Genomic DNA, 41279 nt, shown 5'->3' with positions numbered 1-41279 from the left:
AATTAAATGCGAATGAAATTAATCTTTGGGCCACTTTAACTGCCACTACAAAATTTCCGGCCCACATTAATTGCAACTAGGCCCAAATTTTTTGCAACTGAAATTCGCCACACCACCAGAAAAACGCTCGTTTTATTGGCGATTTAATTTTCCATAAAACATTGCTTAAAACAAACCAAATAACCCATAGAGAAAATCAATATAAATTGACATATTAATTTCGAAGTTTTCTTGCTTAAACAGCAAAACCATAATGCGTACCATCCGGCAACTCCACATCAAGCCGCAGTTTTCCTCCGGTTGCTTCAACATAGCGTTTTAAAGATGATAATTTAAGATCTCGACCAGGCTTCTCCATTTCAGCTACAGTTGGTTGTTTTATTCCAAGAACACCGGCTAAATCTACTTGAGTTTTTTGTACTAACTCACGAAGTTCGGCTAAATGGATATTAAGCAGAATTTCTTCTGCCTTTTCTTGCGCCTTCTTAACAACCTCTTTTTTTTCTACTGCAAGAATTTTTTCAAGAGTTCTCGCCATAATAATTACTCCTTATTTAACTTTTTCAAATGAGCTGTAAACTCACGATCGGCTATTAGAATCATCTCATCATAAAGCGTTTATCGTTTCCGCTTTTATTACCAGCACACAATAAAATACCTCTCCGTTTTGGATCGAAGGCAAAAAATGCCCTGAGTGGGTCACCTTTGCTTTGGATTCGTAACTCCTTCATATTGCTGTGACAAGAGCCTTTGACTGTGTCTGCATAGGGCCTTGGTAACATAGGTCCCTTCTCTCTCAATGCTATCATTGATACCAACACATTAGTTCGATCCACATCATCTAAAGCGTCGAACCACATGTCAAAGGTGTCTGTTGTTTCTATTAACCACATGACCACTCCTTTTTATTATAGGTCAAAAACTATATAGCTTCAAACCTATAGCCAAGGGGCTTCGGTATAAATTAAACAGACGTTTTTCTTGTGGTGGGAAAAATTTCAGTTGCAAATAATTTGGGCCGGATTTTACGTAGTACAAATAACGTGAGCCGAAACTAAATTTCATTCGCATTTAATTTGGGCCAATTTCATGCGCTGATTGCGGGCCGAGTCGTTTTTGAAAGCGAGCCGCTACACCTAAGGAAAAAAACTTGGGCCTGAAATTGGCGTTCTTCACAATGAATTTACGGGGAATATTTGTGTATTCCAACATGATTATGGCTGAGGTTGTGTACGTTTAATTGATGCCAATTTGGACGCTGGTTGTATCATTTATAATTATGAAACGTTGTACTTTAGGCATTGGTGGTCATCTTGCCAGGACTATTTGCACGCATTTTGATGCTTGGCAATTGATGAACATCATTGTTATGGGTTTTTAAAAGCCCTGTGAGCTCACAATCCAGCAAGATCTCTAGGAATTTACTGTAACTCCAAACGGAATGAAAAGTGTTTTCCCATCGATTTTTACTTGAACAAACATTTTAATAAATCCTACTTTGTTAGGCTCTATGTGAAATAGCAATTCAGGTCCCCCTCGTTCAGTAATATTTGTAGGTTCCTTCCCCATTGGATGAACATGAGTTACTGTTTTAAAGTCCTCATTAAAACCAACGATGTGCGCATAAGCTCCCATAATGGGTTCTAAGGTATGAACTGGGTTTTCCTTTGCATCGGTGATATCAATTTTGCCCATGACGGCTTGACCAACGTGCAATGGTGTTTTATCAAAAGACAATTTGAATTGGTAGCCATCAACAATACTGTCAAATAATGGTTGTCGATGAATAGGATTTCCCAATCTTTTTTTGATCTTTGGGAAGGGTAAATCAGCAACTACATATTCTTGGGTTTTTGTACTAGTCGGTATAAGATCAGCCCATGCTCGATAGGAAGCGCTCTTAAGAGTAGGTTGCCATTCAAATTGATAGATACCTGGTTTCGTTGTTTCGACAGGATGGACATGACTATAGTCAAGGAGATTATCATCGATAATCAACAAATGAATCTTTTGTGTATGTGCTTCAATAAGATCGTTTAAGGTGATTGGTTTATGGCTTTTTGTGTCAATTAATTTGATTAACACCAGCTTCTTGTCCTTTTTATCAATTATCTCTTGAACAGATAATTGCATCGTATTTTCTGATTTCAAAGAATGTGTTGCTTGATTTTTCATCATGCGTTGATTAGGCTTTTCGGAGAAAGCAGTCGGATAATATAAGTTAATGAATATCAAGCTAATTAAGGTAATGGCTGATTTCTTCACAATATTTTTGTCTCCAAGAAAACCTATTGGTTATAAAATAATTTCTTATAATCATATTCTGTATGCTATCCAACTCGTTGCTAGTTTTGTAATTTATAAAAATACATTTAAATTCAACAAATTGCCCCAACATTTAATTTTATAATTAAGAAAATAAAAACAGGGGGCTAATGTGAGTAAGCGAGGCTACAACAGGATTCCAACGCAATTAACTGAAAATGAGTTCAATGTATTTGTCTTTCCCTATCTGCAAAAAGGAAAACGCGGACCAAGGCCCAAAGTAGCACTGTATAAAATATTTAACTACATTTTGTACGTCATTCATACAGGGTGCCAATGGTATAAATTGCCGATTGATAAAATGGCTGACGGCAAGCCAGAAATCAGTTACACCCGTATTTTCAAACACTTCAGAGCCTGGCTCAAGAAAGGTTGCTTTGATCGGATGTTTGAGGCCTCTGTGGAATTACTTTCCAAAAACAATCTACTCGACACAAGTATTATTCATGGTGACGGCACAACAACTGCTGCTAAAAAAGGGGCGATAACCTCGGGTTCAGTGGACATAAACATCTCAAAGGAGACAAAGTTGTTGCTCTTTGTGACCGAAACTGCAATGTTATTGCGCCATTTGTCACTGGACCAGGGAACAAAAATGAATCCCCCATGCTACGGGATGCGTTTAAACCCCTAAAACAAATTGCCCAAGCAGTGGGCTTCTCACTGGAGGGCTCGGTAATGAGCCTTGATGGTGTTTATGATTGCAAAGCCAATCGCAAGATGATCTTTAACGCGGGCATGATCCCAAATATTAATGAAAACAAACGCAATCGCAAACGCTCCAAGCGAGGAAGAAAGCGGTTATTCAACAAAGCTATTTTTAAAGAGCGGTTTCGTACGATTGAGCGAGTTTTTGCTTGGGAAGACAAATTCAAACGCTTGCTTCTTCGATTTGAGCATCATAGCCCACATCACTATGCCATGAAAACCATAGCCTATACAATGATCAATCTGAGACATTTTTTTAGTCCCAAATAGAGCTCTGAGCAAAGCATAATTTTTCTTATGGGGTGTTTGAACCCAGGCGATAACTCGTCTCAAATAAAACTAAACAGAGCGATAATTGATCTTAATGGGCAAATAAGTTCATTCCTGGAGGCTTCTTCATGAACAATCACTACAGGTCAATTTTAATTCATCCTTTGAGGCAATTTTAAAGCCATTTACTAGCAACGACTTGATTCTAAGCCATAATTTATTACCATCATGAAATATCTTCAGTTTAGCTATTACATATGAATTCAAAAATTCCCCACTAAAATAGCTAATCATTGATGCCGTAATAATTCTAGGAATAGATCCAAGAATGAAGGCATACTCTTTCTGATGACTCCAAAATGGTGATGCAGGAGCTTTTATTGCTAATGTTATAAATAAAACAGCAATTAAATTGCATGCAATTGCCCCCCAAATTAATTGCCTGGTTCTTTTGTATCCATAAACTTCTGTAATAATATCACCCATAACATACGTCAACAGATAAGGTAATGTACCCCCTGTTAATGTAACACCTAAAAATGTCATTAATTTTGACGAAGCAATATTAGAGGCAATCAACGAACAGCCAAAAATCATGGCTAATAATGAAAAATATCGAAAATGCTCTGTTGTTTGAATAACTACGGTGAGAGTGTTCATCCAACTGTGTCACCTCAGTCATTATCTAAGTCCCAGGGTTAGTCTGTCTTCGAAATAGATTTGTAACTGGGACACGATAAGCGCCCAATTGTGCATGGGCTGATTCCATTTTTCCAGTACTTTCTGGCAAGCACAATAAATAAGCTTAATAAGGGCGTTTTCACTGGTGAAAGCGCCTTTATTTTTAGTGTACTTGCGAATTTGCCGATGAAAGCCTTCAACAATATTGGTAGTGTAAATGATGCGTCTTAGCTCTTCTGGGTATTTGAAGTATTGTGATAGAGCTTCCCAGTTGTTATTCCAGGATTTCATCACCGCCGGGTATTTTTTGCCCCATTTCTCTTCCAACTCAAGTAGATGATGCAAAGCCATATCTTTGCTTGAAGCCTTATAAACCAGCTTTAAATCGGCCATAAAGGCTTTCTGGTCCTTACTAACCACATACTTTAATGAGTTGCGAATTTGATGAACGACACAAAGCTGGATCTCGGTGTTAGGAAAAACTTCAGCAATGGCATCAGGAAATCCCTTAAGTCCATCGATGCTTGCTATAAGGATATCCTCTACACCACGAGCTTTAAGGTCATTTAATACACTAAGCCAAAAACGAGCTCCCTCTGCCTCAGATAAATAGAGCCCTAGAATATCTTTTTTACCTTCTGAATTTACAGCAAGGACGGTGTAAAATGCTCTACTTATGACCTTACCTTCAACACGTACTTTAAAGTGCATGGCATCAAGAAAAACGATTGGGTATACAGATTCTAGGGAGCGATTACGCCACTCGGTAATCAGGGGTAATAGTTTGTCAGTAATCAGGCTGATTTTAGCACTCGAGACTTCTAGTCCATACATCTCAGATAAATGCTCGCTTATCGCCTCGTAACTCATGCCTATCGCATAGAGGGCTAGGACTTTATTATCCAGTGACTCGTTGAGTACCGTTTGACGTTTTTTTACAAGCTCGGGTTCAAAGCTGCCATCCCTATCTCGAGGTGTTTCTAAATCAAAAACTCCAGTTGTTGATTTAATTGTTTTAGTCGTTTTGCCGTTGCGACGGTTTGAAATACCTGTCTCATGACAATCAGTCATATGAGAATCCATTTCACCTTCTAATGCCGCCTCTAATAGCTCTTTTATTAAGGGGGTCAGTATGCCGTCTTTTCCAGTGAGAGATTGGCCAGACTTTAACTGGGTCAAAGCCTCTAATTTGAACTCATTGAAATCAAAATTCGATAAATCTATTTTCTTTTTATTCATATCTACCTCTTTTAAGTGTTAAATTATAAACAAATTAAAAGAGATGACACAGTTATTTAAACACTACCACTACGGTGGGTGGTTTTTCAGTGGTAGCAAGACCAATGATATTTATTTTGTCTTCTAAACTAAATTTTGATAATAGATCTTTTTTTAAGGTAACTAAATCTGTTGCAGAAATTTTAAATACGCCTCTTGGATTACCCTCCTCTTTGGCAACAACAATGTAATTTCCGTTTCTCTTTCGATAAAAATCATGAACCTTGTATAAGGGATCGGTAACTAAATTGCTTTCTTCTTGCATGTAATTTCAAAAGCCTCTTGGTAAAAATGATTTTATTCTTCTACAATTAAGTACGTTTTCTTTTGTTCAGGCCATATATTTTCTCTAAAATATATCGACAATTTAGTAGCGTGCGGAATAATGTCTCCCGCTCCTTTTTTAGCTGTAATATTAGTAATCTCACTTTGACTTAACCCTTCTTGCCATTCGGTTAATGCTAGTTTAAACGCATCTTCTTCTGCTTTTTTCTTTCGTTCTAATTCATTCTTTTTAGCTTCTAATAGTTGCGCTTGTGCGATTTCCTGCGGTGATCGATAATTTTTTTCAAACCATGGTTTCCCCTTTCTAAGCCGACCAATTAGCAAATTTAAAAGATCATCATACTGCTTATATTTGACTGACTCATATTCCAAGCCATACGCAAAATGCAAAATAGATTCTTGAACCATTTGCGGATCAGCTAACTTGGTTTCAAAAATGTCGCTTAAGTGATTATGATTAAATCCAATATCTTCCAATGGATAGATATTAATTTTTTTCCACTCTTCGGATAAGAGAGTTTTATCCACTTTCTTATTATCTCCCTTCCTTTCGATTTCTAAATGATCGCCAATTGATTCCCAATTGACATCCAATTGCTTATCAATACCAACCATTTTTTTATATTCTAATGCGGCATTTCTCACGATTTCAGATAATTTAAAAGAGTAGAAACCTCCTCGCCCGGTTTTGCCTTTTTCTCTCACAATCAATTGCTTACTTACCAGTCTCTGAATAGATGTTTTTACCATTTTCATGGTAGTACTAGTAATCTGCATGAGCATGTCGCCTTTAATGACGCCTGTTGACAACATTGCTCTCGAAATACAGCGTTCTGTAATAAAAAGAAATATTTTTTTTTGATGGCCAGTAAGTCTGAAAATGGTATCTAACACTGTTTCTAAATTGTTTGGAGTGAAATTAATAGGGCTCTCTATTGTCTTTTTAGGTTTGGTTATTTTATGAATATCTTTTATTTCTAGAGGCTCTGAATTATTTGACTCCTTATCGATTTCTAATTGGTTTCCATTTGATTCAGATTGGATTTCCAATTGATTATCAATAGATACCTTATTGAATTCTGATTGACTGCCATGTTCTTTATCAAGTTCATCCATATAGTTCCATGGCCTATAATCGGATTTCTTAAACTTTTTCTTAGATTTATTAGTTAATTCCTCAAGGGTAGGCATTCTAACTGTCCTCTAGCAATATTTATCAAGCTTCTACAAGATTATTTGATTTCTTTTTATCTGTGGTTAAACGCGATATATCGTTAGACTCTTTGTTTACTAAAGATCCAATATTTAATATTTCTCTAGTTAGCAGATCGATATCTTCTTTAGCTGGGGAGTTATTTAATGAGTCATAGATAGACTCACCCTTGGTTAGAACATTTTCAAATTCTTGACTTTTTCTGATCACTGAACGAATAAGACCTTTTTCATAATTAGTCATTAAAAACCTCATCGTTTCGTGAGATAAAGAAGTTCTTACATCAAACTCGTTCAGAAGAGGGCTTAGCAAGAGAGATGTATGAAAATTTTTTTCTATATTTTTTATTTCTTGTTTCGTAATTTCTAACCCTTCCAAGCTAAATTCGGAAGGAGTTACTGGAGCGATGATTCGATCTGATGCCAATGCAGCAGCGGTAACAGAGCTACCTAAGGCTGGTGGACAATCAATTAAAATCAGATCATATTTATTTTTTAATGGAGCAATCATGTCCTTATAGATTCGATCCAGTGGAAGCCTTTTCAACATTAAGTTGCTATCTAATAATGCATTTTCAATTCGACTCGGTAGGATATCAAGACCATCATATACAGGAAGAATACCTTCTTCTATGGGAATATCTTGATTAATTAGCTCTATCATTATTGGATTGTCATGAGCATCAATTCTACATGCTTTAGTTAAATTACCTTGTTGATCAAGGTCAATTAGGAGTGTTCTGGCACCATATAATGATGCTCTAACACCTATAGCTAAACACATAGATGTTTTCCCTGTTCCTCCCTTTACTATCTGAAAACATAATACTTGTGATAAGAAATTGAGGGAAAGTAATGATTTGGCAGTTTTATAACCGAAATAAACTCTATTTCGGCTTTTACCATGTTCAAGTTCTTTTCTTTTTATTTGATTATGAAGTGCTTGAGCCGTTACACCAAATGCTTCTGCTGCTTCGCTAACTAACATCTTTGGATCCATTCTTCAATCTCCCGTGTTTAAGTTTAACGGCAATTTATTGATTTATCTTAAACCGCGTTTTTTTTGTAGTCAATGAAAATATAAGTAAAATAATATAATATTTTTATATGTTATTAAGTAATAGTTTTATTAATTATTACTACTAATAATGGTAACTTAAATGATTTCCGGTTTGATTCCTTTTTGATTCCCAATGAGAGGTTGTTTTTGTTACCTGATATCTATTAGATGTCTATATGATTCTCGATCGATTTCTATATTTGTTTTTTATATGTGCTTTAAATTGGCTATTTGGACATTGAGTGAGTTAATTATTTTGGTATTGACCCGATTTGTGTTTGGTGTCGATTTCCCATTATTTTGTTTGTATATAGGCTATTGATTCCTAGGCTGATTTTTAAATGATGTCTATATGATACTTATATTATTCCTATATGATTATTTTATGGTTTTTATTAGATATCTTATAGATTCCTATTGGAGTTTTATTTGATTTTTTATTGATGCCTTAATGATTTCTAAATGATATCTAATTTAAGATGGTTTCTGCGGGATAACAGAATTTTTGTTGGTACATAGAATAAAATTATTTGTTTTAATTAAAGGAGAGTATGAAGTCAGTTCATTACACCTTCTTTCTTATGAATTTGGGCTATACCCTCTGGTAATAGCCCTGCGTTATAAATGATGAAATTAAAAAGCGCTTTGTTTTTTCCAGATTAATCTTTCTTACTTTACCTCAATAGCGGGATAGATGTGATGGTCTTGCTTTGGGTTTAGAGGAGAGTCAAGACCATCAACAGAATATAAACCAAACTGAGTTAGTGCTTTGGCTGTTTCTTTTTTGGGCTTATGGATCTCTGTCTTTTTCTCCATCTGTGTCACTATTGCTTCATAGCGTTTGACCAGAAGCTCATATTGGTCAACCAATTGTTTATGGCGTTCAATCGATATTTTGTATTCGTCTTTTGTTTGAGATAATGCATCTGTACTATGACATATCGTTCCAACAACATGTTCTAAACGATTTTCTTTGTCAGAGATAAACTCATTAATTCTTTGTACAAAATCTGTTTGTTGTTCTTTATTCATTAGCAAAGTAGAAGTAAGCTGCTCGGTCGTTTTTTGAAATACGGCAATACACTTGCGCAAACGTTCCAATTCTTGTTCGATTTTTGCCTTGGATTCGGTTAAATCAATAATTTGAGTTGATAGGTCGATTTGATTTTTTTGGTATTCGCTTGTTACTTGTTCTAATTGAACCTGAGTGGTCTGGATTAATTTCGATTGTTCTTTGTTTTCCATGTTGAGTCGTATTGATGCCTCTTCGAGTTCAATTTGGATCTGCTGCAGTTTCTGTTGAGTTGTTTTAAATTGTTCGATTTGGTGATTGAGATCATCAATTTTATCATCGAGGGAATCAATTTGGTCAGATAATAGGTTGTTGTTGTCTTTGAGTTTCTGCATTTCTTCAGCGAATTGTTTGTTTAACAGATCAAGAAGTTCAATCATTGAATAAAGTAAAGTTCCAAGACTTGCAATACCTTGTTTTAATTTATCTAAATTTGCTGAATGATCTGCAAAATGGTCATCCAGAAGGTAACTACTAACAGAATAAGCACACAAGGCAACCAAACTTAAAGTGGTGAGAACTGCCACATGGATAAATATTCCAATAAAGAAGGCAGGAGCAACCAATAAAACACCAAAACTTATTTTTTGCCATAGTGGAATTTCACTCCAATACTGTGCTGCTTGTGAGATGAGGCTGGGTTTATTGATCATGGAGTCAATGATGTCGTTGAGTGCATCTTTAATTTGCGAGAGCTTTTTATGCGTTTTAAGAATTTCTTCTAATTTTGTGGTATTTGATTGTTTAAAGAGTTTCTCTACGGATGGATTGCTTTCCTTTTTAGATTTCATAGATATGTTTCCTTAAACTGATTAATAAAACTCTATTGGACTTGTTGGAAAAATGCGCATTGTATCGAATAAATTTAAATCAGTCATCTAAATAGGTGTAGTGATATGGCGATAGATACAGAAATAAAATTGATTTGAGTAGATTTCGCCAGATGTATGCTTGTGATGCATTGCTTTGCCAAGGATCGATCTGTGTGAAGACATTTGCAAGCACAGTTAAGGAATGTCTAGTCTTGTTATCTCGCGGATACGAAGTATTAGTTAGATACTTTTGGGTTGTCTAAAATTGAATTGTAAACTAAAACTTTTAATGAGTACGAATAAAAGCAAGGCATTTTTTATCCGCACTCATTATATTACCAAGGTTTCGTATTGAAAGGAGATGGGTTAAATATCGGTTGTTCTTGTTCCTCTTCCTCAGTCTTTTTAGGTTCTATATCCTTATTAGGCTCAATTTCTTCTTTTGTAGAGGATTTGCCTTTATTAGAAGGCTTGGGTTCCATCGAAAGTGGATTTGGAGCAATACTTTGTTCTTTCGTGGCTTCATCCTTTTCTTGTGCTTTTGGACTGGGTATTGGTACTAAATTATTTGCCAACCGTTGGATAAATGCATCGTATAAGGCTAATGTTGGCATAGTAATACGAAGAGAGAGTATGTTTCCTTCCTCATCTTGAATGAGTTGTAAACACTCATCGGAAAGATTATTTTCTTCTTTAAATTCATTGAATTCTTTTATAATCGCTTCCATGAATTTTTTTAATTCTTCTCTTTGTTCTTTAGTTAATTCATTAGGTTCACAAAGCAGTTTAATGGTAAGGGTCATTGATTCGCGGTCGCTATCAACCAGCAATTTCCCATCAGCTATTAATTGTTCAATTATTTCTGGGTCAAAACTAGACTCTAAATCAAGTGCTTCACTATCTCCCATGGAGGCAAACTCGCCTATCAATTCATCGGTAGTCTCAACTATTTTTCCTGATTTGGTGAGCGATTTATCTTCACCAGAACTTGATTTTTCCTCGGAGGTTTTACCAGAGCCACCATCACCTCCACCGCCTCCTCCACCATGTCCAAAACAACGACGGGTAGGGGCTATTTCTTTAAAACAAGTTCGACAGCGTACTTTTGCTCCTTCAGCAGCAGCCTCTTTTTTTTCTACTTCTTTAAGTTTTTCTTTTTCTTTTTTAAATAGATCTAACGCCAGTGCAGCTGAAGAGGTTTGTTCTTTTGCTCCACCTGCTGTAGTTGGTTCAGGGGCAGGCTGATGTTTTTCTTTCTCTCTGTCTTTGTCTTTTTTCATAAAGGATACCAAATTCAAATTTATAAACATTATCACAATTATACACAAATATTAAATTGTCTGCAAAATTTATGTAAAAATGAACTATTATTTAAGTGTTTTGACTTATTTTAAGGCAGAATTGGTGTTAAATAGTATTTATCGGTTGTGCAAAACAAATTGGCAGAAATATTCTAAACTTAACTATAAGAAAAGAAATAAAAATTACAAGGTATGGGGTGAAATTAATTCATTCGGTGAAGGGGTGATGGGCATTAACGTGCCCAGTACGAGTGATTAGCTAAGAAAATAGTCGAGGTTTTATATGGCTGATACATGTACGGGCGGGACAGTAGCATGCTGGATATCAAGTCAGGTCAATATATTAAATAATATTGCAAATAACTTGCTTCCTGTAGAGCGCTTGATTACCGGAGGAGCCTATCTTATCGGTTGTGCCCTTTTATTTAAGGGCGTCTATTCTTTAAAGCAATATGGTGAATCACGAACAATGTACTCGAGTAATACCAACATTAAAGAGCCATTGACCTATTTGTTCATCGGTACAATGCTGATTTATTTTCCAACGACTTTTGCGACATTCATGCAATCTTCTTTTGGTTATCAAAATGTTCTTCAATATGCACCGGTAAACAGCGGTAATTCGACTCTTGATACCTTATTTGGTAGTGGGAGTGTTGTGGGGAGGCCATTGACGATTATTATTCAAGTCATTGGCCTCATTGCTTTTGTAAGAGGGTGGGTATTAATTGCGCGCGCGGCAGGTTCGGGTAGTCAACCAGGAGCTACTGGAAAGGGTTTAATCCATGTGTTTGGTGGAATTCTAGCGGTTAATATTATAGGTACTCTTGAGATGATTAATAACACACTCTATGGGTCGTGACGCGTAGAGTGTGTACACGTTATGCATCCTTTTGTGCGGGTCAAATATAATTTTTTGTGGCTCTATCCCGTTTTATTGCTTCAGCAATAAGGATTTGTTTTCTAGCGCAAGGCAATAACTCGCTGTGAGGTAAGGTTTCGGTTTAATGCCCTTTCTTAGTCAATGAGCTAGAAATTCATAGTAACCCATCATAAAAAAGCAATTTGAGCTGTAAAAAAACCGTAAAAAAAGGCTCACCCAAAGAGCGTGTAATTTTTTTAGTTTAAAATGTGCGCAACACTTCTATTTTTGTTTTTCTATTATGTCCACATCCAATAAAGAAATTGCTCAAATTCTATCAGTGAATAAAATGTCTGGTGAATTGGCACAACAAGAGTTCATTCACTCAGTACCAAAGACTGAAGCAGGTGCAATTGATTTAACTAAAGCTCTGCGTATCGCTGAAGGTGGGACTCACATACTTTATCGATTTCCAGATGCGCCTTTTGTTATTAAATTAATGAAACAAAATCCCAACCCTATGGAACTTGAAGAATTAGAGAAAAAATATGCTGTTTTATACGAGTGCTTTGACAAAGAAGGAAAACAACGATGCATACGGGAACAACATATTACTCATCAGGTGCAACTTTCCGGAAAGGAACCTCAAAATGCAGCTTTATCAATCGTCCCATACGAAAAATGTTTCAAATCTAAAGTAAAATTTGATTTTAAAATAGAACCTGCAGAACTTGATATTTACTTAATGGAGCATAACAAGGAGTTGTTTGATAAGGTACATAAAACACTTATTCATAAAGACGACTCTGGAGTAGATTTTGAGCTTAATGATTATGCGCTCATTGATGAGCGAATCGGCGCCATTTTGCAACGTTTGGATAGCGATCCTAAGCTTCGGGAAGTCATGATTGAATTTTTAAATCATTATCGTGACTTTTATCAAAGGACTAATATCATCCTGGATGCTATGGGATTTGAAAACATCCTGTTTTTTAAAGACGAACAGGGTGATTGGCAGTTTAAAATAGGCAGCGCGATAAAGCATGATACTGGAAAATACACCCAAGAGTTATTTGATGCATTACATTCTGGAAAAGAAGTCAATTTGACTGGTTTTGTTAATTTTACTCATGCCTATTTTTCACCGGCCAACATTAGAGCAGTCAATGTATGTGCCATGAAACTTGGTTTAGAGCCAGTTATTCATGATGTCACCATCGATTTAAAAGATTTATGGAGAATCTCTCAAGAATTATCAGTAGGAGAGCGAATGTTTGCCTATGCAAGGCACGGTGATTTTGAAAAAATAGATGAAATTCTCCAAGAGAATCAGGGTGAGCTTAGTTTTAATCTCAGAGATTTCTGGACATACTCTCTCATCGCTGATGAATACATCAAGCATGGACAGCCACCAACAGCACTTAAAAATTATCTGGATATTGTGAGTCAATTGCCCGTTATCTTACCTGAAAACGAAGATGATGCAAAACGAGTAGATGACTCAAGAAAGGCCATTATAGACCGAAAAAACATGCATGATAAAAAAATGATGCTTCATCAAGAACTTACCACTTTTGTACTTAATAAAGGACAACTGCAAAAAATAATTGATTCTGCTCATACTCCCGCTGTAAGTTATGCTTGTGTTGAATCCAATGAACAACACCAACACGGATTTGTAAAAACTTCTCTTGCTCTTGGCAAAAAAAATGTTCAATCCACAGGTACTGAAAATACCGTAGAGGGTAATACGAGATTTCCAGCCTCTTCACTGAGTAAAATTGTATTTACTTATTTAGTGTTACAGCTGGTCAAAGAGAAACAAATTGATTTGGATGAGCCATTACTTTCTATTCTGCAACAAGAAGGCCAGGAATATGAACGATTCAAGGTAAATGGTGAATATCCTGAAAAAGCGATGCAATTAACAGCGCGACATGTATTGTCACACACTACAGGCTTGCCCAATTGGGCTCCCAATTTATCGTCACCACTAACGTTTGATTCTAAATCAGATCTAGGTAGTGGATATTCGTATTCAGGTGAAGCGTTTCTTTTTTTACAAACAGTCATCGAGACAAAAACGGGTAAAAATTTAGAAGAATTGGCTAAAAAGTATGTGTTTGAGCCTTTAAAAATGAATCGCTCTACGTTCAGGCCACAACCAGAAGACGACAAAAATATTGTAGTGGTTCATACTCAGCTAGAAAAACCGACTCCCATATTAGCAATAGAGCCACCGCTTCACTCTGCTGCATCACTGCTTACAACAGCTAATGATTTTTCAAAATTGATGAGTGCTTGGTTGGAGAGTATGGAAGATCCCATCATAAAACAAGCATTTGAGCCACGAAGTGATTACAGTATTGCGAAAACCTGTGGGTTAGGTTGGCATATTTATAAAAATAAAGATGCAGTCATCGCCTATCAATGGGGTGCAAATCCTAATACACGATCGTTTATTGCCATAAACGTTACAGAAAAAAAGGGTGCGGTATTTTTTACAAATTCAGAAAATGGGATGAGTATTGCCACTCAAATTTTGAATTCTCCTGTTTTACCTCCTATCGGGGATATGCAAGAGCTCTTTAATTATATGAGTTTTAGTCAAAGTGATGAGGCCGGATGGCAAGAAACAATTGCGGGTAAGATGTGTGAAGAAGAGGGTAGACTTGAAGAGGCAAAAATTTATTTTGAAAAAGCCCTTAAGCTAAGGCATTTGGAATGGTCGAATGCAGTTCATCAAATTTCCTCTCTAGAAAAAACAGTATTTACCGCTCCATTGGAAACTTTTGTAGGAAATTATAACAATGAAGCAGAAATCTACTTAAAAGAGGGCAGCTTAATCTGCAGGCGTTTTAATGTTGAAACAAAGCTTGTACGCATATCAGAAACCGAATTTCTGCCGGAAGAGGAGCCCTCGTTTAAGCTAAGTTTCAAAAGCGATCTCGTGGAAATCCTTTCTATCCATGGGGAAAAAACCTTTTTATTGAAACATCCTTTACCAAAACCTCAATTAGAAACGGATCATGAAAAAACAGGTGGAGCAAAAGAGCAATCCTCTGTAACAACTATTGATTCAGCAAAAAAAGAGATGTTGCACGATTTGATGAAAAAAGCCTACATTCCTGGACTATCCATTGCCACGATTTCTGATGGAACACTTTCTTGGAGCGGTGCGCTTGGTATTTCTGATATGGACTCGGGAGATTGTGTTGATGAGTCTACTGTATTTGAGGCGTGTTCCTTGAGTAAGCCACTGTTTGCTTATTTAGTATTAAAACTGATAGAAAAAGACCAACTGCCACCAGATTTTCTGACAAAATCCTTGCCTGAAATAGAATATGGACGCTTTAAGAGTGAGGACAGAGAAAAAGTAGCGTCTTTAACGCCACAAATGATTTTATCGCATCAAACAGGATTGCCTAACTGGGAGCCTGGTACTAATCAACTGGAGTTCCAATTCAAACCCGGTGAGCAATACCATTATTCTGGGGAAGGCTATCACTATTTACAGAAAGTCATTGAAGCAAAAACAGGTAAAAGTCTTGAAACGTTAGCACAAGAATATGTATTTACACCACTTGGAATGAAAAACAGTCACTTTGAACGTGCTCGTTTTAAGCCAGGAACACAATTTGCCTCCCGTCATAATGAATTAATGCAGCACCAACCGTATAGAGACGAAGTAACTGCAGCGGGCTCGTTACAAACTACAGCATATGATTATGCACAATTTGTTATGGCACTACTCAAAGAGCAAATGCTGAGAAAGACAGCATTAAAAGAGCTCATCTCAACAGAAAAAGATGAAACAGCACGAAAGAAAGAGGTTCCTCAAGAGATAGTACAATCTGTATTTTGGGGATTAGGATGGGGTTTAGAAAAAACCGAGGAAGGAACATTGGCATTTCATTGGGGAGATACATCAGGCGCGAAGGCATTTGTTGCAATAAATCCTGAAAATGGTTCTGCAATTTGTTATTTTGCGAACAGCCAAAATGGCTTGTCTCTTGCCAAAGAGCTAGTGACTCCTGTTGTTGGTATAACAAAAGGGCTTGATTACCTTTGTGGCAAATATGATTACACGCTCTATGATAAACCAGGTTACAAAGAACGACATGAAGGATTAATCGCTGAATCAAAAGGCGATTATGTCACGGCAAAAATCCAATTACTCAAGGCCATTGAATTGGAACCTAAATACACGGTTGAACTGACACAACACCTTGAGTGTTATGATAAGCCAGGTTGGAAAGAGCAACAGGAAGGCATAAGAGCTGAATTAAAGGGTGATTATAAAACCGCCCTAATTAAATTCAATCAAGCACTGCTTCAAGATTTAGAATCTGAGCAGCAGATCAAAAAACACCTTGCATGGTTAAATGATTTGGATAACCCAATTGAGGTAAGTAAAGAAAAATTACAAGAATATACAGGCAAGTATGGACCTCATGAATTAACCCTTGAAGGGGAGTCACTCAAGCTCAAATCATTTGGACAAAGTTATAAGCTTGTTCCTGTTGGTGACAACATTTTTTCGCCAGAAAACAATCTCAATTTTCGCCTTGAATTCGACAAAGAACGAGGGCATGTTGCTTATCACTTTCTCGATTTAGCATTTCAGCCCATTATAGAGAAGAAACAAAAAGCAACTGCTCCCACATCAAAAATGACATTGGATGAGGTGATGAAAAAAGCCGATATTCCAGGCATATCGGTTGTCACGGTCAATCATGAAGGAGTTATTTCTCCGCCATTCGTGAAAGGCACTGTCAGCTCAACCCAATGTGGGTTATTGAAAATGTCTTTGGCTAAAATTAAGGAAGAGCAAAGCAAATTTTATAAATCGTATTACATCCTTACTGAAGAAGGTGTACTTTATTATAATAAATCAAAGGATACGCTTCATGAGCTTGAGTTAGATGAATATCAGTTAGAAGAATTTGGTAAATGTTTCGCTAAAGATGAACAAATAGATATATTGTCCGATGATCAATTAAGTGAGATTACCTCGATTACAGACCATCTACACTCAAGCCCCTCAATGGACGTAACTCCTGAAACAGTTTTTGGAGCTGCATCACTGAGTAAACCTGTATTTGCCTATTTGGTATTAAAATTAATAGCAGCCAATAACGCGAATGAAGCCCAACCTGGTCTAGGAAAATTTAACGCTAAATTTGATTTAAACACCCCGCTTTATGAAGTTTTTCCAGAGATACTAAAAAAATTCCGTAAAGAAGATGAAGATAAGGCCAAGCTTTTGACCGCCGAGATGGTATTATCCCACACGACAGGGTTACCCATTACGCATGATGAGCGCAAAGGGCTCATTGAATTTCAGTTTGACCCTGGCTCAAAATATGCTTATTCAGGTCCAGGAATTGCATACTTGCAAGAAGTCATCGAGGCATTAACGGGCTCAAATCTTGAAGCACTTGCCCAAGAACACATCTTTGGGGAAAAAGCCTTAAATATGAAGCACAGCAGCTATCATTTCGATAAAAGCAAGCCGCCTCAGGCAGCAAATAGCCTCTATACAACGCCAAGTGATTATGCCAAATTTATAGTAGCCTGGATGAATGACGAAGAGCTACAGTATGCATTTCAACCCACGGTCTCCATGAACAATGATTATTTACCTGGCAATTGGCCAATGGAGGTAAACGGATTAGAGCAGGATAAAAACTATGTGGCATGGGGGTTAGGTTTTGGACTACAAACCGATAAGCAATGCGGGTGCGGTCTTATTAAAATGACAACTGATCCAAGCCAGTCCTTCTTTGATTGCATCGAAGGCTTGTTGGAGGATAGAAATGCGGTTATTTTATTTAATGATGCGCTTTTTTATGCAGATCAAACCAGTCGAACGGTTAAGAAAATCGAATTGACTGAGAGTAATCAGGATGATTTTAATAGGCTGAAAGCAAAATGTACTGAGTCCTATAAATTAGCCCAAGGGAATGAATTAAAATGGATTACCTCTGTAACAGGCCGTATCCATCGTGCAAGCAGAGCCTATCATTCCGGTGATATGAATGAATACAGAGCGTGGGTGGCCATGAATTTAGAAGACAAGTCGGCTGTAGTTTATTTTGCTAATTCGCATAACGGCCATATTCTAGCAGATTCAATCATCTCTCCAGAAGTAGAGATAAATCACGTATTTAATTACTTTTTTCAAACTTATGGATTTGCACGGAATTTTGATGAGCTAGGAGGGGTAACTAATTTCCATGGAGTAAGCCCGAATTGCTTAAAGAAAACTTCGCCTAAGATTGAAGAAAAACCAGATACACCAAAAGAATTAGAAAAAGGAACTCCTGTGAGTGAAGAATCAGAACGACTCACTGCCTCTTTACCCAAAGCAAAAACGCTAACTTTAGGATTTTTGACACCAGAAAAGAGAAAAGAAAAAAATCAACAGGATAATTATTGTGGATTTAAATCAGGATTTCTCATAGGTAAGTCTTTTTAAACTAATTGCTTCGTACCTTGGGGGTAGCTTTGGAGTTACGAAGAAACTAATATTAGGAATATAAAAAAGGTCGAGCAGACGGATTTAAATAAAAGCGTTATTACATTTTGAGATGACACCATACCTATAAGGGAGTATACGGTGATGGATGATGAAATTTGTGAGCATTGCTATCCTGAAAAACGCTGTCATGTTAGAAGAAAAGTTTTTAGTTTATTCGATTATTTTATACTCAATCCATTGATCTATGCTTTATCTAAAACGTTTCTCCTCTCAGAGCAGGATTTTTTACGTTTCGATAATCTATTAAATAGGATGTCCATTGCTATTTTTCAAAAATTAAAATTATTTACCAAAACCAATATCATTGATAGGAGCCAATTTAATAATAGCGTACTTGCACTATGGGATGAGGCGCAACAAAGGGGATTAGAACTGTATAATTTTAAGGAGTCCCAATTACATACGTTGTATTTTATGTTGGTATTCAATAACAAAAAATATTATTTTACACAAACCCCTATTTCTCTTCTTTATCAAAAAAATACGTGCTTTGATGAGGATACCAAATATGATAATAAATGGATTCTCAAAAAGAAATTATTAAACCAAAAAATACCCTGTCCCGTAGGAAAGGTTTTTATTTCCAGTAAAAGCGCTTATCAATATGGCATTGAATTAGGATTCCCTCTTGCTGTTAAACCCGTATCCGAATCCCTAAGTATCCATGCATTTTGTACTATTCAAACGCCAAATGAATTAAAAGAGGCGATTAAAATAGTAAAACAAGTTGATTTTCGTGTATTGGTTGAACAACATATTCCTGGCAATGTTTATCGGTCATTAATTATTGATGACTCATTAATCGCTTGTGTGATGCGACAACCTGGAAGCGTGATCGGTGATGGTATCAGTACTTTTGAAGAATTAATCGATAAAAAGAATAAAGCTGCAGGTGTTAGTAATTCACGCAAAATTAATCTCAATAGTTATTTGAAGAAAATACTAGAGGCTCAGGGAGTTGCATTTAATACCGTAATAAACAAAGGACAACAAATCTTTATTTCAAAAAAAGTGACTATAGGTAGTGGTGCAAAAATTAGTAATGTTATCGATTTGATCCATCCAGAGAATAAACTGTTATTGGAACGAGTACATAAAATTCTAAATATACCCCTTACAGGTCTTGATTTTATTTGTCAGGATATTTCTCTTCCATGGCATAAGCAACAATTTGGCATTATTGAAAACAATAGCTTTCCCTATATCGACTTACATCTTAATCCTTCTGATAGAAAGCGAATCAATGTGCCCAGTATCATTTGGGACTATGTATTAAATGTTTTAGGTAAAAGAGATGGCGATGGCTCGATTAAAATGGATTAAAATCAGCTAACGATCTCTTGTTTATTCACTTTTTTAAAAATTGTTCTGTGCTATGAATGGCATAAACAATTAGATGATTATTAATAGAGCAACGCAAAATATCCAAATTATTGTACTGGTTATATAAGGGTATTGATAACCCTTATAGTTTTTCTTTCGAGTAAAAAAATCAAGAATTAGCACAGGGACAACAGAAAAAAACGTTAATAAGATGACTAATGCTACGGATTCTGCACCTTGCTGGAAAGGCATAATCCTTATTAAAAAGGCCAGTGTATCGTGCAAAAATTGATGCAAATAAAAGATTACCCCCACAAACAAAAAATCAAAAGTATAGATAAACCAAGAAGCAGCAAATAGCGGTAGAAGTAATTTAGCTCCTTTTATTTCCCATAGTTTCTTGAAGGATTTGCTAACCTCCTCTGAAAAAAGAACCATAACAACACCGAAGAGAACAACTAAAGCAAATAACATTTATCTGATCCTTTTCTCAACTTCGTTCAATGCTTCCTAATGTGTACCCAGTTGCATTGATAAATCATCATCTTCTTAGGAATGTTTTTTTAATACGTTCAACTGCACGACGAATTTTTTGTTCAGGTCGCGCGCTAAATGAATTCCCATTGAAGAAATATTCTTCACCTTCAGGAGATTGCTTAGAAAAAAAGTAATTAAACACACAACACCGAGGGGCGTCACATAAAACCGGATTCACAGCATGCCAAGAGGATCGATTTGTTTCCATCACAAGCAGGCGATTAAAAAGACTGGGAACAACAATGCAATTTTTTATTTCTTTATCCCATAATTCATAATTTCCACCATTTTCGAGTCGCCAATTAGGGGACACATAATAAAGTACATTTACTGTTCGATAGTGTTTTCTATCTACATCATGGGAATTATCCAAATGAGGATTAAGACGATATCCTTTGAGTAATGTACTAATTCCACCGGCAAACTGCGATGGATCAGGAATTTGGTTTTTAATCTCAGTTATCTCTTCAATCAAAGCGACAACTTGAGGGTCTTGAATTGCAAAATTAATATCTTGCAATAAACTGGATACATCTTTTAAGTGGCTGTATTTTAGCTTTAATTTTCCAGGAATACTTAATAGATGCATTTGGCTTGGTTTAGGAAAGTTAGCGTATATTTTTTCAGCAATTTCAGTTGGAATAAGGTCATCCAGTGTAAAATAACGGGCAACTTTTATAGGATGCTCAAGAAAAAACTGTTGTTTCAAATGCTCCTTAGTTTCATTTAATCTATCTACAATCAGATCCGTTAATTGATTTCTTGTATTGGTTGCCATGTTAAATTTTATATTTGTATATTTATTAAAATAATAGTCTATTTTTTATATAGCCATGGGGTTGTAGAAGCTATGATTGAATTCAAGTGATGAATTGGACTGTTTAAAGTTCACTTATAAGATATAGAGTATTTACAAAACCCCCTTTGTGTTTTAGCTAAACAGCTAGGGCTTTTTATGAGATAATCTTTTACAATAAGCTTATGGCGATAATTTTTAAAAGTTCGGTTAAGGGTTTTAAATAGTTTTTGATCAGAAATTAAGGGCAATAGCTATAAGTCTTTAACCCAGTAGTGGGAAGACCTCGGTTGCTACAATTATCAGCCTATTTTTATTTGAAAGGGGTTCCATGACAACCAAACAAAATAATTTACATAGCGGCAATAATCAACAGTATGATGATATTGAATATGCTATTTATTGTGACGGACTTGAAAAACAATATAAGCAGGCAAAAGAGGATTCTTTGTTTGAAGTATTAAAAATATTAGAGCTAGATGAAGAACATTCGGACAGTGATTTAATTCAAGCAGTTAATTATTTCAAGAAAAATGACGGCTATATAAGAAAAGATGCGCCTGTTACTTTTTTGACTGAACGTGAAAAAAGAATACTTAATAAAGATGGTAAATTTCGTTCAGGTCTCTATTGTATGCTGCTATCAATAAGATTTTCTGAGGCCATTCAGAACAAATCAGTATTTTTACAGCATTCATTGAAATTTGCTTTTGATAAGCCTAATTCCTGATGCTTTGTTATCTCTGGTGGAGTATATGGAGGCATGTTTGAGGAAAATGGCCGTAACAGTGAGGCTGGTTAAAGTGCTAGATAGTGGTGAGAGTGGTTTTGTTAAAACCGAGTGCCTTAGAGGCTAATCATAAAGGATATTAATTTTATTTAAACAGATCAGAATGCGTTCCTGTTCTTTCAAAAATAATCGCATCAGATTCTAGTTTGTAAATTAAAAGCCAATCAGGTTCTACATGGCATTCACGGCGATTAGCATAATTACCTGTTAATGCGTGATCTCGATTTTTTGGTGGTAATTTTTCTTGGTTTAAAAGTAATTGCATGATCTTAAAAACCTTATTAAGTTCTTTGCCGCGTTTTTTTATAAGTTTAATATCCCTTTCAAATTGGTTTGTAGTTATGGGTTTAAGCATTAGTCTTCCAACTTCTCAAACATATCTTTGGAATTCTTATAATAATTAAGATTCTCACCGTGATCAGTATGCTCAAATGTTTCTTGGGTTGTTTTATTTGGGATACGGATATCAAAAGGGATCCCATGTACTAATTTAATTTGACGTAAGTACATTTCAATAGCTTCTGATACTGATAAACCCAATTCATTTAATACGGATTCTACTTCCAGTTTTAATTCTGGTTCTACTCGCGCTCTTACAGTTGCCGTTTTCATTTTTTATCTCAAAAAATCATGATGATTTAATTGTAGCACAAAAAGGCTACGTTATAAAAATTTAATGAAGAAAATGATTTGATATATTTGGGGTAGATAACGTACCTTATCTACCCCAAATAAGGTAGAATAAGAAAAACTCTCATGGAGAATGCCTTGAAATTATTGGATGCGCAAAATGATAAAAATTGGAAGTTTGGGGTAGATAAGGTTTTTCATCCCTTGGATGTTCATTTTTGTCATTTTCAGAAGTGAGTTGCACTAATTTCAGAAGACATTTTCACTGTTGATGTACACAATATTTTTACCCTTATTTTCCCAAATGATCTGGATGGAGATACAGCTCTGTATATAGGTGAAAGTCATTGCTTGTAAGGATCATATGATGTAGAGAGTGGCGTTGGGTTAAATTGCCGCTCTTCTTGTATTGTATCCCCTTCTGTTTTCTCAACTTCTTGAACTTGCTTGGCAGAGCTTGTTTCTTTCTCTTGAGATTTAACAGTTTTTTCCGAGGGTACTGGTCTGGTTGATAAGGGACTAACATTCATTTGATGAAACATTTTTTGAGTACTGTCAGTGGATTTAGTAACATTCTCTTCTGATGATTTAGAAGGATTTTCTACCGATTGAAGGTTTTGCTCGAACTGTGGGGTTGAGGGTTTTGTTTTGTAGGCCATTTCTTTTAATTCAGCTTTTAAAATTTGGGGATTCATCCCATGAAAATTTGTTCCATCTAACTCTTCGGCATTGCGTGCAAAGCCATATGTTGGAAAAAAATAATCGAGCCCAGATTTTAATATATCAGGCAAGACTTTCTCTGCGAGAATATGTCCATTAGGTGATTTGGTCAGATAAACCGAAGCTTCAATACAACGTTTACTTTGAGGATCAATGACTGCACCAAACCCTGCTCTCCATTCAACTCCACCCTCGCCACTATCACCAGTATGATAAACTCCTATCACTTGGCCTTGCTCGTTTTTTACTAGTCCTATCCCTAAACCCCAAGCTACACGGTTTCTATCGGATTCTTCAATATTTATGTTTTCAACAAGCCTACCAACTGATTTTTGGTTTGGAAAAAAGTCATTTGTCATAGAGTCGGCAGGTTTTATTGGGTTAAATGCATAATTTAATTTATCATCGTTAATCCAAGCCACTATGAATTTGGCATATTCCTCTGCAGTTGTTTTTAGGCTATTGGCTGCTATACCTTCAGAACCATAAGTGCTATTAGGCATCTTTAACGCATGCTCTCCAAATACATGCTCTCGAGCCAATGTTTCCAGACTCAAACCCGTTAATTCTTTAATGGCTACTTGTAAACATTCAATACCAGGTCCCGAATACGCGTAATGTGTACCAGGTTCAAATTGGAATTGATACGGTGGCTTACCCACTATAGGTAACCCAGTTGTATGGGATAAAACCATTTCAGCGGTTATTTGCTTTGCTTGTTTTTGGTCACTGAATAGCTTAAGAAAAGGGTTATTATCGCCCTCTAATACTACACCTTTATCTTTAAAGAGTGTGTATAAAGGGGTCTTTAAATTAAAATCCGTTTTAAATTTTCCCACCCAATCCTCTTCAGAAGATTTTGTCTTATTAGTCTCGATTAATTTTAAAACTAGATAAGCGAATACAGGTTTACTCAGAGAAGCACATTGAAAGACCGTATCTTTTGTGACTTCGAGTTGCAAATTTGGGTCTGCGATATTTACAGGATCCGGTATGACATGACCTTGAGAATCAACCGTAGCAAAAGACGCGCTGGTAATCCCTCCTGCTTTCATCCTATCTTTAATTTCAAATTTGTTTTTCATGAAAATTTTATTATCAAAGTGTCGATAATTTATTATACTATATTTTTCGGAAATGGATCGGTCAGGCCTATCAGTCAGGCCTATCAAGATAAAATTATACCAAGTAATTTTTTTCCATCATCTCGTAATTCACCTGTTGGTGTTAGATGTCGATACAAAGTTTGTTTTGTAATTCCAAGCTCCTCACATAATGGACCGATTTTAGTCTCAACTTGACCTAAAGAGGCCATTGCAAGTCTGAGTTTTGCAGGAGTCATTTTATAAGGTCTTCCTCCTTTTCTGCCGCGTGCACGAGCAGAGGCTATTCCAGCAAGGGTTCGTTCTTTAATCATTTCACGTTCAAACTCAGCAAGTGCTGCAAATATACCGAACACGAGCTTTCCTGCCGCGGTTGTTGTATCAATAGTAGCACCATGTCCTGTTAATACTTTAAATCCAATATTTCTAGCTGTTAAATCATGAACCGTATTAACAAGATGGCGCAGATCGCGACCGAGTCGATCCAGCTTCCAGACAACTAGAATATCGTTCTTACGTAATGCCTTTAAACAGTTAGCAAGTTCTGGGCGATCGTCACGTTTTCCTGAAGCAAAGTCCTCATAAATTTGATTCGGATCAACACCTGCTTCTAATAAGGCATCACGCTGTAGATCCATATTTTGCGAACCATCTGCTTTTGACACCCGCATATACCCAACCAGCATTTTTCTCTCCATCTTTTGAGTCACAAAAACGTTCGATTATGTGACAACTTGAATTTGCGTCAAGATCTCAATAAAACCAGTCACTTATTCAGTCACTAAATTAACGTCTTTTAAATCATTATCTATTTTGATTATGTTACTAAAAATTCTGACGGTATACCAATTTTGATTAATGAACGATTAGTTTCTTGAATTGATTCAAAATCTACTCTCCCGCATAAAATTGAATTACGGAAATTTCTGGCTACAAGAGGGTCTTTTTTTGCAATCTCGACTAATCGATTAAAGGAGTCCATTGCTTTTAGAAACGGCGATTCTGGATTCATTATTGCTTCTTTTTTTCTTTTTGGAAAAGACGGTAGATCTTTATTGCTTCGAAGTTCTGGTAAAAACAAAAAAGCCTGCTTTCCAGCAGTGTTTATCAATCCTTTTTCTATTTGGTCAATAATTTTTGCAGCAGCTATTAGTGTTTGCTGTTGTGTTTTTAGAGGCAATAATTCATAAGGACGCCATCGTGCTTGTCCGCCTCTTGGAGTTAGCCCTAGCGATGCCCAAAGATTGGTAATATTTTTTGAAGACTGCGGGATATGTAATTCATCAAGCACTGTGCGTAATAGTCGGAGCCAAACGCCTCCATGTATTGTTCTGTGTGGTAAAACAACCTTGCCTTCTGTTAACGCTGACCAAGTGCGCTGATCCATTTTACTTATGGCAGGGGATATTGAAATTGGTGGCTCATTTTCTTTTGCCCAAACAATATGGTGTCCTTGATAAATATGACATTGAAGTAATAGACATTGATGAATAGGACAACTTAACATTAATGGCAAGCACCATATCAATGAGATTGCACCAGCCTTATTGATATCCACACAAATAGGGCAAGCTTTTGAAAACATCAATGGTTGAGATAACCAGGGCTTCCAAGGTTTCTTGGGATTATATTTTTTGCGTTTACTTAAAGGTAATAAAAGTGAGTAAGATTGAACATAAGCTTCAAAATCAGAATTTTCTTCAAAGAGATCATCAAGCAGGAGGGGAGTCCATGCAGACAAAGTCATTGCATAAATATCATGTTCATCAATGCCTGTACGATTAGATAATAATTCCAAAAGCCATTGTGGTGCACTGATATTAAGTGTATCGATCTCTCCATAGTACCCTAAATCATGTTTCAGCAGTTCATCAACCGTAAAATTATAACAATTTGCAATTCTTGCTAACCAAGATAACAGGCTTTCCTCTTTAAATGGCGAAGGATGTAATGGCCAACGCAATCGATTCATTATAATTCACGCTCAAAAGCTCGTCTTCTTGCTGTCGGACCGTCATAATCAGCTAAACTTAGTGTTCGCGAATTAAGAGACTCTTCCCCTGATTCGATTGCAGCAATGGCGGCACATGTTAATAATTGTGCAAGTTCACCAATGGTTCCCTCTGTTCTCGCCAATAAATAACGTGACATATCTGATGTGGCAATAAATGATGGTTTACGCAAAGGCAGTAAGGCAACGAAGCTTGCCAATAATGATTGCAGTTCGCTACCTTCTTGCCAGATAGGTAGCACCAGGGGTTCAAAACGATTTTCTAATTGGTCATCTGAACGGATGGCCAAGTAAGCTTCTTTTGTACCAATGCCTACCAACGGTATCCGTAATTCATTCCCTAAAAAGCGTAAAAGATTAAGAAATTCACGCCGACTACTACCAGCTCCAGCCATAATATTATGCAGCTCATCAATGACTAACATTTTGACTTTAACAGTACGTAATAATCTTAATGCTTGTTCTTCTATTTCTGCTAATTGCTGTCTTGGACGAATTGGAGCACCGATTGCCATGAGTAAAGCAGAATAAAACCGTTTTACTGATGGTTCAGAAGGCATTTGTACACTAACGACGGGAATTTTTTCTGAATCAGGCTCAGTAATGGGAGGATGAGTACGACGAAATTTTTCAATGATCATTGACTTGCCGTTATTAGTTGGACCGACAATCAAAAGATTTGGCATGCGTTGCTTCGATGGCCAATTAAGTAGCGACTCCAGCTTTTCTATGGCTGCCATTGCCTTTGGGTATCCGATCCAGCGATCTGCACGAACCCTTTGAACACGTTCAGCTGAAGGTAGCATGGCAATTTTTTGCATTGATGGAATGAGATGAGATAAATCAAGAACTGTCTCTTCACTCATAATTACCACTCCTCAATTTGGTCAAAAGGCCGAGCAACCTCAGTGGTTATGTCTGTAGGAGGTTCTATTTTTAGGTCGGTTTTTTCCTGAATGATTGGCAGTTGAGCTATTTGGCTAAGGCGCTGCTGATTGCGCCTGGTTTTACGTGTGGTTTTTTTAGCCATTTTTGTTATTTCTCGCATTTGTGAAACCATACTAAACAACATGGTTTCATCAATTTGTGAGCAGCCTTTTGCGCGCAATCTCTCCATTGCTTGACGGTGTTCCCACAACGTTAATGCTGGCCTGGAAATAAACCGGTAAGGAATTTCAATATATCGGTTACTATCAGGATCCAATACCCAAATGCGGCTTAAATCCAGTGGATTGCGTCTGATAATAAATTTTTGTAATTGATGGCGATTTGCAATCCATGGTTTAAGTACATCAGCATAATATGCGATGTGATCTACTAAAAACCCACCGCGATTAATTTGTCGGCGTAACACGGGTAGAAAATCAATAAGAAATGCACGGGGATTGCTAACTGTAGGCACATTACCAAATTGCGTGATACCCTCAGACCAAAGAGAGGCAGGGGTTTGATTCAACGTATGATGAACACTGCCATGATAATGGCTCACGGCTAATACCAGCCAACGTTCTAACTCATTAAGCGACAATGCAGCTTTAGCTTCAGAATCATAATCGCCTTTTTGAGAGGGGTTAGAAAATGTTGTGCCGGGTAACTCATGTATTTTCTGCATGAGCGTGCCAATGATGCGTTCAACAATACCTCCATAATGAGTTTTACCTAATGGCCTATAATCCAGCGCAATACCATGTTGCTCACATCCACGGCGTAATGCTTCACTTTTGAATTCAGCGCCATTATCAAGATAAAGTAATAAAGGTTTTCCCATCATAGGCCAATCGATGTCCAAACCAAGACGATCGAGCCAGGGGCGCTTATCACATACAGCATGCGCAAGACATAACCCAACAGAAACAGATGAAGGTGCCTCCAACGTAATCAACATCCCAATCAAGCAGCGGCTAAAAACATCAATAGCTACAGTAATATAGGGTCTTCCGATTGGTTGGCGATGAATGTCATCAACTATCATTAGATCAATAATCGTGTGATCAATTTGAACTTGCTCAAGCGGAGCAACAATTGCTGGTGGAACACCTCCTGAAGATTGCAATGTTCTTGCGGCATCAATTCCTTCGCGTTTTCGAGTCAAGACATAAGGATCTAGCCATTGTATTCTTAGGCGAACTGTATTGAGGGCAGGGACTGAAAGATTATGCTTGCGACAACGTTGTTTAATTTCATTCCAAATAACAGTTTCGGATAATTTTTGTTTGTTTAGATAATGCGATCGCAATACTTCTCGAATAATCTGTTCAACTGCTTCAGGCAAACGGCTTTTACCTTTTCCCCCATTGGATTTATTTAAAAGCATATCGCTCACTAACCCTTGGCCATGACGATAACGCTTTATTAGCGCATAAATTTGTCTTCGAGAAAGGCCTAGTTGTACTGCGGCATTATCAGCAAGTTCCCAAGTTACAACTTTTAGTTGTGCCAGCGGTGCAATTATTTCTGCACGCAAACGTGCACACTTCCACTCACTGCCTGAAGCTGAAAGTAATCCCTTTTCAATTAGAACACTATCGTTAGAATCCATCTTAATGATCTTCTGGTGAAGCCCGCTTCTGAGTATAATTACAAATAGTGAAGATGGCTACTGAAATTCAGTTAGTTAGAAGTCGGGTGCACAAGTGCGATCAAATCAGGATTGAAAGTGAAGTCGTCTTATGAAAATGACAATTTTGACACTAATTCCTTATCCGCCTGGTTGTCCTTTTATTATCAGGTTCATGTCAAGGGCGCGCCTGAAAAAACGGAATCTGCGAAACAAAAAGATTTAACTAAGTTTTTAAAGTTTTTTCAAATGGAAGTAGGACACGATTTGGTAGATAACTGGACTCCTGCAGTCAGCAAACACTTCCAACGATCTTTATGTAATACCGTTTCTGAAAAAACCGGAAAAGCATACAAAGCAACTACTATTAATAGAACTATGGCCACTGTTCGTCATGCTGGCCGATGGCTTAACCAACAAAGGCCACTGATGGCCGGTGATCCCTTATCTGGAGTTAAAGATTTACAAACCGATGCGCCTGAATGGAATGGCTTAAATTCGAAACAACTCATGCGCTTAAAAGCCGCATGCGAGCAGCGTACTAAAATATGTACTCGTAAAAATCAAAATGCGCTCTTGGAAACAGCAGTATTCTATGTACTTCTAGGAACCGGGTTACGTGAATCGGAATTGGTTTCTTTAAATGTACATCAGTATCATTCAAAAGGTTTGCATTCAGTTGTTCGCCATAAAAGCAAGCGAGTGACGAATAAAATTCCTTTGCCTCTTGAGGCCAGAGAACATTTGGATAGCTATTTGAACAGTCGCACTACAGAGCCAGAGGAGCCATTGTTTATCAATAGGGAAGGGAATCGTATCAATACTCGCAACATCTTTCGCATTTGTCAGCGTGTATTAAAACAAGTGTCAGCGCTGTTACCTTCGAATGAACGATTTGAATTTACCCCGCACAAGCTCAGGCATACATTTTTGAAAAAAGTGACGGACAAACATGGGGTGCATTTTGCTCAAGAGTTAAGTGGTAACGTTTCGATTAAAGAAATATTTCGTTATGCCAAACCCAGTCAAGAAGAGATGCAAGAAACTATAGAAGAGCTGTTTGCATAAGAGGATCTTAATGGAAAGTAGCAAAATTTATTGGGTTTATATGTTACTTTGTGAGAACAATACTTATTATACCGGTTATACTAATAATCTTGAAAAACGTTATGTATCTCATGTAGAGGGCACCGGCGGTTGTAAATACACACGAAGTTTTAAGCCAATAAAAATAGCTCAATCATGGGAAATAAAAGAAGGTAAAGGTAGAGCAATGAAGGTGGAGCGTTATATAAAAAAATTACCAAGAACAATGAAAGAGAAATTAATTGATTGTCCCGAACTGCTTCGTTTTGAGACAATTTAGATCCAAGTTTAGTGCTAAATCATCACGGAATATACCTTATCTCTTTCAATATTTAGCCCCAGACTACTTTCAAAGTTAGATCTGAATGCACTGTATCGTACGATACAGTATTAACCTCCTTGCAGGGGGTTATTGCAATCGTCGCATCGCAGAGACAAACCTGCTTTACCCCATACATTGATGCCGCACTCAAAACAGGTATATTTTAATTTTGTCTTCTTGCTGCTTTGAGGGGAAGGGGATTCAAACAAGTCATTGTCAAACAGATGGCTTAAATTGCTGATTAACTGGTCGGCGATGTTGCTATCTATACCGGTTAATGCATCAGCAAGAACTGTGTTTTCACAAGATTCGCTTATGCCTTCGTTTCCAGTGTTCCAATCGCGTATTGAAAACCGGTCAACCCAAGGCAAGTTAAAGTTTTTCGTATTGAGCAGAGTCACACATTCTAAAACAAAAGATCCATTCGAGATAGGATAATCTCCCATACGCTGCCCGACTATTTTCCCACCAGGCTTTCCTGTTGATGTTGGCATTAAACCTACAGAAATCATTTTGTCTGACCATTCTTTGTTATGGTACGACATTCTTCCTGGAGTCCCATAACAGTGCTGCCAGCAATGGGTCATTTCATGAACGAGTGTTTGCATGAGTTCAATTAGCTTTGCTCTGCCGACATACAAAGGATTAATCGCAATCTCATGACAATTTTTTCCTTGGGAAGATGCCCATCGGTTTGGCGCAAAATAACCCATCATGCCCTGTTGCCTTTGAAAGGTAAACAATATGGGTGGCAGTTTTGCATCAAACAAGCTGTTATTGAAGTGATTGTAAGCAACTTGTAATGCAGAATACAACTCTTCTGTTGGTGTAGTTGGATGTATGTTCATGGGAGTGTATCGTACGATACATAATCGTAACTTTCAATACTTTTTGACAAAGTAACGGGAGCGGCTCACAATCAATTAACTCGAACTGCTTGTCTGCATAAACAAAAATAGACACTGAACTGACTACTAAATTAACTTCTTTTAAACCGATGTGCAAATTAATTATGGAGCTGTATCAATTCAATGAATTTTTATTTCTTGATGTGAAGTTGACTTCTGACAAAAAACAAATAGTGAATATGACTTATGAAAATGGCAATTGAAAATTATTACACAAATAAGCTCTAATGATATCTTTAATAGCTTTGCTTTTGTATTACAATGCAACTACAATATAATATATGAGTTTATTATGAGGTTTATTATGACTAAAGCAACAACGGTTCAGGCGAGAATTGAACCTGATCTTAAAGCACAAGGAGATATAATTCTTAAAAAAATAGGGATTACCGCTTCGCAAGCAATAAATGCACTTTATGCTCAAATAGTGATGTGCAAAGGGATGCCTTTTGAATTAAAAATTCCAAATCGTGAAACACAAATGGCGATGGATGAATTAGAAAGTGGTGGGGGAAAAAGATTTTCATCCTTTCAGGCAATGATTGATGATCTGGATAATGAGGATGCTTGATATACGTCGTTCTACACAGTTTAAGAAAGATCTTAAAAAAATTATTAAACAGAGAAAAAATTTAAGTTTATTGGAGGAAATAGTTAATTTATTGTGCGCTGGCAAATCATTACCTGAAAAAAACAACGATCATTCTTTGGTTGGAGATTGGAAAGGTTACAAGGAGTGCCATATAAACCCAGATTGGCTACTCATTTATAAAGTAGAGGAAGAGATTAATTTGCTACGATTGATGAGAACTGGATCACACTCCGAATTGTTTCAATAGTTTACTCTAAAATCGTTGTTTAGCATTTGAAATGAAGGAAAATATATTTCACTGACAAGGACTTCTGGTAGCAGAAGTCCTTGTCAGTGGGTAGCACTTTTAAATTTGGCAGCAAAGTAGTACAAAAAATATGCGTAATTTGGTTTTTATCTCATAATGTGTCGCATGTGTCGCGATTTATTAAGTTATCCTCAGGCTAACTTTCAGATGGCTTATTTACCATCCTTTATGATGCAACCATAGTTGGGCAATAATACTTCGGCCTTCTTTATTAAGGATAGACAGAGCCTGCACAAAATTTGGAGTCTGGGTTTTCTCTAGTAGTTTTTGACCCTCTTCTGGGTTAAAAAAAGAGTACATCATCGCCAATAACACTTGTTTGCCGTGACTATATCCACCCATAGCGCTTTGAATAAAGGCGTAGTTAGGCTCTAGTTGCCATTTTTTCTGCGCCGCATCAAGGGAGGATGCTTTTATATTAAAAAATTCAGTACCTACTTTTTGAATGCCTTTTTTCCATGTGGCAACAAATAAATCATCAGTCATTTCTAAGTAACTCCAATTAAAATTTGATCAACCTCAATGGATGTGTCGCAACTGTCGCAGTGTCGCAAATTTAATTGTAATCGGATTTCAATCATGAAAACAAAGGGGATTTAATTCCAAAGTCATTTTATTTCCTTCTCGACTTAATTGTGCGATTTGATGCTCAATTAAGATGGCAATGGCATTATCACGCCGCTCTATATCTCGTAATGGACTTAGACGCTGAATGTCGCGGGCTGTTGTCTTACGAACCCCTTTATCCTTAAGCCATTCAAAGAGTGTTTGCGCATCCGAAAGATCATTGGTTTGATTGCCTGCATCAAACAAGCGTCTCGTTTCTTTCATGTGCCAATGAGTCACAGCGATTGCTTGCTCCATCGATTCTGAGCCAATGTCGCCAATTTTCCCTTCGAACAAATGAAAAAGGGCAGCAAGCCGTGCTGCGTTTTCGGCGGCCTTGCTGGCAAAATCCTGAAGTTCTGCCCACTGCCCTTGGTAGTTTAATCCTGATTCAACCGCATTAAAAAACTGTACCCAAGAGCGTTTTGCTTCACTATTCATAAACAGCGTAGGGAGCTTATGACATCCTTTCCTGCTTAAGTGTTGTGATTGATTCAGGCAATCGATAATTCGTGTTTCATACTCATCCAAGTACGCTTTTGATTCAGGAGGCTCCTGATAAAATCGGGCTCCCATGGCGCTTTTAGGGTAAGCAATCAGGCAGCGAGGTAAAAAACCGCTTTGGCGAGCGATATTCTGATGTTGATTTGTCATGGTCTGCAATAATAAGGGTTGCATCATAAGGTTTAAGGTGAGCCGTCGGTATTGCAGGGTAAAGCTATCAGTGGTTTTGCGGTGTGCCGTGAAGCTTTTCCCATCCCATAGGCGATTGAGTAAAGCAACGAAGCGAGCAGGATTTGATTGCATGCTATGGCTTCCTAATACAATTCCTGCTTCATCAGACCATAATGACCCACTAGGCCAACCACGTGCTAAATGGATAGCCAGCGCTTCCTGGGTAGCGTCTTCAAAATATAATGTAGGTAATAAAGGAATATCCGGTTCAGCGCGAATTAAACGGGCTAAAAGACCTTTATGGAAGGAGGTATCTTCGCCCGACATCATGCCACGTTTGATTTGATTCAAAAGCCCATCGCGTTCCATTTGCCATGCTTGATGGAGTGTTAAGGCTGCTTGTACATCGGGTTCACGGATTTTTCTGATTTTAGCTTCCCAAGACCTTGTTGGCTTTGAAAAAACGTTATCTGCAGCACTTTTGCGCTCACCCGATTGGGCAACAACTAAAAAATAGAGCGAAACAGGGCTTACCAGGTAACGGTCTCTGGCAACATTCGCCAGAGCTTGGCACGCTAATGACAGGTTAGCTAAAGCGCTGCAAGCAACCAGCGCTACGGGTTGTTGGCCATAGTGTTGATATGAAGTCACCGCGTTTCTTAACATAGGTGGTAACGCATCAATTGGGTATTGCGTTTCTGGTTCTAAGGCCGGCAAAAGAGGTCTTGGATGATTCCATCGGCTGTTGCTCTCTTGTTGTTGAGGACTCTTTTCATTAAAGCTCATATCGTCACTACTCCAATAGCTGCAAGTCATCCTGTTCTCAATGATCTGAAAATGCCATGGACAAGTATTGCCTTGTTGCTTCCATTATTTCTTTAAAATAATAATCCATTTTTTGCCAATAACTTTCAGGAACACCAAAGAAAACAGACAAGCGAAGCCAATGGCTAAATAAAGCATTAGCAACTGCTTCATGGTGGAAATCCCGTTTGAGGTATTCGCTGGTGGCAGTATGAATGGTTGTATTGACATGCGCTGCTTCGTTTTCCACCTGTTCTTGGGGAACTGTGTCCAGTGATTCAGGATTAGGCATGTATTTTTTTAATTGTTGCATTTTTTGATTTAAAACCTGAATTTCAGGACTTAATTCAGGATCAGGTAGTGTACGCGCTGTTTTTTTTACCAACTCAATGATATTTCCCATATGTAAAAAGGGATCCTCTTTATCGGTATGTTCTGGATTTTGCATATGAAGCGGTGCTTCCAGCGTAAACCAGAAATAGAAGAGGCTCATGAGTAGAATTTTAATGGCACAACCCTGATTCATCAGTTCGATTAATGCCTTTTCAATTCCTGCTTTTGCGATAGCCATTTGCTTCTGGAACTCGGTGATTGCAGGCAATACTTGTGCGCGTACTTTTTCAGATGCGCTCTGTATCTCAGAAAGAAGCACTTCTGCTTCCATGTCTTCTTTTTGGCTTTCGCTGTTTTGTGCTTCCACATAAGCATGCATCATTTTATAGACACTCTCTCGATATAAGCGAGTCAAGGGAAGGCCGTAATCAAAGTACCTGGTTTTATCAGGTGCTTTATGATCAAGATGAGAAAAATAACCAATTAACCAGCCTATTTGAATGGCAAGCTGGTTCATGACGTAGTTATCGGATAAGCCATCAAGCGTTTCCCTCCATGAAGCACATTGCTTACTTCCCAGATACAGTGCAATTTTAATGAGTGACTCTTGATTACAGAACAATTCAGTTTGTTTTGGTTTAAGAAAGCGGTCTATGGGTTGGTTGTTCTTTAACTCCTCTAAGACATCCATCATAATCCGTCCAAGGCGCATGGTTTGATTGAGAATACTTCCTGGGGTGCTTTGGCGCAGATGTTCAAGGTTCTGTATTTTTTGCTCATGACTTTTGGCGGCACTGTTAATGGGGTATTCATTAAAATGCTGGTAGGACGCATGGGCTTGATGCGTGATTAGATTAATGACCAAGGGCTCCAGGTTTTCGGCATCATGGACTGTATGTAATGTAATTACAGTGCCAAGATAAGCACAAAGATGTGCGAGCAGCAACTCAGGAACTTGGACTAATTGTTCTTCCAACAAAACGGATTTAACTTCTTCTAAAAAATCACAACAGCTTTTGAATGTATCGTACTCAAGGTCAACGAGTGAAAAGAAGGGTTCAAACTCTTCGTCATCAAAAATCTTCATATAATCTACATCGGGTAACATGGGGGCTGAATAATGCACTGTTGACTGTCCTTTAATTTACAAAAAAGTGGGTTTCATTGGTCAATTTTGGTGTGTTCGCCAAAACGCTGTTGATAAAGGGACTTAATAAACTCAGGCAGAGGTTGTTTCCAAGGCTCTTGATGGTGATTGGCTATGCTGCCCATTTTTTTAGGGTTGAGCCCAAGTTTTTTCGCCATCTGGATGGTTTCATTCGATAAGCGGTACCGTTTTTTAACTTCAGCCCAAATGGCTTCTTTTTTTATGCTCGAAGTCACTAACAGCCTTTATTTGAATTAAGTTGAAGGCGGTATGATAACAATTTTGATACAATCAAGCCATATTATTGCTGCAACATGCCAGTAGTTCATTTTCTATCAAGTGGTTTATCCTTAAATAATTTAGGTATGGTGCTGTTTTGGTGAAAGGTCTCCGAAGAGACCTTATAAATCATCAGTTTTCCACAGTGATTTCTATTTTTTTCTCAGTAGCCGCTTCTCGTTTTGGAATTCTGATTTCAAGAACTCCATGGGCATAATGTGCCGTAATTTTTGCATCATCTGCGGTTTGAGGCAGGCTGAAACGGCGGTAAAACTGTCCTTGAGCACGTTCTCTTCGGGTATAACCATTTTGATGTTCCGTCTTTTCAAAATGGCGCTCGCCTTTTAACGTCAGTATGTGCTGCTCTAAAGAAATCGAGACATCTTCCTTTTTTACCCCAGGGATATCTGCCAGTACTAGAAAGCAATCCTTTTCCTCTTTTATATCGACCAGGGGTGACCAGGTGCTTGTTTCAATAAATGAGGCATCATCACGTTGTTGCAGATTAAAAAAATTATCCAGCAAACTACCCATCTCGCGATACATTGGCAATGTTCTTCTCAACTCGTTCATGACTTCTCCTTGATTATTGTTTTTGGATAATCTAAAAATAGGGTTGCTTCGGTAAAAATTCAAGGGAATGAATTTAAGTTTTTCTTGTGACTTCATACAAAAAAAATTATTCTTGCGCACCAATTAAGTACTCTTGGTACGGATTGGATTTTTATAGGTTATTTTGTAGAAGGAACAATGACAGCATGAATGAGAAGCAGGTTGGATGTCCGCCTTTGTCTGAAGTAACAAGCGAGTTGATTCAGCGTTATCTTAAGGATTACGGCAATGGGGTTATTGGTTTACATCGTATGGTTTTGGAGCAGGTTGAGCCTGCGCTCATTGAATCCGTAATGGCACGTTGCCAGTACAATCAAAGCAGGGCTGCCAAGCTTTTAGGGTTAAGTCGCGGAACATTGCGTGTGCTTTTAAAAAAATATTTTGAAGAAAAGTACTGCGGTAAACGATACAAAAAGGAGTAAGTATGAGTGCCTTACTTGATGCAGCGATGAAGCTTTTATCAGAACGACCCTATACAGAGCGCGAGCTTAGCAAACAATTGGAAAAATCCTTTGCTGATAAGCCGGATATTGATGCGTTAATTCAAGCGACCATCAAGCGCCTAAATGAACTGCATTTGATTAGTGACCACCGTCTTGCTGAGAGCACTGCCCAGCGTTATGCGCACAAAGGCAATCGGTTTACGATTCAGTCTTTGCGCCAAAGAGGAGTCAGTGATGAAGTAATTGATGAGGTACTGGCTAATCTAGGTGATGAATACCCACGGGCTTTGGATGAAGCGCGCCGCAAGAGCAGGGGATTAAAGGACGAACATCCTGAGAAATCAAAAACAAGGATTTATCGATTTTTAAGTGGTCGTGGGTTTGCCCATGAAACCATCAAAGAAGTGTGCAAGCAGTTATCTGAGGAAGGATTTTTTAGTGCTGCGAATCGTCATGAGGAATCCGAATTTGAATAATCCTGCGTTGTATTGATGCATGGACGAATCATTATGAGGAGCGGCCAGATTGTTGCGAGAGTTTAATGACAAAGCATGAGTTTCTTGAGTGCATAATATACGCGACCTGCAAATAAGGGGAACTCCTAAATTCCCTAAAATCAGTAAAAAATAGAGTGTGAATCCAAAAACAATTTGATACTTGAACAATAACCTGCCATAATTATGTTACAGAGTGTATGAACAGGATGGTGAAAGCCATGCACTCCTCCGCCGATATAAGGTCGGTATCTGCCCAAGAGCGATTATAAAGCGAGCCTAGTTTATTTTATAAAGAGCCCTGTTTTACAGGGTTTTTTATTTGGGTGGTATTTTTATTGGCTTATTTGACTGTATGTGATGAGCTATAATAAAAAAAGATATTTTTTTCTTTTGTGGGCGTGAAGAGGCGTGCTGTTTGTCGCGCACATAAGCACTTTCTATAAACAAACGAAGCAATCCCTTACCTGATTTCGAAACCTTAAAATATACCTCATACTCCTGTTGATTTGATAGTTCGATGGTAAAAAAATTCCCTTTCCCGGTATGGAAGCAGGAACGGTGATCAACCTGTTTAGCAATTTCAGGCAAGAGATATGATAATTCATAGCGAGAAAAGCAAAAAACACGCTTTTCTCTGGAGTCTGAATAAATAAGATCCATTTCAATATCTTGCCAAGTCTCCTGAGTGTGGCTATTTAATCCACGAGTAAAACAATGCAGGCCAAACGCAATAACAAAAGCATAGCGCTTTTCCGGCTTATCTTTAATTGCGGGTTGAATAAATTCCCAATTAAATTCATCAAGATGATTTAATTGGTAGGATGTACCTTGGTACTGAAATGGTTTCCAGGATTTAATGACAAATACTCCACGATCTTTTGCAATACATGCTTAACTAAACAAGCTCTGATTGCATGGTTTTCTCAATAATATGGTGACTAACGCCCCATTCATTTAACTTTTCAAGCAGCGTGTCTTTACTTATCCCGACACGAAGGCTTGGTTTAACCCAAAGCACTAATAAACAATCTTCTGTAATAATAGATAGTGGGTTGATGCGTTTGGCAATTACATCAATAGCGCAGGCATAAACCCATTTTGGCGGCAAATGATGCGCTTTCGCGTACCCTTTAAAGTGATTTTCTTTAATGTTTGATAATTTCCGATATTTTGATTGTGCTATCTGATTAAAAAAATCAAAAAACTTCGGGGTTTCAATTAATGTGCTAAATATAGTTTTTGCATCTTGTGCGTCTTTATCAGTATCCGTGACGAGTTCACGAAAATTAATATCTTTTAATACATTAACCCGTTCCCCCGTTTTTTCGTAAAGCTTAGTTTCAGTTGCTTTAATTTTGTTAATAATGGATTTAATTATGGAATCCATGGGGCGATAATCAATATTATTTTCCTCACATCTTACCCAAAGATGATACATCGCTTGATATAGTGATTCAGGCATAAATAAACGATAACGCTCCAGATCAGTGGCGTGACTCTCTGTCTGATCAAGGAAAAATTTAAGCATTTGATCAAACCACTTCAATTCAAATAGCTCAGCTTTATTTAAAAGCGGGGCATCGGATAAGGGGTCGATTCCTTCTTGATAGCTATGGATGATTTTTTTCTTGTCTGCCTTTCGTGCAATCTGGATCAAATCACCAGATCGGCGATTTTTTCTTAAGACAATTTGCAATTGTTCTTTCATGAATGCCTCATTCATTAAAACGGTAGATAAAATACTTAACAGGATTTATTAGCCAATTCTGATTTATTTATATATCCAGTTATTTGCCAGACTTATTTTGTAAATATTCAAGAATTGCAGTATATACTGCATATGCACTTGAAAAACGTTCGACAATAGATTTATCCCATGTATGGTTAAATCCACACTTAATTTCATAGTTCTCATCATAAAGCGGTATATAGGGTAAGCCGTTATGAGTGCAAGTATAAGGCACTGGATAATAAGTCCTTTTCTCTTCATGCCATTCATCAATCAACACATACTTGTTGCCATTATCAGTTTCACCGTATAGCCAACGGTTTTGATTGTCATAGTGGCTAATACTGAGCTTAATAGTCATTGTTTTATTTTTTCCTTATTTGTGGTTTAACCTTGAGTCCCAAATCAAGTGGACATTTTATTATAATGTAGGATACCTTAAGATATCAACAATTTTTTGTTGCGTTTATTTGTTGACTTCGACTTCTGATTTTGCTATTCTAAAAATGTCCAATCGGGACACATGGTTAAACCACAAATAAGGATAACAAAAATGTTACATACCCATTACTTAACTATTGATATGTTAAGACGTAAAGCACCATCAATCTTTACTCAAGAAAGTGCAGAGCACACCAGCGATAAATATCAACATATTTCAACAATCAATGTCATTGAAGGGTTAATGCAAGAAGGGTTTTATCCAACATGGGCTCATCAAAGCAATTCTCGAATAGAAACTAAAAAAGCATTTACGAAGCACATGATCCGTTTTCGTCACCGTGATACAAAGCCATCTTTTACTCAATTATTTCCTGAGCTTGTACTTGTGAATTCTCACGATGGCCTGTCTTCCTATCGTTTAAATGCAGGTGTATTTCGTCTTGTTTGCAGCAATGGTCTCGTAGCTGGTCATTCTTATGATGAAATGAGAGTGCGCCACCAGGGTGATATTGTTGGAAATATTATTGAGGGTACTTATAAAATTATCGAAGACTCACAGTTAATGATTGAATCATCACATAAAATGGCTTCGGTCAGGCTGGATCAGCAAGAAAAGCAATTATTTGCACAAGCAGCACATACATTGCGATTTGAGGACAGTGAGATCGGACGTGATATTGCGCCATCAAAATTGCTTGCTCCACGTAGAAGAGAAGAGGCAAACGCAAATGATTTATTTACAGTGTTTAATATTGTTCAAGAAAATGTTGTCAAAGGTGGAGTAAGTGGGTACTCAAAGGATTCGCATGGTTATCCCAAGCGCTTTCGTACTCGCAAGGTGTCAGGAATTGATCAGAGCATCAAATTAAATAAAGCCCTATGGACACTTGCTGAAAAAATGATGGAATTAAAAGGTGTGCAGTAATAATTAAATAGGTATGGTATTGCACCACCTGCATGAGGCGGTGCAATTTAAGTGATTATTCAAAATTGCTCTACTGACAACAAGTTAACAGGATGTTTAAAATGAACAAACTCGAACAACAAATCGTTACAGCTTCTGTATTGGGTGCAAATGCTTTTAAAAAAGGAATTCCTCCTACACCATGTCGCGATGACAAATTGATGGCCATAATTAAAGGCCGTTTTTGTGCTGAAACTCCAAACGGTGAGGCCTGCACAACGGCTATATTGAGAGCATGGCTACGCGCCTGGAATTTGGCAAATTTATATAATAAATAAACTATAAGGCGAACGCTCTATATTTAATTCTTTCTTTTTCATTAACTTTTTTTGCGCTAATTTAAAGCCATAGTTTCCCTTAAATTTATTTTGATTCGCATTATTGAACTTTATTAATAGCGATTAGTAAATGGATCGTAACTACTGCTGTAACTTGTAGAAGAAAAGGGACGATAAGAGTCGTCATTGTTTCTTCTGAAATGGTCATGGCTGTGATTAGTTCCAAAAGAATTTCCGTTAACGTCAAGACAACCAATCATTGGAAGCCCAGTAGCCGGATTTATTCTTGGTTCATTTGATTGATGAGAGGAATTAAAAGTACGTTGCCTTTTAAGCGGACCGCATTAAGTATCTAGCGCAAATTGGTGATATTGTT

41 protein-coding genes and 1 pseudogene are annotated in these 41279 nt (G+C 37.3%); 14 read left to right on the top strand and 28 right to left on the bottom strand.

The window, feature by feature from the left end; all coding sequences use genetic code 11:
• Positions 1-235 precede the first annotated feature (235 nt).
• The 3 genes from OQJ26_RS17395 to OQJ26_RS17385 all read right to left on the bottom strand — a co-directional run bounded on the left by OQJ26_RS17395 (position 236) and on the right by OQJ26_RS17385 (position 2265).
• Positions 236-538, bottom strand: a complete 303-nt coding sequence (locus OQJ26_RS17395; RefSeq protein ID WP_265704969.1) for a helix-turn-helix domain-containing protein — start codon at positions 536-538, stop codon at positions 236-238.
• Between the two features lie 61 nt (positions 539-599).
• On the bottom strand, positions 600-893 hold the full coding sequence (locus OQJ26_RS17390; protein WP_416209970.1) for a type II toxin-antitoxin system RelE/ParE family toxin: 294 nt from the start codon (positions 891-893) through the stop codon (positions 600-602).
• Between the two features lie 520 nt (positions 894-1413).
• Positions 1414-2265 carry a hypothetical protein gene (locus OQJ26_RS17385; protein ID WP_265704968.1) on the bottom strand — a complete coding sequence of 284 codons (852 nt, stop codon included), beginning with the start codon at positions 2263-2265 and terminating at the stop codon, positions 1414-1416.
• Positions 2266-2437: 172 nt separating this feature from the next.
• Between OQJ26_RS17385 and OQJ26_RS17380 the strand changes: the two genes are divergently transcribed.
• Positions 2438-2959 (top strand): transposase, encoded by a 522-nt coding sequence (locus tag OQJ26_RS17380; RefSeq protein ID WP_265703925.1) that lies wholly within the window; start codon positions 2438-2440, stop codon positions 2957-2959.
• A pseudogene (locus OQJ26_RS17375) lies at positions 2878-3303 on the top strand (transposase family protein); the annotation flags it as partial. The gene OQJ26_RS17380 and the pseudogene OQJ26_RS17375, both read left to right, overlap by 82 nt.
• A gap of 126 nt (positions 3304-3429) precedes the next feature.
• On the opposite strand, the gene OQJ26_RS17370 reads toward OQJ26_RS17375, so the two are convergent.
• From OQJ26_RS17370 to OQJ26_RS17340, 7 genes are all read right to left on the bottom strand, one after another.
• Positions 3430-3963 carry a queuosine precursor transporter gene (locus OQJ26_RS17370; protein ID WP_265704967.1) on the bottom strand — a complete coding sequence of 178 codons (534 nt, stop codon included), beginning with the start codon at positions 3961-3963 and terminating at the stop codon, positions 3430-3432.
• A 21-nt stretch (positions 3964-3984) separates the two neighbouring features.
• The gene (locus tag OQJ26_RS17365) at positions 3985-5223 is read right to left on the bottom strand and encodes an IS256 family transposase (protein ID WP_265701939.1); all 1239 of its coding nucleotides are present in this window, start codon (positions 5221-5223) and stop codon (positions 3985-3987) included.
• A gap of 52 nt (positions 5224-5275) precedes the next feature.
• On the bottom strand, positions 5276-5527 hold the full coding sequence (locus OQJ26_RS17360; RefSeq protein WP_265704966.1) for a hypothetical protein: 252 nt from the start codon (positions 5525-5527) through the stop codon (positions 5276-5278).
• A gap of 32 nt (positions 5528-5559) precedes the next feature.
• Positions 5560-6738, bottom strand: coding sequence for a hypothetical protein (locus tag OQJ26_RS17355; protein ID WP_265704965.1), 1179 nt, complete (start codon positions 6736-6738; stop codon positions 5560-5562).
• Positions 6739-6763: 25 nt separating this feature from the next.
• The gene (locus tag OQJ26_RS17350; RefSeq protein ID WP_265704964.1) at positions 6764-7759 is read right to left on the bottom strand and encodes a ParA family protein; all 996 of its coding nucleotides are present in this window, start codon (positions 7757-7759) and stop codon (positions 6764-6766) included.
• Between the two features lie 729 nt (positions 7760-8488).
• Entirely contained in the window at positions 8489-9682 is a 1194-nt protein-coding gene (locus tag OQJ26_RS17345) for a coiled-coil domain-containing protein (RefSeq protein ID WP_265704963.1), read from the bottom strand.
• A 356-nt stretch (positions 9683-10038) separates the two neighbouring features.
• Positions 10039-10983, bottom strand: coding sequence for a hypothetical protein (locus OQJ26_RS17340; RefSeq protein WP_265704962.1), 945 nt, complete (start codon positions 10981-10983; stop codon positions 10039-10041).
• Positions 10984-11287: 304 nt separating this feature from the next.
• Here OQJ26_RS17340 and OQJ26_RS17335 point away from each other — a divergent pair, with 304 nt between their 5' ends.
• From OQJ26_RS17335 to OQJ26_RS17325, 3 genes are all read left to right on the top strand, one after another.
• On the top strand, positions 11288-11866 hold the full coding sequence (locus OQJ26_RS17335; protein ID WP_265704961.1) for a type IV secretion protein IcmC: 579 nt from the start codon (positions 11288-11290) through the stop codon (positions 11864-11866).
• A 301-nt stretch (positions 11867-12167) separates the two neighbouring features.
• Complete coding sequence (locus tag OQJ26_RS17330; RefSeq protein WP_265704960.1) at positions 12168-18347, top strand: serine hydrolase domain-containing protein; 6180 nt, start codon at positions 12168-12170, stop codon at positions 18345-18347.
• Positions 18348-18491: 144 nt separating this feature from the next.
• Complete coding sequence (locus tag OQJ26_RS17325; RefSeq protein WP_265704959.1) at positions 18492-19733, top strand: hypothetical protein; 1242 nt, start codon at positions 18492-18494, stop codon at positions 19731-19733.
• A 69-nt stretch (positions 19734-19802) separates the two neighbouring features.
• On the opposite strand, the gene OQJ26_RS17320 is transcribed toward OQJ26_RS17325, so the two are convergent.
• Entirely contained in the window at positions 19803-20207 is a 405-nt protein-coding gene (locus OQJ26_RS17320; protein ID WP_265704958.1) for a hypothetical protein, read from the bottom strand.
• 67 nt (positions 20208-20274) lie between these two features.
• Positions 20275-21048 carry a 2OG-Fe(II) oxygenase gene (locus tag OQJ26_RS17315; RefSeq protein WP_265704957.1) on the bottom strand — a complete coding sequence of 258 codons (774 nt, stop codon included), beginning with the start codon at positions 21046-21048 and terminating at the stop codon, positions 20275-20277.
• Positions 21049-21397: 349 nt separating this feature from the next.
• Here OQJ26_RS17315 and OQJ26_RS17310 point away from each other — a divergent pair, with 349 nt between their 5' ends.
• Complete coding sequence (locus OQJ26_RS17310; protein ID WP_265704956.1) at positions 21398-21796, top strand: hypothetical protein; 399 nt, start codon at positions 21398-21400, stop codon at positions 21794-21796.
• 145 nt (positions 21797-21941) lie between these two features.
• Here OQJ26_RS17310 and OQJ26_RS17305 read toward each other — a convergent pair whose 3' ends face one another.
• The 7 genes from OQJ26_RS17305 to OQJ26_RS17275 form a co-directional block, all read right to left on the bottom strand.
• Complete coding sequence (locus OQJ26_RS17305) at positions 21942-22211, bottom strand: type II toxin-antitoxin system RelE/ParE family toxin (protein WP_058512514.1); 270 nt, start codon at positions 22209-22211, stop codon at positions 21942-21944.
• Positions 22211-22468: a type II toxin-antitoxin system RelB/DinJ family antitoxin gene (locus tag OQJ26_RS17300; protein ID WP_265704955.1), complete on the bottom strand. Its 258-nt coding sequence runs from the start codon at positions 22466-22468 to the stop codon at positions 22211-22213. Before OQJ26_RS17300 ends, OQJ26_RS17305 begins: the two co-directional genes overlap by 1 nt.
• A 362-nt stretch (positions 22469-22830) precedes the next feature.
• Complete coding sequence (locus OQJ26_RS17295; protein WP_265703857.1) at positions 22831-24291, bottom strand: serine hydrolase domain-containing protein; 1461 nt, start codon at positions 24289-24291, stop codon at positions 22831-22833.
• Between the two features lie 83 nt (positions 24292-24374).
• Positions 24375-24995, bottom strand: a complete 621-nt coding sequence (locus tag OQJ26_RS17290; RefSeq protein ID WP_265703858.1) for a recombinase family protein — start codon at positions 24993-24995, stop codon at positions 24375-24377.
• Positions 24996-25126: 131 nt separating this feature from the next.
• Positions 25127-26281, bottom strand: coding sequence for a TniQ family protein (locus OQJ26_RS17285; protein ID WP_265703859.1), 1155 nt, complete (start codon positions 26279-26281; stop codon positions 25127-25129).
• Positions 26281-27186, bottom strand: coding sequence for a TniB family NTP-binding protein (locus OQJ26_RS17280; protein ID WP_265703860.1), 906 nt, complete (start codon positions 27184-27186; stop codon positions 26281-26283). Before OQJ26_RS17280 ends, OQJ26_RS17285 begins: the two co-directional genes overlap by 1 nt.
• Positions 27187-27188: 2 nt before the next feature.
• On the bottom strand, positions 27189-28859 hold the full coding sequence (locus tag OQJ26_RS17275; protein ID WP_265703861.1) for a Mu transposase C-terminal domain-containing protein: 1671 nt from the start codon (positions 28857-28859) through the stop codon (positions 27189-27191).
• Between the two features lie 117 nt (positions 28860-28976).
• On the opposite strand from OQJ26_RS17275, the gene OQJ26_RS17270 reads away from it, so the two are divergent.
• Both OQJ26_RS17270 and OQJ26_RS17265 read left to right on the top strand, forming a co-directional pair.
• Complete coding sequence (locus tag OQJ26_RS17270) at positions 28977-29945, top strand: tyrosine-type recombinase/integrase (protein ID WP_265704954.1); 969 nt, start codon at positions 28977-28979, stop codon at positions 29943-29945.
• A 10-nt stretch (positions 29946-29955) separates the two neighbouring features.
• Positions 29956-30243, top strand: coding sequence for a GIY-YIG nuclease family protein (locus OQJ26_RS17265; RefSeq protein ID WP_265704953.1), 288 nt, complete (start codon positions 29956-29958; stop codon positions 30241-30243).
• Positions 30244-30353: 110 nt separating this feature from the next.
• On the opposite strand, the gene OQJ26_RS17260 is transcribed toward OQJ26_RS17265, so the two are convergent.
• Entirely contained in the window at positions 30354-31133 is a 780-nt protein-coding gene (locus tag OQJ26_RS17260; RefSeq protein WP_265704952.1) for a SprT-like domain-containing protein, read from the bottom strand.
• 259 nt (positions 31134-31392) lie between these two features.
• Here OQJ26_RS17260 and OQJ26_RS17255 point away from each other — a divergent pair, with 259 nt between their 5' ends.
• Together OQJ26_RS17255 and OQJ26_RS17250 are read left to right on the top strand one after the other, a co-directional pair.
• Positions 31393-31764: a type II toxin-antitoxin system RelB/DinJ family antitoxin gene (locus tag OQJ26_RS17255; protein ID WP_265704951.1), complete on the top strand. Its 372-nt coding sequence runs from the start codon at positions 31393-31395 to the stop codon at positions 31762-31764.
• Positions 31757-32032 (top strand): type II toxin-antitoxin system YafQ family toxin, encoded by a 276-nt coding sequence (locus tag OQJ26_RS17250; RefSeq protein WP_265704950.1) that lies wholly within the window; start codon positions 31757-31759, stop codon positions 32030-32032. The genes OQJ26_RS17255 and OQJ26_RS17250 overlap by 8 nt, the downstream gene beginning before the upstream one ends.
• A gap of 216 nt (positions 32033-32248) precedes the next feature.
• Here OQJ26_RS17250 and OQJ26_RS17245 read toward each other — a convergent pair whose 3' ends face one another.
• From OQJ26_RS17245 to OQJ26_RS17225, 5 genes are all read right to left on the bottom strand, one after another.
• Positions 32249-32578, bottom strand: coding sequence for a hypothetical protein (locus tag OQJ26_RS17245; protein WP_265704949.1), 330 nt, complete (start codon positions 32576-32578; stop codon positions 32249-32251).
• Between the two features lie 87 nt (positions 32579-32665).
• Complete coding sequence (locus OQJ26_RS17240) at positions 32666-34189, bottom strand: YfjI family protein (RefSeq protein WP_265704948.1); 1524 nt, start codon at positions 34187-34189, stop codon at positions 32666-32668.
• 7 nt (positions 34190-34196) lie between these two features.
• On the bottom strand, positions 34197-35636 hold the full coding sequence (locus OQJ26_RS17235; protein WP_265704947.1) for a hypothetical protein: 1440 nt from the start codon (positions 35634-35636) through the stop codon (positions 34197-34199).
• A 35-nt stretch (positions 35637-35671) separates the two neighbouring features.
• On the bottom strand, positions 35672-35893 hold the full coding sequence (locus OQJ26_RS17230) for a hypothetical protein (protein ID WP_265704946.1): 222 nt from the start codon (positions 35891-35893) through the stop codon (positions 35672-35674).
• Between the two features lie 175 nt (positions 35894-36068).
• Positions 36069-36509 (bottom strand): Hsp20/alpha crystallin family protein, encoded by a 441-nt coding sequence (locus OQJ26_RS17225; RefSeq protein ID WP_265704945.1) that lies wholly within the window; start codon positions 36507-36509, stop codon positions 36069-36071.
• Between the two features lie 185 nt (positions 36510-36694).
• Here OQJ26_RS17225 and OQJ26_RS17220 point away from each other — a divergent pair, with 185 nt between their 5' ends.
• Positions 36695-36970 carry a helix-turn-helix domain-containing protein gene (locus tag OQJ26_RS17220; protein WP_265704944.1) on the top strand — a complete coding sequence of 92 codons (276 nt, stop codon included), beginning with the start codon at positions 36695-36697 and terminating at the stop codon, positions 36968-36970.
• Between the two features lie 2 nt (positions 36971-36972).
• Positions 36973-37467: a regulatory protein RecX gene (locus OQJ26_RS17215; protein ID WP_265704943.1), complete on the top strand. Its 495-nt coding sequence runs from the start codon at positions 36973-36975 to the stop codon at positions 37465-37467.
• A 336-nt stretch (positions 37468-37803) separates the two neighbouring features.
• On the opposite strand, the gene OQJ26_RS17210 is transcribed toward OQJ26_RS17215, so the two are convergent.
• From OQJ26_RS17210 to OQJ26_RS17200, 3 genes are all read right to left on the bottom strand, one after another.
• A complete protein-coding gene (locus tag OQJ26_RS17210; RefSeq protein ID WP_265704942.1) occupies positions 37804-38148 on the bottom strand; it encodes a hypothetical protein in 345 nt (114 codons plus the stop codon).
• 235 nt (positions 38149-38383) lie between these two features.
• A complete protein-coding gene (locus tag OQJ26_RS17205) occupies positions 38384-39196 on the bottom strand; it encodes a hypothetical protein (protein ID WP_265704941.1) in 813 nt (270 codons plus the stop codon).
• 79 nt (positions 39197-39275) lie between these two features.
• Positions 39276-39578, bottom strand: a complete 303-nt coding sequence (locus OQJ26_RS17200) for a hypothetical protein (protein WP_265704940.1) — start codon at positions 39576-39578, stop codon at positions 39276-39278.
• A gap of 192 nt (positions 39579-39770) precedes the next feature.
• Here OQJ26_RS17200 and OQJ26_RS17195 point away from each other — a divergent pair, with 192 nt between their 5' ends.
• Complete coding sequence (locus OQJ26_RS17195; RefSeq protein ID WP_265704939.1) at positions 39771-40586, top strand: DUF932 domain-containing protein; 816 nt, start codon at positions 39771-39773, stop codon at positions 40584-40586.
• A gap of 101 nt (positions 40587-40687) precedes the next feature.
• A complete protein-coding gene (locus OQJ26_RS17190; protein ID WP_265704938.1) occupies positions 40688-40903 on the top strand; it encodes a hypothetical protein in 216 nt (71 codons plus the stop codon).
• Positions 40904-41279 lie beyond the last annotated feature (376 nt).

The sequence above is a fragment of the Legionella sheltonii genome, assembly GCF_026191355.1.
GTDB classification, from domain to species: Bacteria; Pseudomonadota; Gammaproteobacteria; order Legionellales; family Legionellaceae; genus Legionella; species Legionella sheltonii.
Note: the sequence above shows the minus strand (reverse complement) of the source record. Positions and strands in the feature narration are given on the sequence as shown.

Bases quoted from the DNA above. Each gene is read 5' to 3' on its own strand.
- OQJ26_RS17395 (WP_265704969.1), bottom strand. From the start codon at position 538: ATGGCGAGAACTCTTGAAAAAATTCTTGCAGTAGAAAAAAAAGAGGTT.
- OQJ26_RS17390 (WP_416209970.1), bottom strand. From the start codon at position 893: ATGTGGTTAATAGAAACAACAGACACCTTTGACATGTGGTTCGACGCT.
- OQJ26_RS17370 (WP_265704967.1), bottom strand. From the start codon at position 3,963: ATGAACACTCTCACCGTAGTTATTCAAACAACAGAGCATTTTCGATAT.
- OQJ26_RS17365 (WP_265701939.1), bottom strand. From the start codon at position 5,223: ATGAATAAAAAGAAAATAGATTTATCGAATTTTGATTTCAATGAGTTC.
- OQJ26_RS17360 (WP_265704966.1), bottom strand. From the start codon at position 5,527: ATGCAAGAAGAAAGCAATTTAGTTACCGATCCCTTATACAAGGTTCAT.
- OQJ26_RS17355 (WP_265704965.1), bottom strand. From the start codon at position 6,738: ATGCCTACCCTTGAGGAATTAACTAATAAATCTAAGAAAAAGTTTAAG.
- OQJ26_RS17350 (WP_265704964.1), bottom strand. From the start codon at position 7,759: ATGGATCCAAAGATGTTAGTTAGCGAAGCAGCAGAAGCATTTGGTGTA.
- OQJ26_RS17345 (WP_265704963.1), bottom strand. From the start codon at position 9,682: ATGAAATCTAAAAAGGAAAGCAATCCATCCGTAGAGAAACTCTTTAAA.
- OQJ26_RS17340 (WP_265704962.1), bottom strand. From the start codon at position 10,983: ATGAAAAAAGACAAAGACAGAGAGAAAGAAAAACATCAGCCTGCCCCT.
- OQJ26_RS17335 (WP_265704961.1), top strand. From the start codon at position 11,288: ATGGCTGATACATGTACGGGCGGGACAGTAGCATGCTGGATATCAAGT.
- OQJ26_RS17330 (WP_265704960.1), top strand. From the start codon at position 12,168: ATGTCCACATCCAATAAAGAAATTGCTCAAATTCTATCAGTGAATAAA.
- OQJ26_RS17325 (WP_265704959.1), top strand. From the start codon at position 18,492: ATGGATGATGAAATTTGTGAGCATTGCTATCCTGAAAAACGCTGTCAT.
- OQJ26_RS17320 (WP_265704958.1), bottom strand. From the start codon at position 20,207: ATGTTATTTGCTTTAGTTGTTCTCTTCGGTGTTGTTATGGTTCTTTTT.
- OQJ26_RS17315 (WP_265704957.1), bottom strand. From the start codon at position 21,048: ATGGCAACCAATACAAGAAATCAATTAACGGATCTGATTGTAGATAGA.
- OQJ26_RS17310 (WP_265704956.1), top strand. From the start codon at position 21,398: ATGACAACCAAACAAAATAATTTACATAGCGGCAATAATCAACAGTAT.
- OQJ26_RS17305 (WP_058512514.1), bottom strand. From the start codon at position 22,211: ATGCTTAAACCCATAACTACAAACCAATTTGAAAGGGATATTAAACTT.
- OQJ26_RS17300 (WP_265704955.1), bottom strand. From the start codon at position 22,468: ATGAAAACGGCAACTGTAAGAGCGCGAGTAGAACCAGAATTAAAACTG.
- OQJ26_RS17295 (WP_265703857.1), bottom strand. From the start codon at position 24,291: ATGAAAAACAAATTTGAAATTAAAGATAGGATGAAAGCAGGAGGGATT.
- OQJ26_RS17290 (WP_265703858.1), bottom strand. From the start codon at position 24,995: ATGCTGGTTGGGTATATGCGGGTGTCAAAAGCAGATGGTTCGCAAAAT.
- OQJ26_RS17285 (WP_265703859.1), bottom strand. From the start codon at position 26,281: ATGAATCGATTGCGTTGGCCATTACATCCTTCGCCATTTAAAGAGGAA.
- OQJ26_RS17280 (WP_265703860.1), bottom strand. From the start codon at position 27,186: ATGAGTGAAGAGACAGTTCTTGATTTATCTCATCTCATTCCATCAATG.
- OQJ26_RS17275 (WP_265703861.1), bottom strand. From the start codon at position 28,859: ATGGATTCTAACGATAGTGTTCTAATTGAAAAGGGATTACTTTCAGCT.
- OQJ26_RS17265 (WP_265704953.1), top strand. From the start codon at position 29,956: ATGGAAAGTAGCAAAATTTATTGGGTTTATATGTTACTTTGTGAGAAC.
- OQJ26_RS17260 (WP_265704952.1), bottom strand. From the start codon at position 31,133: ATGAACATACATCCAACTACACCAACAGAAGAGTTGTATTCTGCATTA.
- OQJ26_RS17250 (WP_265704950.1), top strand. From the start codon at position 31,757: ATGCTTGATATACGTCGTTCTACACAGTTTAAGAAAGATCTTAAAAAA.
- OQJ26_RS17245 (WP_265704949.1), bottom strand. From the start codon at position 32,578: ATGACTGATGATTTATTTGTTGCCACATGGAAAAAAGGCATTCAAAAA.
- OQJ26_RS17240 (WP_265704948.1), bottom strand. From the start codon at position 34,189: ATGACTTGCAGCTATTGGAGTAGTGACGATATGAGCTTTAATGAAAAG.
- OQJ26_RS17225 (WP_265704945.1), bottom strand. From the start codon at position 36,509: ATGAACGAGTTGAGAAGAACATTGCCAATGTATCGCGAGATGGGTAGT.
- OQJ26_RS17220 (WP_265704944.1), top strand. From the start codon at position 36,695: ATGAATGAGAAGCAGGTTGGATGTCCGCCTTTGTCTGAAGTAACAAGC.
- OQJ26_RS17215 (WP_265704943.1), top strand. From the start codon at position 36,973: ATGAGTGCCTTACTTGATGCAGCGATGAAGCTTTTATCAGAACGACCC.
- OQJ26_RS17210 (WP_265704942.1), bottom strand. From the start codon at position 38,148: ATGGATCTTATTTATTCAGACTCCAGAGAAAAGCGTGTTTTTTGCTTT.
- OQJ26_RS17205 (WP_265704941.1), bottom strand. From the start codon at position 39,196: ATGAAAGAACAATTGCAAATTGTCTTAAGAAAAAATCGCCGATCTGGT.
- OQJ26_RS17200 (WP_265704940.1), bottom strand. From the start codon at position 39,578: ATGACTATTAAGCTCAGTATTAGCCACTATGACAATCAAAACCGTTGG.
- OQJ26_RS17195 (WP_265704939.1), top strand. From the start codon at position 39,771: ATGTTACATACCCATTACTTAACTATTGATATGTTAAGACGTAAAGCA.
- OQJ26_RS17190 (WP_265704938.1), top strand. From the start codon at position 40,688: ATGAACAAACTCGAACAACAAATCGTTACAGCTTCTGTATTGGGTGCA.